Source organism: Acinetobacter sp. LMB-5 (assembly GCF_001541635.1).
Lineage (GTDB): Bacteria > Pseudomonadota > Gammaproteobacteria > Pseudomonadales > Moraxellaceae > Acinetobacter > Acinetobacter pittii.
Genome location: NZ_LRDR01000005.1, coordinates 346,029 through 386,399 on the forward strand (window position 1 = coordinate 346,029; position 40,371 = coordinate 386,399).

The following is a 40,371-nucleotide window of genomic DNA, read 5'->3' on the forward strand; positions in this document are numbered from 1 at the left end:
TGAGTTGTGAAAAATTTGAAGTCATGCTTAATATGTTCCGAATAGGGTAAACAATTCACACAAGCTCGAGATGAGCTATTACACAGAAGAGATGAAATTCCTTATCAACTCATTTTATGTTAGTGTACAAAACAAGGGCCTGTTGACATTTCACAGATGGTTGCAACATAAGACAATTCTTTTAGACGTACCAAATAAGAACTATGAAATTTAGCCATTCTAAATAAATAGATCTTAACAATGGAACGTACAAAATAACTTGGTCTTGCGCTATGCCTGCGCTGCTTTAATTGCAACTCAGATTATGGCTGAAATTTCACAAACTTTATTACAAAACTGGACAAAGGATTGCCATTGTCTGGGTTTTGCGTCTTATTTGGATTAATTTTTAGCTATAACGCAATCCATAGATGAAATGTCAACAGACCCTGCTTAAATTTATAATTTTTTTTGGGTAGTTGCAATGCAAACAAGTGTACATTGGCTAGAGAATGTTGCTTTTGAAGCGAAATCGGATAGTGGGCATAGTGTCATCATGGACGGCTCACCTGAGTATGGTGGTGAAAACCGTGGTCCACGTCCTATGGAACTGATATTAATGGGACTTGGTGGGTGTGCTTCGTTTGATATTGTGACTATTTTAAAGAAATCTCGCCAAGATGTGACGAATGTTGTATGTAATTTAAAAGCTGAGCGCGCTGACGCAATTCCGGCTGTGTTTACTAAAATCCACTTACATTTTGTGGTAACTGGTAAAGCTGTGAAAGAAAAGCAGGTTGCAAAAGCAGTTGAATTGTCTGCCGAGAAATATTGTTCAGCGAGTAAAATGCTTTCCGATGGTGGTGTAGAAATTACACATGACTTCGAAATTATTGAAGCGGAATAAGGCATTTTTTGATAGCTAGAAATTAAAAAAAAAGCTGACATGAGAGTTGGCTTTTTTTATTGTCAAAAATAACTAAAAAATAATAGAGAGAAGAAAGGTGAATATTCGTTCTGCTAAATCAAAAGATACTCAAGCTATATGTGATCTACTTAAACAGATGGGATACCCACAGCCTTTTGCTCTTATTCAAGAAAAATTTGAGATACTCCATAATGACTCTAATTCACAAATTTTGATTGCTGAAGAGAGGGGTAAAATTTATGGTTTTTTATCTCTCTACTTTATTCCGCAAATTGCCTTACAAGGTGACTTTGCCAAAATATGCTATCTGTGTGTTGATGAGAATATGCGTAGCAAAGGTGTAGGGCATTTACTCGTAAAGGAGGCTGAGCAACAAGCCAGACGCCGAGGGTGTGATCGAATGGAACTGCATTCAGGAATGCAAAGACCTTTGGCACATCAATTTTACCTAAGAGAAGGCTATGTCGAAGCGCCAAAGTATTTTCGTAAAGCTTTAAATTAACGAGCTATATTTAAAAAAAGCTGAGGATCTACCCGAGCATTATTAAGGCTCATGCCCCAATGCAGATGAGGGCCTGTCACGCGTCCTGTTTTGCCTACTAAACCTAACGTTTCTCCTTGGCGGATATGTTGGCCTTTCTCTACTTTAATTGCGCTTAAATGGCAGAACATGCTGACTAAGCCTTGGCCATGATCAATCAACACGGTTTGTCCATTAAAAAAATAAGATCCAGTTTGGATAACAACACCATCTGCCGGAGCAACAACTTTTTGTCCTACTGGCGCAGGAATATCTAGACCTGAGTGAGGCGCGCGTTCCTCGCCATTGAAAAAGCGCTTTCTTCCAAAAGAGTTGCTAAATTTCCCTGAAGTCGGGCGTATAAATGTGGGTAGGGTTTGCCATGAGCTCTGTGTAAATGAGGTATACACATCATTTTGTTCTTTTGCTTCTTGAGCGTAGCGGTCTAATTGACTTTGATTAGGGTTCACATAATCTTGGTTCGTGACTTTAATCCGTTGTTCTGCGTAAGGATAAGACTTAACTTCTATTTGAATCGGGGCTTTATTTGTGTCGAGTTGAATACTGCCGATTGGAGTAGATAAAGGAATACCAAGCACGGCATAACGCTGCTGACCTTCTTGGCTAATTAAAACAGGCTTTCGTTGAAAAGTGACCTGAGTAATATCAGTACTTAGAGGAACAACTGCAATTCCACCAGGTCGTCTGGAGTCTTGGGGGAGCTGAGCGATTGCCAGTGCCGAAGTAAAAAGACAAGTTGTTGTTAATATAATATGTTTAAAGTGCATTTTTCATTTCAAAACGAGTAGGAAACTAGCAAGATAAACTAAAGCTTAATTACTAAATTCTCAATGAAGACTTTGTGAAAAGCGTAGTAAGAATAAGCATGAATCTAAATATTCAAGCATTTTAATAAAATGTAGCTGAACTGTACTTGAAATATATACAAAACAATCCCATATTATAATGGAGTTTTACTCACTGTTATTTTTATAACATTATGAAAAATATATAAAAATTTATTTGAAATTCGAAGAAGTGTTCCCATCTATTAGACAAGTACAAATTTGTTGTGAGGAATAACAAGAATGCGTTTTGAAAAATTTACAAACCGCTTGCAGCAAGCCCTCTCAGATGCTCAATCTTTAGCGATGGGTAAAGACCATACTGCTATCGCAGGTATTCATATTTTGTCTACCTTGTTAGAAGAGCCATCAAATATTAGTTTGTTGCAACAAGCAGGTGCACGGTTACCTGAACTTAAACAAAAACTTGAACAGGCTATAAAAGATGCGCCGACAATTGCCAACCCAACGGGTGATGTTAACTTAAACCCAGAAGCCGTTAAAGCGCTTAATTTGGCAGACAGATATGCGCAAAAGGCAGGTGATGAATTTTTATCAACTGACTGGGTTTTATTAGGTTTGGCAGAGACAGGCGAAACTAAAAATATTTTAAGTGCGGTAGGTGTAACTCCCGACAGCTTACGCAAAGTAATTGAACATATTCGAGGTAATGACAAAGTCATGAGTAATAATCACGAAGACCAACGTGACTCACTTAATAAATATACGATTGATTTAACAGAACGTGCTTTATCTGGAAAACTTGATCCTGTCATTGGGCGTGACGATGAAATTCGCCGTACTATTCAGGTTTTATCGCGTCGTACCAAAAACAACCCTGTTCTTATTGGTGAGCCGGGTGTAGGTAAAACCGCTATTGTTGAAGGTTTGGCACAGCGTATTGTGAATGGTGAAGTGCCAGAGGGATTAAAAAATAAACGTGTTTTATCCCTCGACTTAGGTTCATTACTGGCTGGTGCTAAATATCGTGGTGAGTTTGAAGAACGTTTAAAAGCTGTTTTAAAAGACTTGGCAAAACACGAAGGCGAAATCATCCTGTTTATTGATGAGTTACATACACTCGTAGGTGCAGGTAAAGGTGATGGCGCAATGGATGCAGGTAATATGTTAAAACCTGCGTTGGCTCGTGGTGAATTGCGCTGTGTGGGTGCGACGACCTTAGATGAATATCGTCAATATATTGAAAAAGATGCAGCTTTAGAGCGTCGTTTCCAAAAAGTACTGGTTGATGAGCCAAGTGTTGAAGATACGATTGCAATTTTACGTGGACTTAAAGAAAAATATGCCACTCACCATGGTGTGCAAATTTTAGACTCTGCGATTATTGCTGCGGCGAAAATGTCACATCGTTACATCACTGATCGTCAATTACCAGACAAGGCAATTGATTTGATTGATGAGGCAGCTTCTCGTATTAAAATGGAGATTGACTCTAAACCTGAAGCACTTGATAAGCTCGATCGCCGTTTAATCCAGTTGAAAATGCAATTGGAAGCTGTGAAAAAAGATGAAGATGTAGGCAGTAAAGCTGAAGTCACTCATCTTGAAAAACAGATTGCTGAAGTCGAGAAAGAATACAACGATCTTGAAGAAATCTGGAAGTCTGAAAAAACTTTGGTAGAAGGTACTAAACAGGCTCAGGTGGAACTTGATAAAGCACGTATTGCTTTTGAGAAAGCTCAGCGTGAAGGCGATTTGGCTGAAGCAGCACGTTTACAGTATGGCGTAATTCCAGAGTTACAAAAACAACTGGAGCAAGATGAAGTTGCAGAAGAGAACGAAGAGCCAAAACTCATTCGTACTAAAGTAACTGAAAATGAAATTGCCGAAGTTGTTAGTGCTGCGACAGGAATTCCGGTTGCTAAAATGATGCAAGGCGAGCGTGAAAAACTCCTTAATATGGAAGAGTTTTTACATGACCGTGTTGTAGGGCAAGATGAAGCAGTTGTTGCAGTGTCTAATGCAGTACGCCGTTCACGTGCCGGTTTGTCTGACCCGAATCGTCCTAGTGGATCATTCTTGTTCTTGGGTCCAACAGGTGTTGGTAAAACTGAGTTGACTAAAGCTTTAGCTAACTTCTTGTTTGACAGTGATGATGCCATGATTCGTATCGACATGAGTGAATTCATGGAGAAACATTCGGTTAGCCGTTTGGTTGGAGCACCTCCAGGATATGTTGGTTATGAAGAAGGCGGTGTTTTAACTGAAGCTGTTCGCCGTAAGCCATATAGCGTGGTGTTGTTTGATGAAGTCGAAAAAGCGCATCCTGATGTATTCAATATCTTGCTCCAAGTATTGGACGATGGTCGCTTAACAGACTCACAAGGTCGAGTAGTAGACTTTAAAAACACTGTGATTGTGATGACCTCGAACTTAGGTTCACAAGATGTACGTGAGCTAGGTGAGGGTGCAACAGACGATGAAGTGCGTACCATTGTAATGAATGCGGTAAGTCAGCATTTCCGTCCGGAATTTATTAACCGGATTGATGAGCTTGTGATTTTCCATTCACTCAAAAAAGCACAAATTCGTGGTATTGCCGATATTCAGTTGGATCGATTACGTTCACGTCTTGTTGATCGTGATATGAGTTTAACTGTAGATGACACTGCTTTTGATTTATTGATTGATGCTGGTTTCGATCCTGTCTATGGCGCGCGTCCATTAAAACGTGCGATTCAACAACAGATTGAAAACACATTAGCACAAAAAATCTTGTCGGGTGATTTTGTCGCAGGTGATACTATTCTAGTTAAAGGCGAAAATGGGCATTTAGTCTTTGATAAAATGAAACTCAGCTAAGCTTTGTCTGCTAAAACTGAAAAGAGAATATGGAAACATATTCTCTTTTTTTATGGTGAATCAGTTTTTATGGTTGATGTGAGTAAAGCAATTATGGCATCTGAAACTTTCTGAGTTAATGTCTTTAACTTTTGTTCTGAGTGACCAGATAAAAAATAACGATAATGATAAATATGCTGTTGGTAAGAAATGCAAATAAAAAAGGTGCCCACAGGTTTTTCTGGGGTTTCACTTCCGCCAGATTTTAATAGCCCAGTACAACTGACAATAATATCAGCTTGTTGAAATAAGCTTTGACCCAGCCTACACATTTCCTCTGTGACTTGCGGTGACTCTGCTGTGTAAGTCTCTATTAACTTTGGATCGATATTTAAAATACTAATTTTAATACTTGGGTCGTAGCTAACTAAGCCACCTAGTAAAATATCTGCACCACTATTTTTGTGAATAGAAAACTGACTTGTTAAATAACCCGAACTCGCACTCTCAATAAAAGCAATTTTGAGCTGGCGATCTTCTAATAGTTGGCAGCACTGCTGAAGCATTATTTCACCTCGAATGGTGTTTATTTATAAATAAAATCAATTTACAGATAAATTATAAAATTACAGTAAGTGATTTAGCAGTGTTGTACAAGTCTGAGATAAAAATCTATAAAACAACTTGAATATTCACTAAATGCTTGTGAAATATTTCAGGTTTTAAAATGATCAATGTTAATTGTCGGGAAGTCTATTTATAACATTGCGACATGTTTAAAAAATTGTTAATTTTGTTCGATATAACGAACAATAACAATTTAGGATAAATGCAATGAACAATAAACAAGGACCTGCGCTATGTATTTTAGGTTTTATTTCGCTAATACCCATCAATGTATGGGCTGCACAGCCTCTAAGTGAAGGGGCCTTAGCAACACAAACAGGGGCAGTAAATGCAGCTTTACCTGTGATTATTGCGAAAGCTCAAGACGATGCTAAGAAACCAATGATAGAACAACAACAAGCACGTCAGGTGTTAGGGGATAATTATTTACAACAGGTTCGATGGGATGCACTTAGAACAAGTGTACTTTCACCTTATCAAGAACAAAAACAAAATCATGTGATTGATAGTAAGGAAAAGAAGAAACTGGAAATGATGGCATTACCGGAAAGAGCAGACCGCTTTACCAAATATGATTTTGAATCAAAAAATGTTCATGGCGAGGTTATTATTACCGTGAAGTAATAATAACCCCTAGTCTTATTAATATTGATCTAGGCCAGGATGCTGGATTTTCCATGCACGGTGAATTTTTTGATTACGTTTAAAATCAGGGCCAATGGTTTCAGAAGTGATTTCTTCAACCTGAAAAATAGCTTCGATTTCTTCATCCATTTCAAAACCACGGTAGTTGTTTGAGAAATAAAGCGTACCTTCACTGTTTAAACGGTTCATTGCACGTTTAATCAGTGAAACATGGTCGCGTTGGACATCGAAAGTACCATAGAACTTTTTCGAGTTTGAGAATGTCGGTGGATCGATAAAAATAAGGTCGTATTGTTCGTGGCCTTCTTTTAACCACTCAAAACAGTCACTCGCAAAGAACATGTGCTGTTCATCTGCGTGATCTACAGTCAGGCCATTTAAAACGAAGTTTTCTTTTGACCAGCTTAAGTAAGTATTGGATAAGTCTACACTTGTCGTACTTGCAGCACCGCCTAAAGCAGCATGTAGGCTGGCTGTAGAAGTATAACTATATAAATTCAAGAAGTGCTTACCACGAGCTTCTTGAGCAATACGTAAACGCATTTGACGGTGGTCAAGGAATAAACCTGTATCTAGGTAATCTGTCAGGTTAACTAAAATTTTAGCTTTACCTTCCTGAACGATAAAACGTTTTGAAGCTGTGCTTTGTTTCGTATATTGATTTGTACCTGTTTGGCGCGCACGTGTCTTAATGAAGATAGCATCGCGGTTTAAACCGGTAACAGCACGAATTGCAGCGAGCGCTAAATTAAAACGTTTTTTTGCTTTTTCAGGATCGATTGTTTTTGGTGGTGCATATTCCTGAACGTGTAAGCGATCGCCGTATAAGTCAACAGCGACATTAAAGTCTGGTAAGTCTGCATCATACAAACGTAAGCAATAAACATTTTCTTTCGTTGCCCATTTTTTCAAGGCAGTCATATTTTTTTGCAAACGGTTAGCAAAATCTTGAGCTTCTTCCATTTCAATAGGTTGAGCTTGCCAAGTTGCTAAGAATGGCTGAGTTACTTTTTCTGGCTTAATTGAACCAAAGCGAATGTAAATCGGTAACTTACCATTCATTAAACGTAAGGTTTCAGGCGCTTCAAATGCTAAAACATCGGCTTGTTCAATTTGAGCTGCAATAATAGCTGCATATTGATTTGGGAAATGTTTTTGTAGAAGTGCAGATAAACCTAAGTAAAGAGAGCGGTTAGATGCTTTATCACCTAAACGTTCACCATATGGAGGGTTAGTCACAATAAATGCAGTTTTGCCTTCAGCTGAAAAATCAGGCCAGTCCGCTAAAGTACGTTCTTCAATCTGAATTTGACCTAATACTTTTTCAAAGCCTGCCGCAATAATATTTTCACGGGTGGCTTTTACAGCTTCCCAGTCTGCATCGTAGGCATAAAACTTAGGTAAAGGTAATTCAAGCGCCTTTTCATGACGTTCTGCTGCTTCAGCTTTGAGTGAAAGCCAAAGCTCGCGGTCATGACCATGCCAGCCATTAAAGCCAAAACGGCGAACAAGGCCTGGTGCACGGTCAGTTAAAATCATTAATGCTTCAATAATAAATGTACCTGAACCACACATCGGGTCGAGCACAATCTCTGGGTTGCGCTGTTGAAGCTGAGCTTTTTGTAAGATTGCCGCAGCAAGGTTTTCTTTAATTGGTGCATCCGTCATATAACGACGGTAACCACGTTTATGTAATGAATCACCTGATAAATCTAGGCAATATGTATGCTCAGTTTTACCTGCTAAAACATACAACGTAATTTCTGGTTGTTTAGTATCAATGCTCGGACGACGACCTACAGCTTCCATAAAGGAATCTACAACACCATCTTTTGCTCTAAGCGTTGCAAATTGAGTGTTAACCTTAATTTCACGTTCTGCATGTAAGCGAATAGCGAAGGTACTTTGTGGTGCAAAAATAAGTGACCAGTCAAAACTAATCGCACCTTCATAAAGCTCTTCTGCTACATCACGTGCATCGTGTGTATGTTCAAGTTCATAAGTATGAATCGGAAGTAAAACACGAGAAGCAAGACGCGACCACATACAGATGCGGTAAGCATGTTCAAGCGTTCCTTCAATGATTAAACGTCCTGCTTTACGTTCTGTCACTTTGGTGCCAAGCTGTTCTATTTCTTCTTGTAAGAGGGCTTCTAAACCATCAGCACAAGTAATCCAATAGTGGTTTAAACGTAAAGAGGTATTCATAAACTCGATTGACCAAAACATATAAATATTAACGATGCAAAGTTTAACTTATTTTGATGTGTAAAGGTTTTTAAATTATTGCAACCTATCATAATCCAACCAATAAACTGATTTTTAAAGATTAAAACAATTAAAGTGGTATGTATTTTGCTAACTCAATCCTATCAATGGTTATTTAATTAACAAACATAGCCAGTTTTTAACCACTTTATTATTTTAAATTGATGGGGTAATTATAAATGAAAGACATGATGGGGAATGGTTTTATTGCTAATGCAGATGCTTTCTCAGTATCTACACAAATATATGTACGCATGCGTAGGGTGACGGGGCGGGTAATAGATGCAATGTACGTTGTCCAAAATAAAGATTATGCAAAATATGTCATTGCGCTTGCACTAGAAACAGAGGATGACGAATTAAAACGAAGTGTTGAGCGATTGAAATCGTTGGTTGATACAATACCAGAGCCTTCTCAAAAAGAAAAAATCGCTGTTGTTAAAGTCGATGAAAAGTCGGAAATTACCGCTGAGGATATTTATCGGGCTCAAGTTCCGCACCATTACATTGGTGCATTAAGGTAATTGCCAATAAGGTTCTAAATTTTCTGGTCAATTTAGGGCCTTATTCTGTAAAGTTCTTCTGCGAAAAGAGCGGAATTCAGCTACACTATGCACGTTTTCGCGATTCGACCCATAGGAATCCATTATGCATATTGCAGCGTTGCATCAACCGAGCCAGGTTCAGCTCAATCAAGACGGAAATTTAAAACATTTTTTAACGATTGAGGGACTTTCAAAAGAAAACCTCACCAAGATTTTAGATACCGCACAAAGCTTTTTAGATGATAATAATAATTTAATTAACCGTCCGCTCTTAGAGGGATTGACGGTTATGAATCTCTTCTTTGAAAACTCCACACGTACCCGTACTACTTTTGAAGCAGCAGCAAAACGTTTGTCTGCCAATGTACTGAACATTGATATTGCACGTTCAAGCACTTCAAAAGGTGAAACTCTACGTGATACGCTCTGGAACCTTGAAGCAATGGCTGCAGACATTTTTGTTGTTCGCCATTCATCTTCGGGTGCTGCACATTTTATTGCTAAAGATGTATGTCCTAAGGTCGCGATTATTAATGCAGGGGATGGACGTCATGCACATCCAACGCAAGCGATGCTTGATATGCTGACTATTCGCCGTGAAACTAAAAAACCATTTGAAGATTTAAGCGTTGCCATTATCGGGGACATTAAACACTCTCGCGTTGCACGTTCTGATGTAGCTGCATTACAAACCCTAGGTTGTAAAGATATTCGTGTGATTGCACCGAATACATTATTGCCAGTGGGCTTTTCGGAATATGGCGAGCACGTTCGCTTGTTTAACAAGATGGATGAAGGCATTACCGATTGTGATGTCATTATTGCTTTACGTATTCAAAACGAACGTATTGACTCTCCAGCGTTATCTTCACAGTCTGAATTTTACAGAATGTATGGTTTAAACAAAGAACGTCTTGGTTTAGCTAAACCAGATTGCATTGTGATGCATCCGGGACCAATGAACCGTGGTGTAGAAATTGATTCAAGTGTTGCTGATGGAGATCAGTCGGTTATTTTGAAACAAGTAACCAATGGTATTGCAGTTCGTATGGCCGTATTGGCGTTATCAATGCAAGGCCAACTCCAAGAGCAAGGTTTAATTGAAGCGATTACGTTGTAAGGAATGGATCACATGAGTATTGTAAAAATTGAAAATGTACGTGTGTTAGACCCAATCCAAAAAACAGACAGCGTACAAACTGTATATATTGAAAATGGCAAGTTGGTTGCTCCAGTAGAGCAAGTGGAGCAAACCATTGACGGACAGGGTAAATGGTTAATGCCAACCATGGTTGATTTATGCGCGCGTTTGCGTGAACCGGGTCAACAGCAACATGGGACATTGAAATCGGAAGGTAAAGCAGCACGTGCCAATGGTATTTTGCATGTTATTACACCACCTGATTCAAAGCCGATTGTACAAGACAACGGTGCTCTCATTCATGGCTTGATTGAAAAGGCATGGCATGATGGGGGCATTCACATGCATATCATTGGTGCTCAAACCCAAGGTTTAAATGGTAAGCAACCAGCAAATATGGCAGGCCTGAAAAAAGGCGGTTGTACTGCTGTTTCTAATGCGAATGCCGCTTTTGAAAATGATGATGTAGTTATTCGTACCTTGGAATATGCAGCGGGTCTTGGTTTAACAGTCGTATTTTATGCTGAAGAGCCGCAGATTGCTAAAGACGGATGTGCACACGAAGGCTTTATTGCTTCTCGCCAAGGTTTGCCGATGATTCCTGCAATTGCTGAAACTGTAGCAATTGCAAAATATTTGCTTATGATTGAAGCAACTGGCGTAAAAGCTCACTTTGGTTTGTTATCTTGCGGTGCATCGGTTGAATTAATTCGCGCAGCAAAAGCAAAAGGTTTACCTGTGACTGCCGATGTCGCAATGCATCAGTTGCATTTAACTGAACACTTAACTGATGGTTTCAATTCTCTAGCACATGTTCGTCCACCATTGCGTTCTGAGCAAGATAAAAAACTTTTACGTCAAGGCTTAAAAGAAGGCGTGATTGATGCAATTTGTACGCATCATGAGCCTTTAAGCAGCTCAGCAAAAATGGCACCATTTGCTGAAACTCAACCGGGCATTACAGCTTTTGATACTTATGTATCTTTAGGCATTCAACTCATTAATGAAGGTTTATTTGAACCTTTAGAGTGGGTTGAAAAAGTGACTAGCGTACCTGCGCAGGTTGCCAATATGACCTCGCGTTGGGAGGATGAAGCAGGATGGGTATTAGTCGATCCTGAATTAAGCTGGACAGTAAGCAAAGACACGATTTTATCACAAGGGAAAAATACTCCATTGCTGGGTCAAAACCTTACCGGTAAAGTACTTCAAACTTTTGCTAACTGATAAAACGGTTATTTAAAGTAAATTTAAAATATAAACAGGTAGATCAATAAGATCTGCCTGTTTTGTAAATACTAGATGGAAATTTGTATATAAATTATTTAAAAAACAACAAAAGATTGAGCGCACATTAGAATAAAAAACTATCAGCAAAGAGAAGTATTTGAATAATCAAAAGTTGCTGGTTACGACGTATAAAATTCGGGAGAATAACCAATGTCGATAAACCCTATAGAACTGCTTAAAGAAAAAGTATCATCAACAATATTAGATAATCAGGATGGATACCTAGGCGAAAAATCGAATGCTTTATCTAAGTTTTATCCAATTTTACTTTCATTATTAGCTGCTAAACCTGATCTTATTGGACAATTAAAAAACAGTTTGGCTCCCTCATTATCAGAGCTTTTCTCTCATAATGACCAAATCAAGAATACTGTACTGACTCATTTAAGTGGTACAGCACCAAATAATGAAATCGAAAGCACACTCAACAGTGCAATTAAACCTAGTCTTAATGCAATTTCGGACGTTGCCGGAAATGATCAACAGAGTATTGTAAACTATTTACGTCAGCATGCAGATACTATTCGTTCGCATTTACCGGGATGGGCAGTAGGTCTATTAGCTCCTTTAGGACTTGGTGCGGGTTTATCTTCAGTTCCACATGCAACTTCAGCAGCCCCACCATTAGCTGCAGCCAGTGAAAAAACAGGCAAATCTCGTGGGTTCCTCCCTATTATTGCCTTAATTATTTTGGGTCTTATCATTGCTTGGTTATGGCGTTCTTGCCAGCATAAAGAAGCTGTACCAGCACCTGAACCAACGGCTGCCAGTGGTGTTGAGGCTACTACCGCAGCTGCACCTGCGAGTTTAACCTTAAGCACAGATGATAAAGGTGCTGTTAGCCAGTGTCAGGCAGGTATTGGCGATCAAGGATTCTTAGCAACCCTACAAACTCAAGTTAAGCAGGTTTTCTCATCAACTCAAGATTGTAACGTTGATACTAGTCAAACATATGCAGCTGGATTTACAGATAAAGATGCACTTGCTGGCGTGCTTGGTGCCTTAAAAGGTGTGCCAAATGCATCTTTAGAATGGATAGGTGACAAAATTACTTTGAAAGCAGGTGATGCAGCAGCGTTAGCAGCATTAACCGCAAAAGTAAAAGCTCTTGTTCCTCACACTGAAGTTGTTTCTACTGCACCAGAAACAGCTGAGCAATCTGTAAGCAATAGCTTAACTGCTTCGCAAACTGCTCTAGGCTCAATTGATCCGAATAATGTCGATGTAAATGCATTAGTAAAAGCACTTAACTTGCAAATCATTAACTTTGCGAGTGGCTCAAGCGATATTCCAGCAGACAACAAAGCTATTCTTGATCAAGCTGCAACACTTTTAAATAAAGTCAGTGGTGTGAAATTAAATGTGGGTGGTCACACTGACTCGACGGGTAATGCAGCAGCAAATAAAGCTTTATCACAACGCCGTGCTCAAGCAGTAGTCGACTATTTAACATCTAAAGGTGTAGACGGGTCTAAATTAGTTGCACAAGGTCATGGCTCTGATCAGCCTGTTGCAGAGAATACAACAGAAGAAGGACGTTTTAAAAACCGTCGTATTGAGTTTTCAGTAGCTCAATAATATTCTGATTTATGAAAAATTAGATATTTTAATTTGAAAAAAGCTTCTCATTTTGAGAAGCTTTTTTGTTGAAACAAATAGTGTTGGATTAATATGAGAATCAGTTTGGTTGGAAGTGGGCGAGTTGCCTTTCATTTAGCAAAGGTACTGTTGGCTCAAGGTCATCACATCGTACAAGTCTATGCGCGTGATTTTGAGAAAACCCAAAAGTTTGCAGAGCAGTTTCAGGCAAAAGCATGTCAGTCACTTCAACAATTCCAATCAACTGATCTTATCATTTTAGCGGTTTCAGACAGTGCAATTGCAGATATTGTAAAACAAGTTCATGAATTCTTTCCTGATACACTTATTGTCCATACTTCGGGTAGTACTGATATTGAAGTCATCAGTCAGGTACATGAAAAAGCAGGGGTATTTTATCCATTACAGACATTTAGCTTTGAAAGAGACGTCAATTGGCAAGCCACACCATTATTTGTTGAAGCGGTAACAGATGCCGATCAAAAACTACTTTTAAATTTAGCAAATAGCCTAAGCGGTCGAGTATATAAATATACCTCAAAACAACGTTTAACTTTGCATTTAGCGGCTGTATTCGCTTGTAACTTTAGTAACTATTGTTTTGATATGGCAAAGCAGGTAGTAGATAAAGAGCAGGTCGACTTTAGCTTGCTCTATCCTTTAATTATAGAAACAGCAAAAAAAGCGACTAAAAATGATCCAAAGCAAATGCAAACTGGGCCGGCAATGCGAGGTGATCACAATATTTTGAAAATGCATCAAGACTTATTGGCTCAAGCAGAACGGGATGATTTAAAACAGGTCTATCAACTTTTAAGTGATGGCATCGTGAAGCGCCATCACTCGAGTTAAAGCTGATTTAAAGATCAAGGTTCGCCGTTATTGCCCCATTTTAAGAAACCAGCACGTTGATTTAAACGTTCAAAATATTGGTCAACATGCTTAAGTGTTGGATGGTCAAAAGGAGTTGCTTTCCAGCGTTGTACAGACAGACCAATTGGAATATCGGCCAAGCTAAATTGTGAACCAGCAACATAGGCTTGGGTTTTTGCAAGCTGTTGATCGAGAATCTGCATATGATGATTCCAGTCAGCAATACCTTGTTGTAATAAGTTGGGATCTTGATGATCTGGTGAATGTCTCAATAGAGACATAATCGTATAAGTCCAGCTGTTATTCAGCTCGATGGCTTGCCAATCAATCCATTGGTCAACAAAAAATCTTTCTTTTGCTTGAGTAGGGTAAAGCTGGTGTTCTTTATCATACGCATTTGCCAAATAACGGATAATACTGTTGGACTGCCAAAGCACTAAATCGCCATCTATAACAACAGGAATTTGACCATTTGGGTTTAATTTTAAATATTCAGGTGATTGAGCAGAGCGAAAGCCGCGTCCCCAATCTTCTCTTTCATATTCAAGATTTAGTTCTTCACACAGCCATAAGACTTTGCGAACATTAATGGAATTATCACGCCCTAAAATTTTTAACATGTGTTGTTGTCCTTAGCTATTTTTAGTATGGCAAGTACCAGTTTCTATAAATAGCTAGATTTGGCTCGATTGGCAATCAATAGTTAAAAAATACATCTATTAGAACGTATATCCTAAATAAAATTCTAAAATTTGATTAATAAGAATATATTTGAACTTTTAAGTAGAGTTGTTTGATAATATAGGAGTAATACTTTTTAACCAGAATTGAAAAGATAAACTATTCAAAATAAGTGTGGAAATGAGTTGGTCTATATTTTTTAATATAAAACTTAATTAATAAAAGGTTATTAATGGAAGAGAAAGTTATTGAACTAAATGAGAAGAATATTCTAATGAGATATTCCTCTCGATTAAGTGAGCAAGCAAAGTGGTTGGTAGAACTGATTGTAGATATGAGCCGGAAGGGCGTATCTATTGAAGATGGTGTAAAAATACAGTTTGGTTGGTCTTTTTTGATATTTCGAAATTTTGATGATAATCAGTTAATATTGTGTGAACCAGATTTTTCAAGTAATCCATTTAGTGAAGAGAAATATAGTATCGACTTTACTCTTGAAGTTCAGGCACTACAAAATAGTTTTTCAAAGCGTTATGGGGTAAATCCTATAGCTACTTTATTTCAGGATAAAATTATTTTAGTAAAAGGATGTTTGGATAAAGAAAAACTATTTATGGAGCGTATAGAACCAGATTTAGAAAAAAGTGATTCTGGTTGGTTTATTAATACACTTGAAGATGATGGCGAAAATATTGAATATGAAGCAATATATGCTTTTCAATTACTTAAAATAAGACCTGAACTTATGTCTGTATTAATTTTGCCACCAGGATTTATAGTTTTAGTGGATAAGAATACTATTGAAAAAGTAATAAATGAAAAAAATGAAGTTGTTTTATGAGTTATTAGAGAATATTTACAGGGAAAAATTGTATAAGTAAATTGACAGTTGGGTAGAAAAAGAAACATAGAGAGTGAAAAGTGAATGAGTTGAAATCTATTGCTAGAGAAATACATTATGCTATTAAAGATAATGATATTGATTTAGCTATAAAACTATTAAAAGTTAATGAAAAACTAGGCATTCTTAGCTACAAGACTCCATTTGGAACATGGTTGCATGATGCTTCTGCTCATAGTCGTCCGATTTTATTAGAGTATTTGGTTAATAAGGGAGCTGATATAAATGAAAGAGGAGGGGTTTTAGGAGGAAATGCTTTAAATGAAGCGGTAAAAATCAGCATATAGATATTATTAACTATTTATTGGACTTAAATGTTGAAATGATAATCGAAGAGTCCGAATATAATCCGCTCTTTACGGCAATTTATGTGGGAAATTTGACGATAGTTAAGATTTTAATATCTCGGGGTATTGATTATAAAATTTCTTATACGGGTGATTATATGAATAATATGGATGCTGAAGCGTTCGCCTTGGAACGTGGAGAAAAACAAATAGCTAGTTATTTGAATTCGTTGAAGCATAAAGATTAGGTGTAATAAATTAAAAAGTATCTCATATTCGATAGTAATATGTTTAAAGTATATATATCTTCAACTGATATTAAAGTGATACAATTAGATGTATTTATTTTTTAAAATAGATATCAATAAAACTCAGTTAATACTTTAGATTCAGTATTTGCAAGTGGAAGAGCTTAAGTAGGAAATTTTCTTTAATATAAACCTAGTGTTTAAGATAGTAAGTAGTAATTATGAAGCAGTTACCCAATGAAATTCATGAAGAAATTACCTTTTTATGTAAACGAGGTGATGAACTTGTTAAGCACGGAAATGTTGAGGACGCAAAGAAAAATTATATTGATTCTTTAAAATTACTTCCAAGCGACCATAGAGAGTGGGAAGCAGCAACGTGGATATATGTTGCAATGGGAGATATGTATTTTCACCTTAAAGATTATGAACAAGCATTTAAGTACTTTTATAATGCAGTTCAGTGTCCGCAAGGGCTGGGAAATCCTTATATTCATCTTCGTCTTGGACAGCTTTATTATGAAGAAGGTAACTTTGATGATTCAGCTGATGAATTAACACGAGCTTATATGGGAGGAGGGTTAGGTATATTTTTGGAAGATGATCCTAAGTATTTAGACTTTTTAGAAACAAAAATTGTTATATAATATAACTTTAAGGTCAAAAAATGTATAGCGTTTGGAAAGTAGATTTTGATAATGAAATTTACTACACGCGTGGAACCATTAGAGATATTAGTGTATTAAAGGAAATTAAAGTTACAAAGGGTGAGCCAATCTCTGATAGAAATATCAAGATAGACATTGATTTAATCGAAGAATATGAGCCAGCAGATTATTTTCATGTAGGTTCACTTTTTATAGTTTCTAGTAAGCTAAAAGATATTTTAGAAACAAAACAGGTAAGTGCAGAATACTTGCCAATAAAGCTATATAAACCAAATGGTATTCCTATACAAACTAAATACTTTTTTGTAAACTTATTGAAAAAAATTGATTGTATTAATAAAGAACATTCAAGATATACAGAAGAAGAAGGTTTGGTTGATGAAATTTATAAGCTTATTGTTAATGTAGATAAGACTAAAAATGAAGTCTTATTTAGAATTGATAAAACATTTAATAACATAATCTTAGTGCATGATTCATTAAGTGATTTAATAAAAAGTTTAGGTTGTACAGGGGTGAGATTTATTAAGATTGATGATTGGAAATGGTAGGATTGAAAAATCTATCAGTGTGAAATTGTGCAGTACTTATTATGCATATTTATAAAAAGTATTGAATAGTTAGCTTAAAAGTAAGAGATACTTTAAATATCTTCTTATTAAGTAGAATTGATGTGATATTCGAGAATAATAGGCTAAATATGAATTTTTTAAAAAAAGCTGAATTGGTCAATATTGTTGTGAATGAAATTATTTATTCAACTCCAGCTAATTGGTCAAAGATAGTATATTATACAGAGCGTTTACGTGATATAGAAATTGGATTAAGAAATAAAGATATTGCAAGGTGCTGGTTGGGTAGTGAAAAGATACCTCATAATAATTCTAAGGGGCCGCCTTTAAAGTCTTCAGTAGAGTTATTTGATGCTGTAGATGAACTATTTATAGATTCTGAAAAAAATAAAGAAATATGGAGTGGTTTTGGTGTAGTTATTAATCATAATGGTAAATATACTACTCATTTTTATTATCAAGATACACCACTTTTAGATAATAAAAACGATGAATATAGAGCAAGATTGGATGCTTTAGCTGAGATGATTTAAATATGACAATAGAATTTTACTATAGGTGTAAAGGTTTTATAATCTTTTAAGGTTGATTAAATTAATTGGTTGAATTTTTCTGATACTTTAGAAAATAGGATTAAGTTCGGACTCTATTTTGTTAATTATCTTTAACTAAACTCTTAAAGAAATTAATTATACAACTTTTTATAAATACGTCTTAAATAAAGATCGATGTCTTAAAAAATATTTTCAGATTAATGCATAAGATAGGTTATTATAAGTGAAAGTATTTCTATCTAAGAAATTATTTGAATCGTTCTATCATGACAACGAGTTCAGAACAGAACTTTTAGAAGTCTGGGTACTTAAAGAAAGTGCAATACATGAACTAGTATCTATAGTTTTTGACAATTTAATCAAAGACCATTTTCACTTAAAGAGACTTAATCCTTATGTTGATTGAAATTGCTATCGCGGATGCTTACGGTGCTGGTTTTGAATTTTGCAGCCAAGATAAGATTATTTCACAGAATAATTTAGAATTATACAGCAAACATGAGTTATACGATATTTTAGGCAAGTATACAGATGATACACAGATGTCGATTGCGATAGTGGAGTTTATATTATCAGGTCAAGAATGGACCAAAGAAAATATAGCTTCAAAATTTTTAGAATGCTTTAATAGAGATGTGAGATTAGGATATTCAGAAGGTTTCTTTAATTTATTAAGTAAAGTTGAGTCTAGCAAAGAGTTACTTAAACTAATAATTCCAACAAGTGAAAGAAATGGGGCGGCAATGCGTTCAGTTCCAATTGGTTTTCTAAAAAATAAAGAAGATGTAATTGCTTTAGCAAAGTTACAAGCACAAATTACACATGATTCACCCATAGGAATTCAATCCAGCTGTGCTGTCGCTTTAGCTGCCCATTTTGGAACTCACCAAAAAGGTTCTATTAAGAATTTAGAGAGGTTTCTAAAATCAGAGCAATATGGAAACTGGGATTATAATTGGAAAGATCGAGTATCTTTAAATGCATATGATACGGTCAGTGCCGCATTAACATGTTTATTGCAACATAGTTCTTTAAGTGAGCTCCTAAAGTCATGTATTAATTTAGGAGGAGATACGGATAGCGTTGCAGCGATAGCTGTTGGTTTAGCTACATGTTTTATAGAATACAAAAAAGATTTACCTGTTCAACTTTATAATAATTTAAATGAAGATAAATACGGAATATCTTTTTTACAAAATTTAGAGAAAAACTTTTTTGAAGAAAATTTAATATAATCAAAAAATTATGGTGTTATTTTTTGAAATTTAAAGTTCTCACTTTAATCGAAAAATGCATTTTTTATTTAATTTTTTGAAGATGAGATCGTTAATTTTATAATCTGATCCAAATACGGTGTTCAAACTTAGTCGCGGGCACCCGTATGGACTTTTATTGAAAAAATGAAAAAGGTTGATGAAGTGACAATTGATAAAACAGAATTATATTGGTCTTCACTATGTAGGTTAAGATCGGAATTTGATTGTTGGGTTCGTATAGTCCAAAAGCAAGATTCTTCAGTTGAGAAAGGTAAGTGGGGGCAAATGTTAACAATCTCTATCGAAAATTATTTAGAAGGGCCGGAGGGTTTTGTTTGTTTTAAAGATATAGAAGCAGTAGAGATCTCAATTTATTGTCTTATGGGAGGAATGGCAAATCGACCATTGCAGATGATTAATATAAAAAATGAAATCTTAGAAGCTTTACACGAGACTCAGCTGCGTTGGGAAATATATGAGAGTGTTTGGTCTGTTGATAGAATTTTCGAAGAGGAGTCTGTAACAGTGATCGCTATCCTAAATCCTTTCAATTATAGTTGAATTATTGTCTTATTTAATTTTCTTCTGTAAAACTTCATTTAAAAAGTATTAGTGAGTTAAAGTAATTGTTTTTTGTAGTATGAAAATGAGTCCTTAAAATTCTAATGTTTTTTTTGAAGATAGGGTCGATAATTTTATAATTTGATTCAAATTGAAATTTTTAAACTTACTTACTGGGGCACAAGCTTAAACTTTTTAAAAATATTAAGTATTTATTTAATTTGTACGGCTGATATAAATAATGACTTTAGCTAGATTGTAATAGATGATCTTTTTTAGGATAAATATACTTTAGAAAGATAATATTCACATTTTTATAATAGTCGAGATTTAACTTTAATATATTGGAGAGTATTATTGGATAAGCAATATGTTATAGAGAAAATTAAAGAAGCATCAATAGAGGCTTTTAACTCTGTACGACAAAAGGAGCCTGAGATAAATTTTTGTGCTTATGGCTTATATTCTGATGCTGATGCAATCACAATCTGTCCAGCACAAAATAGCTGTATTCATTTAAATAAAATGATAGAAAATGATCCTGATGATAAAGAATACTATAGATGGAGTCCAAGTGAGTGGAGTCATGAATCTAAAGGTGGGGAGAGTTTTAAGGAGATTTCTCTGTACTTAAGAGCAAATGCTGAATTAATTAAGTCTTCGGATGAATATGATCAGTTTAAGTTCGATGTATATCAATCCTGCATATTTGCACTCAAAAGTTTGAAAGAAGAGGGCTTTTTTTCTGATATGGATAGGAATGGGATCATAGTTTTTACTATTTCTGATGCGATAAATAGTAACGAGCGCGAATGGAAAGAATTGTTAAATAATAATGATGCTGCACAGCAATTTAGTGAGTGGATAAAGACGCTATAATAACTATATCCCTTTCTTCAGTTCTACTGCCCAATAATAGTGTATGTCTATCAAAACAATAGGTTAGTTTTACAATTGCTGAGAAGAATACTTTTTACTGCTTAGTGTAGGGGGGTATCCCGATTCACTAAAACGATCACAGGTTAAATTGAAAAATATTAGGAATTCAACGGTAGAGTCTATCACTCCTTTTTTGGAATTAACTGAGTTACTCTTATGAGGAACTCTGACTTTTTTAGATTCTATATTGTCAAGTTTGAAATGATAACAGATTTGATTTTAGGAAATTTTATTATAAATGCAATTATGATAGATATTTTTCAGCTTTTTTGAGTCTTTCTTTCATATTATTATTTAGGGGGAGTACTAGTGAGTTTAAATGATTATTCTGATGACAATGATTACTATAGTCAGGGATTTGAAAAAGAGGGAACTGTATCAATTTGGGCAGGAATACTTGGTGAAGATGTAGATGCAGATTTAGATATCTTACAAGATTTATGTGGGGTTGGATACTATAATCTTGATAATCAGGAAACTAATAATATTAACTTTGAGATAGAGAGTTTAAATAAATTACTTGAAGATTTATCTTATTCAAAATCTTTTATTAATGAGGTGATTAGTGCTGCTTTTGATAAAGGAATAGTAGATTGTAGATGGGTTATTGTACAATATGATTTTAATTATAATCCCTTAAAAGTTAAGAGAAGGATTGCAAAAGATCCTATTTTTATAGGCAGCTTTAAATATTCAGTAGAGAGTTGATATATTAATTTTACTATCAGAGATACACAATGAGTGGTGATTTATTTGGCCAGCTCTTTAATAATGCTCCTCAGCAAATTTATATTAGAAGAATGAAATGATGATGAATGATGTTGCAAGTTCACTAGTTGTTGAGATTACAAAAAAATTTATAACTCTCATGATGGATGTTGAACCACAGTGGGAAAAAGCATACTTAAGGTTTTCCTGTAATAGTTCAGTCGCAGAAATTAAAGCATCATTTGTGTCTGAAACTGGCGTAGAAATAATAGATGTCTTGAAGTATAAAGATTTCTTTCATCCTATGAATAGGAAAGGTCAAGAATTACTAGCAGGCTTAGGTAAAATTAAAGGAGTATTTCTATTGGTGATAGATGCAAACTTTGACTATGAAATTAATTTTGAATACCAAGATATGAATCGTTGGAAAATTAGTAAATTAGCAGGTGGGACTGGAGTACCTGAAGGCATCATATAGTTATGAAAAAATATTACCTTTATCATCAACTAATAGAAATTGACTATGAGGTGCTTTGGAAGATGTTGGTTTCGATTTTATTGTGTGAAGTTTGAGGGAAACTTATCAGGAAGCTCTTTTATAAATTGATTTAGCACATTGGCTAATATTAATTTTTTCTAAAGGTGAATAATCTTTGTTATTTTTAAAATCCATTTTACTTGGTACTAGATACATACTTAACATGCAATAAGTCTGACGAAAGTGAATGTAAGCTTTAGAGTCGGATTCACTTCTATGAAGGCGAGACTAGAACTGTAATAAAAATTTTAAACTAACTCATGAAGTTATGACTTTGTGGTAAGTTTGGTCGGAGTATACACCGTGAAAAAAATAGTAGCAGAATTAATTTTATTAAGTAATAAATCTATATATCCAAGAGTCTATTGTATTGATGAAACGGGATGTGAAAATGAAGCCATAACCGTGACACTTTGTGATGCTATATGGGAGCTATGTGGTAGACCTCTTTTGGAGTTAAAAGAGTTAATAAATAATTTTATTTTGGAAAAATATTACCCAATTGATCAAGAGTTACCAGATATGTCAATTAATGATAAATTTATTTGGGTAAGATCAACATTGGCAAATAAAAGTGAGATTTGTATATCAAATGAGAATATCCCAGAGTATTCCATTGATGATGGATTACCCCAATATTTTAATTTCGAGCAGTTTAATACAGTATGTAATGTTGTAGAAGAGTTTGAAAATATAATAATTAAATATGGAAAAGAAAATTTAATTGGTATTAAAATTGAGATTGATTTTCCATAATTTTGAATCAGGTCTTACATTGACTAATTAGGTGGATAGCGTGGATAAACTTGATCAGTTTAAAATTATTCAAGAGATAGTAAATCAGGCGATTTCTGTAGTAGACCCTGGATAGATTGAATTAATACTTACTTATCATATAGAAGATAATCATAGCGAATTTGGTAATAGCTACTTAATAAATCAAGCTGGAAAGGTTTATGAGAAAGGATTGCCAGTTACAAAGGATCTCGATTTTTGGTTTAGAAAGTTGCAATTTGCATTGCTCAAAGTAAATAAACAGCTTTTCACTTCTTGTAAACTTCATTTGTGGGCTAATGGAAAATTTAAGTTTTTTTATGGATATGATGCGGTAGATTGGGATAAGCTAATGATGGCTGGATGGAATTTTCCTTTAGTTACTTCTGCACTAATTAAGTTTTTAAATATACCAACCAGCTTAAACTATAGATAATGTAAAATATGATAGTTTAATTCAGAATTTTTTAGGGTTTATCTCAGCTCAATATTCTTCCATTACAATATGATAGCCCAGCATGAACACAACTTAAATTCTATTTAAAGCTAACACATATAATTAGCTGGTATCTTGACAAAGATATTTAAATGAATATATGTCAAATGGCAAATTTTTTTGATGTAAGAAATAGAAATTTAAGATGATTTTGTAAGATAAAAAACTAAAATAGTGGAATGTTAAATATATGAATTTCCGGAGTATAGAGCCATTCGGTTTATTGGATTCTAATCTGAATTTAATAGAGCATAAAACGTATAACATTTTTGGAGAGTCAAAAGAAATTACTTTTACTCTTGCTGGTTATGGAGTTGATGATATTACAAATGCTCAAGAGCGAGCTTACAATGAATTTCTTGGTAATTCTTTAGACTATATTACGTTAATAGAGGGAGCTCTATTTAATTATTATATATTAAATAGAGAGAAAATATATCAAGATTTACCTTATGATGAAATGGTGCCCCATGTCCAAATTGTTTTTGATTTGAAGAAAGTTTTTGATTGGGATCAATTATATTTTTTACCTAATGGCGACATAGTTTTTATGTTTGAAGCAACTTTCGAACCAGAGTTGGGGATAGGCGTCTTGATAGTTGATAAATATGTTAAAACTATTAATGTACAAGAATATTTTATTTGAATGATGAAATGCTGGCATCTTATCTGTAATACAATCGCACCGGCTAAGATGAATCAGTTTTCTCTATTACACAACACTTTTTCAATGATTCGTAAGTGAAGTTATATGCATAAGTCCAATATCATTCGACAAAATCAAGAGAATAATATTTTAATTAGAAATGCTATTAAAAATCATAATTTGATTAATTTAAAAAAGATATTTAACGAATTTCCTAGTTTAATATTTATAGATACACCATTTGGTAGCTGGCTTCATGTAGCTGTTAGTAGTGGAGCATTAGAAATAGTTAAATATCTAATTTCTGAAGGGGTGGATCCTAATAAAAAAGGGGGAACTTTTGGGGGCAATAGTTTAAATACAGCAGCATCAAGTGGACATATTGATATAGTAGAATACTTATTGTCATTAAATGTTGAAATGGATACCACAGAACCAGAAAAAAATCCTTTATTTGGTGCCATAATGAAAGGAAGTTTACCGATCGCTGAAAAATTAATTTGTCACGGTATTGACTATAAAATGTCTTATACTGGCAATTATATGAATAAAATGGATGCTGAGGCATTTGCTTTAGAGCGTGGAGAAATAGAAATAGCAAACTATTTAAATTCCTTGAAATGAAAGTCTGATAACTTTAATAAGTATGGTATTCGATAGCTTATGTGTAACTTTGGGAGTTAAATAACTTATATGAATTTGAAGCATCTAGATTCAGATATAGATTTCGTAGTAACACCTGCAGCATTTTTAGGTGTTTTTGATATATATGATCGTGAGGAAACATGGGGGGCCTATTTAGACCAATTTGATCCGAATAATCCAAAAGAACTAGATGATTTGCTAGAGAAATACTTTTTTAATAACGGTAGAGTTTTGAGGTTTACAGTTGATCATAAAATTGAAATGATAAAAGTTCTTATTAATGCTTTAAATGATAAAAACTTTAACTTTGATGCATTATTAGTAAATGATGAAGATCCATATGATACATTTTCTCTTCCATATACTTGGGAATTCAAGCGACCTAGATTCTATTTTGAAGAAGTTTATCAGTTGTCGTATAAATATTGGGGAAATGACCTTAAAGAAGCTGGTTTTAATATGCCTTGTTTAAATGATTTTTAACTTTTTCTATATGCTATTCAAAATAGACAGGATTTGTTAAATGCACCAAGATAATTCTATATCTATTTGGGTGGGGAATTTAGATTCTTCTTGTGACTTAGATAACTATGTCTTAAATCGATATTCATTAGATGGTGATTTTGAAGGATCTTTATTTACAGTTGAATTCCAGATTGATTTTATTGATGAGGATTTTGTTGAGAAAAGTTTCTTTGATTTTACCAGTAATTTAGAATTAGCTTTCAATGGGTTTTCCTACGATGAACAAATTTTGGAAGAACTAAAATTAAAAGATATAAAATTATTGTTTCCCATTAATTTTATAATTCTAATTTATAATTTTGCATATAAATTAAATCACAAAAGTGTAGGGAAGGTTCAATTTTTAGGTACATTGCCTTATAAAAAACCATAATTTTTTATTTAATATAGATGCTATATTTTGAAGTTTTATTAATTCAAAATAAAAATAGATATAGCGTGGTAATTAAAAGTTACTTTTGTATTTGCGCTGAGATATTAGCTAATGGATATAAATGGAGTTTTAAAGTGGGAACTTTAAATGATAAAGTTTTTGGAGAGTTGTATAATAAGGAGCTACTTTGGTTACGTCCATATGAAATAGAAATATTTCATACATTATATCCAGTTGAATTAAATGTTTATACATATGAAGATGATGGTAGTGATATCACTCAAAATCAAAGAGATACTTTTATTCATTTTGAGTTAAACAAAAAAAATATTTTGGATAATGTTGAAAAAGAGATCAAAAAGTATTGTTATGAAAACTTTCAGATTGCTGAATTGGAAAGTATAAAAAAAATGGTTATTTTAAAATGTTTGAAAATTATACATACTGAAATAGGGGAGGATAGGAAATTAGGATTCATTTTTGATTCTATATTTGATCCAGAGCTTGGTATAGGTGTCTTAGTTATAAATGAGAAAATTGTTGAGGTAGGAGTGCAAGATATAGTGCTTTAATATAATTTGGGAAGCAATAGAGTTAAAATGTAAAATAGTAGATGTGACAGCTAATAAAAGAGTTAAGAAATGGATGAATTAAAGATAATTGCTAAGAATATCCATAGTGCAATTAGAGATGGTAATAATGAGTTAGCTATAAAGTTATTAAAAGATCATAGGCATTTAGGAATTTTAAATTTTAAAACTCCTTTCGGTACTTGGCTGCATGACGCTGCTTTACATAATCGTAAAGATATTATTGTATACTTGGTGTCAGCAGGAGTTGATATTAATGAACAAGGTGGACCCCTCCGTGGTAATGCTCTAAGTCAAGCAGTTAATAAGGAAAATATTGAAATTATTCAATATTTTTTGAATTTAAATATGGAGATAATAACATCAGATTCTAGAAAAAATCCTTTGTTTACTGCAATTTATCGTGGAAATCTTGATATTGTTAAAATTTTGATTAAGCATGGTGTAAATTATAGAGTGGCATATACTGGAGATTATGCAGAGAACCTTGATGCTGAAGCATTTGCTTTAGAGCTAGGTGAAAGAGAAATAGCTAACTATTTGCACTCTTTGAAGAAACAAGATCATCTATTATAATGTAGTGTAAATTTTCTATATTTTTTTAAATTTACTTGTTTTGAATAAAAATAAAATATCTAATTGTATCTTAGTTTATAATAATATTTAATATACATGGTTTTTATATTTTTAGATAAAATTTTATTATGAAAAAATTTGATTACTATGGTGTGAGTTATGATAATGAAAAAGATATGATTTCAAAATTAAGTAAAATTTTGGGAATTGTATTTATACCTCATGATAGTTCCTTTTGGGGAGATTATTTTTTAGCAAAAATTGGTGGTAATGGTAAGTGTAGGCTTTTTCAAAATTTTAATCCATGTGAAGATGATTGGAACTACCCGGATCATAAGCATGTTGAGTGGATTATGGAAATAAATGGAACACCTGAAATGGATAATATATTTAATAAATTGTTAAATGAAGCTGAATCTAATATTTTTTTATTATATCGATCAGAGGTAGAAGCTTTAAATTATATAAAAGAGTATGAATTTAAAGATGGTGATTTTAAGTTGGTTAATGAGGTTTTTTATAAGAAAAAATAATTTTATTGTTTTGATTGGAAAAAACAGCTCTAAATAAATTTTTATGATTTCTTCTGTTATTCATATTTTATAATTTGTTGATAGCTTATCTTTAACATTTTAAATGAAATTATTTTATATTTTAATTGATAGGGAAATGTAATGGATTGGACTCAGAAAATAGCGAGATTGGCTCTTGTGAAAAATTCTTTGTATGAGGCAGATACTAAGAAAATCTGGCCTTATTATTTACCTGAATTAGCTGCAACTATAGATGATATTATAAAAACTGAAATTATATTGGGTGAGGAAATTGATAAATTTTATAAGTGCTTTCTTTTATATGCAAATGGATGGAAAGGCTTTTATCAATATGTAGATTTATTTGGTCTGACAGATTTGATAGAAGGAGAAAAAAAGAAATATGCATTGGATTTATTAAATATAATCGATATTACATATCTTTCTAAAAAAGGCATTCGTAGAACTGATTTGATGCCAATAGCAGCTACTTTAATTGATAATGATATTTTTTTAATAGGTAAACCTAATTCATCAATAGCTGGGGAAATAATTTGGTATGCTGAGGAAGAAATTGAAATTTTTAAAAATTTTAATGAATTTTTTTTAGCAATGATTGATTATAATATTGAAGAGGTTAATGATCTTAAAAGTGGATTGGTTGATATTTAACCTAAATAATAAGTCGATATATTGATGGAGAATAAACTATGACTTTATCTAAAAGTTGGTCTGATTTTGGTTTAAGCGGACCTAAAAATTTAAATTTAGATGAAATTTTAAAGATTGAATCTATTTTGAATATTGAATTTCCCTTCTTGTATAAAAGTTTAGTTGAATATGCAAACCCTGCATATATAGAGGTTGGTTCTTTTTATTACGGTGATGATGAAACATGTATAAGTGATTTTTTTCCTCTAACTCAATCACATGAGTATGGTTCATTCTTATGGTATGCAATTGATAATTCTATAATTCCTAAAGGTATTTTACCATTTGCAAGAGATGCTGGAGATTTCTTGATTTGTTTTGATTATCGAGAAACAAAAACATCGCCTAAAATAATTTTACTTGATAGCTTCTTGTCGGAAATATATCCAATTTCAAATAATTTTAAAGATTTTTTGGAGCTTTTACATGAGTGATTGATATATTCATAAATGTTTTAATTACCTTTGTGATTGATATTAAGATAAATATAAAATTTGAAATTGTTGTAGATGTAATTAAAACTTTAATTTCGAGAAAATAGAGAAATATTTAGTATGTCATTAAAGTATCCGAATAGCACTGTTAATTTTTCAGCAAGTCCAGCACATGCTTTGACTCCCTTTCAGGTGTATGATCGGGATGAATGGGAAAATTACTTATCCGAATATGATCCAAATGACTTTACTCAAATGAAACCCTTATTTAATGAGTATTTTTTTAAAGTAAAAAATAAAAAGTATAATGTTCATCATAAAGCAGTAGTTATGCTCTCATTAGAGAAAGCTTTACTGACTGAGAATTATAACTTCGCTGAATTATTAGAGTCTGATGATGAAACATGCTTTTATTTTCCTTATAATTGGAAAATTGAAAAACCTAGAGATTTTTTTAAGAGTATTTATGGTTTGATGTTTGAGATCTGGGGTAGTGAAGTAATTAATTCGGGATATAAAATTTTACCACCAAACGAAATATTATAAGCTTGGGATAATTATAATATATTTCATTTGTACTGGGCTCTTTTGATTTTTTAGCTATTTTTCAACGTATTGTTAGGTATGGGAAAGTATTACCATGAGTGAATATTTTAAGATGTACACAGAATCGCATGATGGAATAGAAGGAACGTTCTATTGTGAGGTGGAAAAAGGGTTGATAATCCGTCATGTTAGTGTTTTTGAAGGAATTTTTTATTGGGCAACTCCTAAAGAATATTTTCATGAACAATATGATTTTACAGATCAGCCAGAGTTTGGAGAGGCTGATGAGAGTGCAATTTCTATATCAAAAGCTGAGTTTGATGTGACATGGAATCATGCAGTAAGGCAGAATTTAATTTGAATATCATCAATGGTGATCTTATTGATCTAGCAAAAAATGGAAATTTTGATGTAATTATTCATGGATGTAATTGCTTTTGTAGAATGGGTGTGGGAATAGCATAAAGTAATTAAACAAGATTTCTATTCTTGTAAAATAGCTTACCCTATGCTCGGAACTAGTCTTGTTGGTGGAGACTGTAATAAAGTATTGTAAGTTTTAGGTAATTATAATATATTTTATTTGTAAGTTTTGTGAACTTTAAATATTTCTTAACTTTAATGGTTTTAAATTAATAAGGTTATATGATGATAAAAAGAATTGTTAATCCTTTTTATATCTGCTTTTTTTTATCAAATATATTATTTTATCGAGATTTTGATGAAGTTCAGACTCAAGGTGTTATATTTAATAGTATAGATTTTACTAGTTTAAAACATATTGATATTTTATTAGAAGAATTGGTAAAGCCTGAATTTATGAGATTAGATGATTCGACGAAAGAAAGGGTGATGCATTCGTTGTATTATATGAATATATCAAATAATCAAAAATTTATTTCATTTGTTTTGGGTTATTTTGATCTTTTAGATTTTTCTGAAATTGCAGTTGATTATTTTTTGAGAAAAATGTGGGAAATATTTTTTGATGGTATTCAGTTGAATTTATTAAAAGAAGATTTTAATGTTTCTTATAAAGTTTTAAATGATAATAATATAAATTACATTCTTCAAAGTGAAAGTAAAGATATGAGTGGAGTATTGGATGAAGTATATGGAAAAATATTAAATATTTAAAATTTATATAATGTTTTTATAGTGTATTCAAAAGTATTATATTTTTTATGGAAATCAAAAAATTAAGACTAATTTTCTACAAGTTTTTTAAAAGGAACTAAAATGAGGAAGTTGTTAATCTATTTAGGAGAAAATAAAACTTTTGATATTAATCAGATAGTAGAAAAAATTTCAAGTATTTTAGGAGTTTCAAATTTAAAAGTTGGAGATTTCATTGGTGCTATTTTGGAATGTGAGTATTCATTAAATGGAAGTTCAACTATAGTTAGAATGAGTAAAGATGCTGAAACTTTAACAATAGAAGGCGTTGGAGATGAAGCTATTGATTTTGCTTTAAAAATTCAAAAATTATTGCCTTATCCTTTATTCATGATGGATATGGAATATAACTTTAATATTAGATTGTTGGATTATAATTCTCTTGATGAAATTAGAAAAACGACCTTAATTTATTTTTAAAATTATAATTATAGTCTTGTTTTTTTATTAAATGTCCTGATTTAATGAATAATCTTTAAGATATAAAAATTTGAATGCTTAATATAGTAAATTTAATCAAAAATTATAAGTTCGTCACTTAAAATTCTTAAAGTTAAAGTCATTAATGTTATAATCTGATTTAATGCTAAGGTGTTCAAACTTAGTCATCGGATGCTAGTTTTTAAGTATTTTTTTTGGCGTTTAAGCCCACATAAATTATAGTTCAAGTGTTAAATACTTAACTCATCTAAATGAATATTATTGAAAAATGAAAAATAGGTTAATGACATGACAATTGATAAAACAGAATTATATTGGTCTTCGCTATGTAGTTTAACAGCAGAGTTGCGTTGTTGGGTCCATATAGTTCGGAAGCACGATTCTTCGGTTGAGAAAGGTAGGTGGGGGCAAATGTTAACAATCTCTATCGAAAATTATTTAGAAGGGCCTGATGGTTTTGTTTCTTTTAAAGATATAGAAGTCGTAGAGATTTCAATAAATCGTCTTAGGGGAGGAATGGCAAATCGCCCATTGCAGATGATTGATATAAAAACTGAAATCTTAGAGGCTTTACACGAGACTCAGCTGCGTTGGGAAATACGTGAGAGTGTTTGGTCTGTTGATAGGATTTTAGAAGAAGAGTCTGTATCAGTGATTGCTATCTTAAATCCTTTCAATTATGGCTAACTTGCTATCTCATGTAGTAGGTGATTTTTTTTAATTATAACATGCACTTATAAAATAATATGATTATTACTCATATCGAATAATAATAACTTAAATTGATAATATTACTACGAGTGAATTATAGTAATTCACACTTCATTATTGATGATACTGACTCATCCTATTTATCAAAGAGATGCATTATTTTCATCGTTAGTATTTAAATAATCTTCTAGCGTGCCTATTAATATTTTACACTATACTAATCTCATGATTGAAAATTCAATTTATAAATTAAGTAAATATTCCTAGAGGATTACAAAAATGACATTAAAAGAAAAATTAAGTGAATTTGATGACGCGATAGTAGCAGTCGCACTACATGCTCCGGATGACTATGCTGAGTGGCAGCTTGAATACTTTCCTACCCAAGCTGCAATTCATGAAGATACTATGAGTGATTTAAAAGAGCTATGGAATGAGATTAGATCACAAATTAAAAAAGATTTAGCTAAAGCCGACTATGTTGGAGTTAAACTTCAAGAAATGTTTGATGCTTATGATAAAGGAGATAAAGTGGAAGGAAAAAAATAGCTTGGGAGCTTGCAGATTTATACGATATTAATAAATTGAGATAATATTATAGATGCTCGATGTATTTAATAAAGATAACATTTTAAAAGCACAAAAAATGATATGTACAATATTTATGAATTTAGGTAGTGAGAAAAATGTCTTTAAAAGAAAAATTAGGTGAATTAGAAGATTCATTAGTCACAGTAGAGTACTGTGCTCCAGATGACTATGATGAATGGCTTCTTAAATACTTTCCTACTCAAGAAGCTATTCACGAAGAACGAATTAAAGATTTAAGAGAATTGTGGTCTGAAATTAGACCAAAAATAAAAAAAGATCTGGTGAAAGCCGATTATGTTGAAATTAAATTTCAAGAAATGATGGACGCTTTTAATAGGGGGGATAAGGATGAAGGAAAAAAAATTGCTGGAGAGCTTGCTGATTTATATGATATTACCAAGCTAAGATAATATTTTAGATGCTCGATGTATTTAATGAAGATAATATTTTAAAAGCAAAAAAAAATGATATGTACAATATTTATGAGTTTAGGTAGTGACTAAAATGTCTTTAAGAGAAAAATTAGGTGAATTAGAAGACTCACTTGTTACAGTAATGCATTGTGCTCCAGACGACTATAATGAGTGGCTTCTTAAATACTTTCCTACTCAAGAAGCTATTCATGAAGAACGAATTAAAGATTTAAGAGAATTGTGGTCTGAAATTAGACCAAAAATTAAAAAAGATCTGGTGAAAGCCGATTATGTTGAAATTAAATTTCAAGAAATGATGGACGCTTTTAATAGGGGGGATAAGGATGAAGGAAAAAAAATTGCTGGAGAGCTTGCTGATTTATATGATATTACCAAGCTAAGATAATATTTTAGATGCTCGATGTATTTAATGAAGATAATATTTTAAAAGCAAAAAAAAATGATATGTACAATATTTATGAGTTTAGGTAGTGACTAAAATGTCTTTAAGAGAAAAATTAGGTGAATTAGAAGACTCACTTGTTACAGTAATGCATTGTGCTCCAGACGACTATAATGAGTGGCTTCTTAAATACTTTCCTACTCAAGAAGCTATTCATGAAGAACGAATTAAAGATTTAAGAGAATTGTGGTCTGAAATTAGACCAAAAATTAAAAAAGACCTAGTGAAAGCTGACTATGTTGGAGTTAAACTTCAAGAAATGATGGATGCCTTTGATAAGGGCGATAAGAGCGAAGGGCAAAAAATTGCTAGAGAGTTGGCCGATTTATACGATATTACTAAATTGAAATAAGTTTTAGAGTTACTAAGTAAATTCACTTAATGAGAGATATATGTAAATGTTATTACAAGATAAATTAAAATGGATAGAAAATAAATTATCCTTAATCTCAAACAATACTCAAGATAATCAGTTATCTGAAAGTGAAAAGAATGAGTGGGAAGGTATTTTTGTTGAAATAAAAAGATTGTGGGAAGAAATAGTTTTTGAAGTTCAAAAAGACACTGTAAAGGCATTACAAATTGAAAGAAAAACTATTGAAATGATTGATGTATTTCATCAAGATGACATCTTAAAAGCAAAAAAAATAGCTTGGGAAATAGCTCATATGTATACCATTACTGAATTGAAGTGATTAATTTTTATAAGAAGGTATTTAATATTCATGGTTGTACAGAAAATTTATATTTTTGGAGATAAGATTCCATTATGAATAAATATGATTATTATGGCGTGAGTTATGATAACGAAGAAAATATGATTTTAAAGTTGAGTGAAATTTTAGGAGTTGTATTTATACCTCATGATAGTTCTTTCTGGGGGGATAAATTCTGAATTTATTATATCAATCAGAGCTTTTAAATATAATTGTCCAAGAAATTTCTTACGTTGCGCCCAGAAACTGGGAGCAAGTACTTTATTACACGGAGAGATTAGACGATCAAGATATTGGGATAAGGAATAAATCTACTGCCGAATGTTGGATTGGCAAAGAGAAGACACCTTATGATAATTCGAAAGGTCCCCCATTAAGAGCTTCTATGGAGCTCTTTGAAGCAATAAATAATTTATATAAAGAAGCTCACAACTGTGGAAATCTATGGTGTGGTTTACTTTTGACTATTAATAAAAATGGTAAATATTTTTCTAAGTTTTATTATGAAGACACACCTCTTCTTGATGGTAATGATGAGGAATTAGATGAAAGAATAAATGATTTAAAATCTTAATTAATTAAATTTAACCTAAATATCTTTTTAAAATTTTTAAATATTTTGGCTACTTTATAGCCCACAATTTAATTATTTTATGAGAATAAATAATATTTTGCTACTCTAAACTACACGAAATCATATTCTGTACAGGTTTGGTTCAAGAATGGCCAAATAAACATGGCTTTTCCTATTTGGGGTGAATAATGAAAGCAAAACAGGAAATATTCAATTTACTTAGTGTGCTTAAAGTGTTTGATGTCAACTATGTAAGCCATGAGGATTGTTTGAAACTGCATGGTTTGAATGTGAATCAGCCTGAGGATGTAGTTAAAGCTGTTAGAACTTTGCTTTTGCCAGAGTTTAATATATATCCTCAGGGCTCACGACAACGACTAATAGCTTTACTCAGTGCGACAATTTTGGATTCCAGTGAGGATTTTAGTATGCTTTTTGATCGAATTGAACTGGCATTTGATAATGAGGTGATTGATAAGCGTGCTTTTATATCTGCTTTGTTGGTTGGGATTGAATCAGCCTCTTAACCTGCCATTCGGAATATCATTTCTACCGAGGTAGTGGATTTGATCTCAAAAATATCAAAATATTGAGATTAATCGAGTGGTCGATGTAATTCTAAATCCAAGAAAGAAGTAGAATGACTTCTTCCTTTAATGATTCGTCATAATTAATGAGGTGCATTATCTTCATCAATAGTATCTAAGTAAGCACCCAAAAATCCTGTTAAGATTAAGGCAATTTATGATAGTAACTCAATTCGTCCAGAAGGTTTTGTAACTAAATATCAGAAAGCAGATGATAGGTGGATTAGAGTTCAATTTGAAAATAGAGCAGGGGGATAAAATGGATTTTTTAAGGAAATCAGAATTAATTAATTTTATACTTCAAAAAATTGCATCTTTGGCCGTAAATGATTGGCGAAATATTGTCTATTATACTGAAAGACTCAGAGATAATAGTATTGGATTGAGAAATAAGGATACAGCTTTATGTTGGGTTGGTGATAATCTAAAATTATATACGGCTGATTATCCTTTACGTTCTTCTATGGAACCTTATAAGACAATAAATATTCTTTTTGAAGAGTGTGAAAAATCTGGTGATAATTGGTGTGCTTTATCTTTATTTTTAGACCATAATGGCAAATATTCTTCTAAGTTTTATTATGAAGGTACACCTCTTCTTGATGGTAATGAAAAGGAATTAGATAAAAGAATAAATGATTTAAAATCTTAATTAATTAAATTTAGCCTAAATATCTTTTTAAAATTTTTAGATATCTAGGCTTCTTTATATTCAAAAAAATCAAGTGTTTTATTTATATTGCTTCTTAAAAATATTTATCAACTTAATTGAAATTAGATAGTGAGATTTTTCTTTTAATAATAAAAAGCTTTACTATTTATTGTGTGTTTATTACTAATTTAATTAACTATTTCTAGTTTTAAAAATATAGCACTAAGTCATTAAAACTTAATGCCATATTTTTAAGTAAAAATAATATGCTCTTTACTTAATCTTTTTAAATATAAAGTCATTAATCTTATGACCTGACTCAATACCACGGCGTTCAAACTTAGTCACTGGGCGCCAATCTGGACGAGGGTAGCTGTTGCCTTTACCTGCCAAGTTTTCAAGGTCTGGGCGGTTATCTAATACATCTAGCATCCATTCTGCGTACGGTTCCCAATCTGTTGCTGCGTGGAACGTACCGCCAAGCTCAAGTTTTTGTTCAACCAATGGCATACGCTCATGAGCAACAAAACGGCGTTTGAAATGACGTTTCTTTTGCCAAGGGTCTGGGAAGTAAAGTTGTATGCAGTTAATGCTGTTGTCTGGCATTTCACGTAGAACCTGAATCGCATCTGCATCAAGTACACGTAAGTTTTTAACTTCTGCTATACCTGCTTCATATAGGCATTGAGCAATACCAGGTACATGGACTTCAATACCCACATAGTTACGTTCAGGATTTGCTTTTGCCATAAGTACTAACGAACGACCCATACCAAAACCGATTTCAACAGTTAATGGACGCTGTGGGTGTTCGAAGTGTTGACGTAAGTCGCCAACAGGATATTCCAAAATTAAATCGCGATGTTGTTCTAATGCCGTGCGTTGAGACGTATTAAGTGGTGCTGAACGACGCATAAACGTCACAATTTCACGGTGTTCAGGCAAATTGTCTAAGTCTGCAATTTGCGTTTCTAACTGATCGATCGACATAACCTTGGCAATATTGAAATTCAAATGCGGTATTTTAAGTCTTCATGGGATCAAGTCAAATGTTTCGGTGTTTTTCTTCATGTAGATGTCATGATCAATATTTACTCTAAGAGACTAATTAAAACTCATATGAACACTTTTACTCATGAAAACTTTTCAATTAAGAACACTTTCGGTCTTTTTAAGTGCATTAGGTGCATTTTCATATAGCTCAGTTGCTCAAGCGCAGCTCATGTTTAGCCAATATGTTGACGGCAGCAGCAATAAAAAAGGCTTGGAAATTTATAATCCAGATGGCGCTACGGTTAATTTAGCCGATTATGAAATTCAACAATTTAATAATGGTGGTACAGCAAAGACTGTGGCTTTTCGTTTACAAGGCACGCTCGCGAGTAAGCAGAAGTTTTTAGTGGGGCGCTCAGAGTTACAAACTGAGCTTGGAAGTAAAGTTAATCAGGTGGCTGCTTTATCTTTTAATGGTGATGATGCGGTTGTACTCGTTTATAAAGGTACGCCTGTAGATCGTTTTGGCCGCATTGGTGAGCGTCCAGCAGCGGGATGGGGGACGGCAGTTTCAAGCTTGGGAAATAGTTTTAAGCGTATTGAAACAGAAAATCCAGCTTTAAGTGTTGATGCAACCGCAGCATTTGATTTGGACCATTCATGGTCGGCTTGGACAAACCGAAATGACTTTTCAAATTTATCGGGTTCTACAACTCAACCTCCTGTTGAAACGGTAAGTTGTTCAAGCTCAGATACACCAATTGCAGACTTGACGGCAGCAACTCAAGACCAGACTTATACTGTGCGTGGTGTGATTACAGCTGATTATCGTTATGCCAATGGCTTCTCTGGTTTTTATGTTCAGACGCCAGACACAAAAGCACGTGCAAATGTCAGTAATGCTATTTTTGTTTATATTCCAAATAGCAGTGCAGTAAAAGGTGGGCAAGTTGGCGATGAAGTTATTTTACGTGGTCGTTTAACGTCTTATCAAAGTCAGCTACAAATAGATCAATTACAACAAGATATTCAAACCTGTAATAGCAATATGGCAAATCAGGTTCAGCCGATTAGCCTTGAACTTCCGTTTGCTAGTTTAACGGATGGCTCAATTAATTCACCGCAGCGTTATCAAGGTATGTTGGTCAAATTACCTCAGACTTTAACGGTGAGTGAGAACTATAATTATGGTCGTTATGGTGAGTTATCGCTGAGTTTAGGCCGTTTATATATTCCAACCAATTTATATCCAGCGTTATCTCCTGAAGCTAAAGCTCTAGCTCAGAAAAATTTATTATCGAAAATTATTTTTGATGATGGTTATAACAATCAAAACCGTACACCATGGTTACCAAGCAATTTTAGCGCTGCCAATACGTTACGCTCGGGTTATCAACTTAAAAATGCTGAAGGTATTTTAGAATATCGTTTTAATGGTTGGCGTGTACAACCAGTGCTTGGACGTAATCAACCTGAAGTTATTACTCAAACAAACCCGCGTCAAAGCGTCCTTACTAAAAATGCGAATCACATTCGTGTAGCTTCATTTAACGTTTTGAACTATGACAATGGTGCAACGGGTTTTCCAACAGAGCGTGGTGCGACAACACAAGCTGAGTTTGATAAACAGCATCGTAAAATTGTGAGTGCATTAAAAGCGATTGATGCCGATGTTTACGGTTTAATGGAAATTGCGAACAATGGTTATGGGCCTAACAGTGCAATTGCCAATTTGACCAAAGCTTTAGGTAGCGATTGGAAATATGTGGTTCCTGAAAATCTAGATCGTTTAGGTGGTGATGCGATTGCGGTTGCTATTATTTATAACAGCAAACGTGTTAAACCTTTAAATAAGCCTGTTGTGCTTGATTTGGGCGACAAGAACCGAACAACATTGGCGCAAAGTTTCCAAGCAGTTCGTGGTAATAAAACGTTTACTGTTATTCCAAACCACTTGAAATCGAAAAGCTGTAGTGGGGTCGATGCTAGCTCTACTGACGCAGACCAAAAAGATGGTCAAGGCTGTTGGAACCCAACTCGTGTGAAAGCCGTCGATCAAATTGTGCAATGGCTCGCGAAAAATCCAACTCAAGTGCAAAAGCAAAATGCTTTACTTGTAGGGGATATGAATAGTTACGCAAAAGAAGAGCCTATTTTGTCATTTGAAAAAGCGAATTATAAAGTTTTACTTAATGACAAAAAGGTCGGTCAGGGTACTCAGGCATATAGCTATGTGTATGGTGTTGCGAGTGATGCCAACGGCAATGGTGGAGCAGGTAACTTAGATCATGCAATTGCTGATGCAGCTTTGTATACCAAAGTGGTTAGAACCTTTGCATGGCATATCAATGCAGATGAGCCAACGGTTCTAGATTACAACGAAGAATATAAAACGGATGAGCAAAAGGCATTGTTCTATGGTGAAGATGCTTATCGTTCTTCGGACCATGACCCTGTAATTGTCGATCTGGATTTAAATGGAAAAGACTCAAGCCATCCTGACGATGATAAGAAAAATGGGATCTTTGATTTCTTAAATGAATTAATGAATTGGCTTAGTCAGTTGTTTAAGCGTAATTAACGGAAAAATTGCGTGACGCAAATGTGTTTTATCATATTTTAAACAATCGTCACGCAAGACAACTTGCAAGGAATAACTTTTTCAAGAATATTAGATGGTGTAAGTATTTTATAAGTTTACGCTTTTTTACAATTAAAGAATTGTGCAAACCTTGCAGGTTTTCTAGAAGCAATTTAAAACGTTAATATGAGATAACAAGGATCAGATATGAAATTATATTATTCGCCAGGCGCATGTTCTTTAGCTGCACATATTATTTTAAATGAAATTAATGTTGATTTTGATTTAGAACGAGTAAATTTAAAAACACATAAAACAGAAAAAGGCGCAGATTATTACGAGATTAATCCAAAGGGATATGTACCAGCTTTAGAAATTAATCCTGGCTTAATGTTAACCGAAAACGTTGCGATTTTACCGTTTCTTGCTCAGCATGATCCTAAGCAGGATTTAATTCCGCCATCAGGGATGGGCCGTGCGAAAGTATTGGAGTGGTTGGGGTATTTGAACTCTGAGTTACATGATGCCTATGCAGTATTCTTTGGGGCACCGTTAACGACTGATGAAAAAAATAAAGCTTATGCAGAAATTGATCGCCTTTTAAAATATATCGATAACTATTTGTCTGAATCTGATTACGATTATTTGGTAAATGATAATTTTGGTCCAGCAGATGCTTATCTATTTGTTTTAACAAATTGGTCAAACTCAATTGAGCATGACTTAACACCGTATAAGCACATTATTGCATTACGTAATAAAGTTGCAGAGCGTCAATCTGTACAAATTGCGATGCGTGATGAAGGTTTAATTTCATAAAAGATTTTAAAAGCCAAAAAAAGCCCCTAATTAATAGGGGCTTTTTTATACTAAAGACGATTAGTGTTGAGCATCTTTTTTCACATCAGCAGCTGCATTTTCAACAGCTTGAGCTGTATCGGCAGTTGCTTTACGTGCAGTTGCTTCAGTTTTTGCAGCAGCTTCAGCGGTTGCGTCAGCAGCATGATCAGTTGCAGCATCAATCTTCTCAGCAGCATTATCAGTCGCAGTTGCAATATCTTCTGCAGCTTTGTCACCAGCAGATTTGATATCCGCGCTTGCTTGTTGAGCAGCATTTTCTAAGTGTTCACCTGTAGTCGCGCCAGTTTCTGGAGCTTTATCTTTATTACAACCAACAAGGGCAACAGTCGCAGCAAGACCTAAAGCAACAAGTAATTTATTCATTGTGTTTTTCCTTCTAATTCATGGCATCCAAATATGGATGTCTAAAATATAAACATAAAGTAAATGATTAATAAAGATCGAAAATTGTTAAGAAGTTGTAACTCTAGTATTAAAAAAGCCTAGCATTTTGTAATGCTAGGCTTGAAATAAATAATAATGATTTTGATCGATTTTACTGCCCAGAACGGATGATGTAATCAAACGCAGAGAGTGATGCTTTAGCACCTTCACCTGTAGCAATAATGATTTGCTTGTAAGGTACAGTGGTACAGTCACCCGCCGCAAAGACACCTTGAACATTGGTTTCGTTGCGGTCATTCACAATAATCTCGCCACGGTTGGTTAACTCAACTTCACTGTCTTTCAAGAAGTCAGTGTTTGGTAATAAACCAATCTGGACAAAGATCCCTGCAAGCTCGACCACA

55 protein-coding genes (1 of these 55 cut by a window edge) are annotated in these 40,371 nt (G+C 33.6%); 47 read left to right on the top strand and 8 right to left on the bottom strand.

Translation table 11 applies throughout. The annotated features are described in order from the left end of the window. Positions 1-25: the beginning of a cAMP-activated global transcriptional regulator CRP gene (crp, locus tag AW165_RS08630; protein WP_005070320.1), read on the bottom strand. Its footprint begins 683 nt before the window's first position; only the first 25 of its 708 coding nucleotides appear in the window; it begins with the start codon at positions 23-25; its stop codon lies off the left edge, out of view. Positions 26-265: 240 nt separating this feature from the next. Between crp and AW165_RS19150 the strand changes: the two genes are divergently transcribed. The 3 genes from AW165_RS19150 (at position 266) to AW165_RS08640 (ending at position 1,409) form a co-directional block, all read left to right on the top strand. Continuing rightward, entirely contained in the window at positions 266-385 is a 120-nt protein-coding gene (locus tag AW165_RS19150; protein ID WP_002121587.1) for a hypothetical protein, read from the top strand. Positions 386-463: 78 nt separating this feature from the next. Further along, complete coding sequence (locus AW165_RS08635) at positions 464-886, top strand: OsmC family protein (protein WP_002121528.1); 423 nt, start codon at positions 464-466, stop codon at positions 884-886. Positions 887-983: 97 nt separating this feature from the next. Beyond that, positions 984-1,409: a GNAT family N-acetyltransferase gene (locus tag AW165_RS08640; RefSeq protein ID WP_005076986.1), complete on the top strand. Its 426-nt coding sequence runs from the start codon at positions 984-986 to the stop codon at positions 1,407-1,409. On the opposite strand, the gene AW165_RS08645 is transcribed toward AW165_RS08640, so the two are convergent. Next, a complete protein-coding gene (locus AW165_RS08645; RefSeq protein ID WP_060465519.1) occupies positions 1,406-2,215 on the bottom strand; it encodes a M23 family metallopeptidase in 810 nt (269 codons plus the stop codon). The two genes, AW165_RS08640 and AW165_RS08645, sit on opposite strands and share 4 nt — an antisense overlap. A gap of 300 nt (positions 2,216-2,515) precedes the next feature. Between AW165_RS08645 and clpB the strand changes: the two genes are divergently transcribed. Beyond that, positions 2,516-5,095 carry an ATP-dependent chaperone ClpB gene (gene clpB, locus AW165_RS08650; protein WP_005070314.1) on the top strand — a complete coding sequence of 860 codons (2,580 nt, stop codon included), beginning with the start codon at positions 2,516-2,518 and terminating at the stop codon, positions 5,093-5,095. A 50-nt stretch (positions 5,096-5,145) separates the two neighbouring features. Here clpB and AW165_RS08655 read toward each other — a convergent pair whose 3' ends face one another. After that, entirely contained in the window at positions 5,146-5,640 is a 495-nt protein-coding gene (locus AW165_RS08655) for a CinA family protein (RefSeq protein ID WP_002121541.1), read from the bottom strand. A gap of 268 nt (positions 5,641-5,908) precedes the next feature. Between AW165_RS08655 and AW165_RS08660 the strand changes: the two genes are divergently transcribed. Further along, positions 5,909-6,325: a hypothetical protein gene (locus AW165_RS08660; protein ID WP_017386366.1), complete on the top strand. Its 417-nt coding sequence runs from the start codon at positions 5,909-5,911 to the stop codon at positions 6,323-6,325. 18 nt (positions 6,326-6,343) lie between these two features. Here AW165_RS08660 and rlmKL read toward each other — a convergent pair whose 3' ends face one another. Beyond that, positions 6,344-8,554, bottom strand: coding sequence for a bifunctional 23S rRNA (guanine(2069)-N(7))-methyltransferase RlmK/23S rRNA (guanine(2445)-N(2))-methyltransferase RlmL (gene rlmKL, locus AW165_RS08665; protein WP_057085503.1), 2,211 nt, complete (start codon positions 8,552-8,554; stop codon positions 6,344-6,346). Positions 8,555-8,793: 239 nt separating this feature from the next. Between rlmKL and AW165_RS08670 the strand changes: the two genes are divergently transcribed. The 5 genes from AW165_RS08670 (at position 8,794) to AW165_RS08690 (ending at position 14,041) form a co-directional block, all read left to right on the top strand. Further along, the gene (locus tag AW165_RS08670) at positions 8,794-9,138 is read left to right on the top strand and encodes a hypothetical protein (protein WP_060465520.1); all 345 of its coding nucleotides are present in this window, start codon (positions 8,794-8,796) and stop codon (positions 9,136-9,138) included. A 124-nt stretch (positions 9,139-9,262) separates the two neighbouring features. After that, complete coding sequence (locus tag AW165_RS08675; protein WP_002121555.1) at positions 9,263-10,279, top strand: aspartate carbamoyltransferase catalytic subunit; 1,017 nt, start codon at positions 9,263-9,265, stop codon at positions 10,277-10,279. Between the two features lie 12 nt (positions 10,280-10,291). Next, positions 10,292-11,527 (top strand): dihydroorotase, encoded by a 1,236-nt coding sequence (locus AW165_RS08680; RefSeq protein WP_060465521.1) that lies wholly within the window; start codon positions 10,292-10,294, stop codon positions 11,525-11,527. 213 nt (positions 11,528-11,740) lie between these two features. Next, complete coding sequence (locus AW165_RS08685; protein ID WP_060465522.1) at positions 11,741-13,168, top strand: OmpA family protein; 1,428 nt, start codon at positions 11,741-11,743, stop codon at positions 13,166-13,168. 93 nt (positions 13,169-13,261) lie between these two features. Then, positions 13,262-14,041, top strand: a complete 780-nt coding sequence (locus AW165_RS08690) for a Rossmann-like and DUF2520 domain-containing protein (RefSeq protein WP_060465523.1) — start codon at positions 13,262-13,264, stop codon at positions 14,039-14,041. Positions 14,042-14,055: 14 nt separating this feature from the next. Here AW165_RS08690 and AW165_RS08695 read toward each other — a convergent pair whose 3' ends face one another. Next, positions 14,056-14,682: a glutathione S-transferase family protein gene (locus tag AW165_RS08695; protein WP_060465524.1), complete on the bottom strand. Its 627-nt coding sequence runs from the start codon at positions 14,680-14,682 to the stop codon at positions 14,056-14,058. A 293-nt stretch (positions 14,683-14,975) separates the two neighbouring features. Here AW165_RS08695 and AW165_RS08700 point away from each other — a divergent pair, with 293 nt between their 5' ends. The 35 genes from AW165_RS08700 to AW165_RS08875 all read left to right on the top strand — a co-directional run bounded on the left by AW165_RS08700 (position 14,976) and on the right by AW165_RS08875 (position 35,148). Next, on the top strand, positions 14,976-15,584 hold the full coding sequence (locus AW165_RS08700; protein ID WP_060465525.1) for a hypothetical protein: 609 nt from the start codon (positions 14,976-14,978) through the stop codon (positions 15,582-15,584). A gap of 80 nt (positions 15,585-15,664) precedes the next feature. Next, a complete protein-coding gene (locus AW165_RS08705) occupies positions 15,665-15,931 on the top strand; it encodes a hypothetical protein (RefSeq protein ID WP_060465526.1) in 267 nt (88 codons plus the stop codon). 35 nt (positions 15,932-15,966) lie between these two features. Beyond that, positions 15,967-16,179, top strand: coding sequence for a hypothetical protein (locus AW165_RS20285; protein ID WP_060465527.1), 213 nt, complete (start codon positions 15,967-15,969; stop codon positions 16,177-16,179). 221 nt (positions 16,180-16,400) lie between these two features. Continuing rightward, the gene (locus tag AW165_RS08715) at positions 16,401-16,826 is read left to right on the top strand and encodes a tetratricopeptide repeat protein (protein ID WP_060465528.1); all 426 of its coding nucleotides are present in this window, start codon (positions 16,401-16,403) and stop codon (positions 16,824-16,826) included. Between the two features lie 20 nt (positions 16,827-16,846). Next, a complete protein-coding gene (locus tag AW165_RS08720) occupies positions 16,847-17,398 on the top strand; it encodes an imm11 family protein (protein WP_060465529.1) in 552 nt (183 codons plus the stop codon). A 149-nt stretch (positions 17,399-17,547) separates the two neighbouring features. Then, positions 17,548-17,952 carry a hypothetical protein gene (locus AW165_RS08725; RefSeq protein WP_228138740.1) on the top strand — a complete coding sequence of 135 codons (405 nt, stop codon included), beginning with the start codon at positions 17,548-17,550 and terminating at the stop codon, positions 17,950-17,952. 416 nt (positions 17,953-18,368) lie between these two features. After that, on the top strand, positions 18,369-19,208 hold the full coding sequence (locus AW165_RS08735; protein ID WP_060465531.1) for an ADP-ribosylglycohydrolase family protein: 840 nt from the start codon (positions 18,369-18,371) through the stop codon (positions 19,206-19,208). A 165-nt stretch (positions 19,209-19,373) separates the two neighbouring features. Next, entirely contained in the window at positions 19,374-19,790 is a 417-nt protein-coding gene (locus tag AW165_RS08740; RefSeq protein WP_228138741.1) for a hypothetical protein, read from the top strand. Between the two features lie 357 nt (positions 19,791-20,147). Beyond that, a complete protein-coding gene (locus AW165_RS08745) occupies positions 20,148-20,669 on the top strand; it encodes a DUF4303 domain-containing protein (protein ID WP_060465532.1) in 522 nt (173 codons plus the stop codon). 369 nt (positions 20,670-21,038) lie between these two features. After that, positions 21,039-21,437: an immunity 22 family protein gene (locus tag AW165_RS08750; protein ID WP_060465533.1), complete on the top strand. Its 399-nt coding sequence runs from the start codon at positions 21,039-21,041 to the stop codon at positions 21,435-21,437. A gap of 97 nt (positions 21,438-21,534) precedes the next feature. After that, complete coding sequence (locus AW165_RS08755) at positions 21,535-21,915, top strand: hypothetical protein (RefSeq protein ID WP_228138742.1); 381 nt, start codon at positions 21,535-21,537, stop codon at positions 21,913-21,915. Positions 21,916-22,278: 363 nt separating this feature from the next. Continuing rightward, positions 22,279-22,731 (top strand): hypothetical protein, encoded by a 453-nt coding sequence (locus AW165_RS08760; RefSeq protein ID WP_060465534.1) that lies wholly within the window; start codon positions 22,279-22,281, stop codon positions 22,729-22,731. Between the two features lie 211 nt (positions 22,732-22,942). Then, the gene (locus AW165_RS08765) at positions 22,943-23,185 is read left to right on the top strand and encodes a hypothetical protein (protein WP_060465535.1); all 243 of its coding nucleotides are present in this window, start codon (positions 22,943-22,945) and stop codon (positions 23,183-23,185) included. 250 nt (positions 23,186-23,435) lie between these two features. Continuing rightward, positions 23,436-23,891, top strand: coding sequence for a DUF6985 domain-containing protein (locus AW165_RS08770; protein WP_060465536.1), 456 nt, complete (start codon positions 23,436-23,438; stop codon positions 23,889-23,891). A 105-nt stretch (positions 23,892-23,996) separates the two neighbouring features. Further along, positions 23,997-24,515, top strand: a complete 519-nt coding sequence (locus tag AW165_RS08775) for an ankyrin repeat domain-containing protein (protein WP_060465537.1) — start codon at positions 23,997-23,999, stop codon at positions 24,513-24,515. A gap of 69 nt (positions 24,516-24,584) precedes the next feature. Continuing rightward, positions 24,585-25,019 (top strand): hypothetical protein, encoded by a 435-nt coding sequence (locus AW165_RS08780; protein ID WP_060465538.1) that lies wholly within the window; start codon positions 24,585-24,587, stop codon positions 25,017-25,019. Positions 25,020-25,059: 40 nt separating this feature from the next. Beyond that, complete coding sequence (locus AW165_RS08785) at positions 25,060-25,434, top strand: immunity 22 family protein (RefSeq protein ID WP_060465539.1); 375 nt, start codon at positions 25,060-25,062, stop codon at positions 25,432-25,434. 134 nt (positions 25,435-25,568) lie between these two features. Then, positions 25,569-26,006: a DUF6985 domain-containing protein gene (locus AW165_RS08790; RefSeq protein WP_060465570.1), complete on the top strand. Its 438-nt coding sequence runs from the start codon at positions 25,569-25,571 to the stop codon at positions 26,004-26,006. Between the two features lie 69 nt (positions 26,007-26,075). Further along, the gene (locus AW165_RS08795) at positions 26,076-26,600 is read left to right on the top strand and encodes an ankyrin repeat domain-containing protein (protein ID WP_060465540.1); all 525 of its coding nucleotides are present in this window, start codon (positions 26,076-26,078) and stop codon (positions 26,598-26,600) included. Between the two features lie 128 nt (positions 26,601-26,728). Beyond that, positions 26,729-27,133, top strand: a complete 405-nt coding sequence (locus AW165_RS08800; RefSeq protein WP_060465541.1) for a hypothetical protein — start codon at positions 26,729-26,731, stop codon at positions 27,131-27,133. Between the two features lie 141 nt (positions 27,134-27,274). Further along, on the top strand, positions 27,275-27,805 hold the full coding sequence (locus tag AW165_RS08805; RefSeq protein WP_060465542.1) for an SMI1/KNR4 family protein: 531 nt from the start codon (positions 27,275-27,277) through the stop codon (positions 27,803-27,805). Between the two features lie 38 nt (positions 27,806-27,843). Further along, positions 27,844-28,278, top strand: coding sequence for an SMI1/KNR4 family protein (locus AW165_RS08810; RefSeq protein ID WP_060465543.1), 435 nt, complete (start codon positions 27,844-27,846; stop codon positions 28,276-28,278). Positions 28,279-28,398: 120 nt separating this feature from the next. Then, the gene (locus AW165_RS20085; RefSeq protein ID WP_228138743.1) at positions 28,399-28,824 is read left to right on the top strand and encodes a hypothetical protein; all 426 of its coding nucleotides are present in this window, start codon (positions 28,399-28,401) and stop codon (positions 28,822-28,824) included. Between the two features lie 94 nt (positions 28,825-28,918). Beyond that, positions 28,919-29,185 carry a hypothetical protein gene (locus AW165_RS08820; protein WP_060465544.1) on the top strand — a complete coding sequence of 89 codons (267 nt, stop codon included), beginning with the start codon at positions 28,919-28,921 and terminating at the stop codon, positions 29,183-29,185. Between the two features lie 287 nt (positions 29,186-29,472). Beyond that, positions 29,473-29,961, top strand: coding sequence for a hypothetical protein (locus tag AW165_RS08825; protein WP_060465545.1), 489 nt, complete (start codon positions 29,473-29,475; stop codon positions 29,959-29,961). Between the two features lie 102 nt (positions 29,962-30,063). After that, positions 30,064-30,420 carry a hypothetical protein gene (locus AW165_RS08830; protein WP_060465546.1) on the top strand — a complete coding sequence of 119 codons (357 nt, stop codon included), beginning with the start codon at positions 30,064-30,066 and terminating at the stop codon, positions 30,418-30,420. Positions 30,421-30,852: 432 nt separating this feature from the next. Then, positions 30,853-31,128, top strand: coding sequence for a hypothetical protein (locus tag AW165_RS08835; RefSeq protein WP_228138744.1), 276 nt, complete (start codon positions 30,853-30,855; stop codon positions 31,126-31,128). A 303-nt stretch (positions 31,129-31,431) separates the two neighbouring features. Further along, entirely contained in the window at positions 31,432-31,701 is a 270-nt protein-coding gene (locus AW165_RS08840; RefSeq protein WP_060465548.1) for a hypothetical protein, read from the top strand. A 137-nt stretch (positions 31,702-31,838) separates the two neighbouring features. Further along, positions 31,839-32,153, top strand: a complete 315-nt coding sequence (locus AW165_RS08845) for a hypothetical protein (RefSeq protein WP_060465549.1) — start codon at positions 31,839-31,841, stop codon at positions 32,151-32,153. Between the two features lie 94 nt (positions 32,154-32,247). Continuing rightward, complete coding sequence (locus AW165_RS08850; RefSeq protein WP_060465550.1) at positions 32,248-32,562, top strand: hypothetical protein; 315 nt, start codon at positions 32,248-32,250, stop codon at positions 32,560-32,562. Positions 32,563-32,656: 94 nt separating this feature from the next. Further along, positions 32,657-32,971: a hypothetical protein gene (locus tag AW165_RS08855; RefSeq protein ID WP_060465551.1), complete on the top strand. Its 315-nt coding sequence runs from the start codon at positions 32,657-32,659 to the stop codon at positions 32,969-32,971. A gap of 46 nt (positions 32,972-33,017) precedes the next feature. Then, positions 33,018-33,314: a hypothetical protein gene (locus AW165_RS08860; protein ID WP_060465552.1), complete on the top strand. Its 297-nt coding sequence runs from the start codon at positions 33,018-33,020 to the stop codon at positions 33,312-33,314. Positions 33,315-33,720: 406 nt separating this feature from the next. After that, positions 33,721-33,909, top strand: coding sequence for a hypothetical protein (locus AW165_RS20090; protein ID WP_228138745.1), 189 nt, complete (start codon positions 33,721-33,723; stop codon positions 33,907-33,909). Positions 33,910-34,097: 188 nt separating this feature from the next. Then, entirely contained in the window at positions 34,098-34,436 is a 339-nt protein-coding gene (locus AW165_RS08870; protein ID WP_060465554.1) for a hypothetical protein, read from the top strand. Positions 34,437-34,731: 295 nt separating this feature from the next. Next, positions 34,732-35,148: a hypothetical protein gene (locus AW165_RS08875; protein ID WP_228138746.1), complete on the top strand. Its 417-nt coding sequence runs from the start codon at positions 34,732-34,734 to the stop codon at positions 35,146-35,148. A 273-nt stretch (positions 35,149-35,421) separates the two neighbouring features. Here AW165_RS08875 and trmB read toward each other — a convergent pair whose 3' ends face one another. Beyond that, on the bottom strand, positions 35,422-36,138 hold the full coding sequence (trmB, locus tag AW165_RS08880) for a tRNA (guanosine(46)-N7)-methyltransferase TrmB (protein ID WP_060465555.1): 717 nt from the start codon (positions 36,136-36,138) through the stop codon (positions 35,422-35,424). Between the two features lie 145 nt (positions 36,139-36,283). On the opposite strand from trmB, the gene AW165_RS08885 reads away from it, so the two are divergent. Next, positions 36,284-38,722 carry an ExeM/NucH family extracellular endonuclease gene (locus AW165_RS08885; RefSeq protein ID WP_060465556.1) on the top strand — a complete coding sequence of 813 codons (2,439 nt, stop codon included), beginning with the start codon at positions 36,284-36,286 and terminating at the stop codon, positions 38,720-38,722. 207 nt (positions 38,723-38,929) lie between these two features. Continuing rightward, positions 38,930-39,541, top strand: a complete 612-nt coding sequence (locus AW165_RS08890) for a glutathione binding-like protein (RefSeq protein WP_060465557.1) — start codon at positions 38,930-38,932, stop codon at positions 39,539-39,541. Positions 39,542-39,601: 60 nt separating this feature from the next. Here AW165_RS08890 and AW165_RS08895 read toward each other — a convergent pair whose 3' ends face one another. Beyond that, complete coding sequence (locus AW165_RS08895; protein ID WP_060465558.1) at positions 39,602-39,946, bottom strand: hypothetical protein; 345 nt, start codon at positions 39,944-39,946, stop codon at positions 39,602-39,604. Between the two features lie 172 nt (positions 39,947-40,118). Then, the coding region (locus AW165_RS08900; protein WP_171254244.1) for an FAD-dependent oxidoreductase at positions 40,119-40,371 on the bottom strand (253 nt) is incomplete at its 5' end.

Excerpts from the sequence above, each read along its gene's own strand:
- AW165_RS08715 (WP_060465528.1), top strand. The coding sequence starts at position 16,401 with ATGAAGCAGTTACCCAATGAAATTCATGAAGAAATTACCTTTTTATGT.
- AW165_RS20090 (WP_228138745.1), top strand. The coding sequence starts at position 33,721 with ATGGAGCTCTTTGAAGCAATAAATAATTTATATAAAGAAGCTCACAAC.
- AW165_RS08835 (WP_228138744.1), top strand. The coding sequence starts at position 30,853 with ATGTTAACAATCTCTATCGAAAATTATTTAGAAGGGCCTGATGGTTTT.
- AW165_RS08740 (WP_228138741.1), top strand. The coding sequence starts at position 19,374 with ATGAAAAAGGTTGATGAAGTGACAATTGATAAAACAGAATTATATTGG.
- AW165_RS08655 (WP_002121541.1), bottom strand. The coding sequence starts at position 5,640 with ATGCTTCAGCAGTGCTGCCAACTATTAGAAGATCGCCAGCTCAAAATT.
- AW165_RS08680 (WP_060465521.1), top strand. The coding sequence starts at position 10,292 with ATGAGTATTGTAAAAATTGAAAATGTACGTGTGTTAGACCCAATCCAA.
- AW165_RS08725 (WP_228138740.1), top strand. The coding sequence starts at position 17,548 with ATGAATTTTTTAAAAAAAGCTGAATTGGTCAATATTGTTGTGAATGAA.
- AW165_RS08785 (WP_060465539.1), top strand. The coding sequence starts at position 25,060 with ATGCACCAAGATAATTCTATATCTATTTGGGTGGGGAATTTAGATTCT.
- AW165_RS08775 (WP_060465537.1), top strand. The coding sequence starts at position 23,997 with ATGCATAAGTCCAATATCATTCGACAAAATCAAGAGAATAATATTTTA.
- AW165_RS08800 (WP_060465541.1), top strand. The coding sequence starts at position 26,729 with ATGAAAAAATTTGATTACTATGGTGTGAGTTATGATAATGAAAAAGAT.
- AW165_RS08890 (WP_060465557.1), top strand. The coding sequence starts at position 38,930 with ATGAAATTATATTATTCGCCAGGCGCATGTTCTTTAGCTGCACATATT.
- AW165_RS08645 (WP_060465519.1), bottom strand. The coding sequence starts at position 2,215 with ATGCACTTTAAACATATTATATTAACAACAACTTGTCTTTTTACTTCG.
- AW165_RS08830 (WP_060465546.1), top strand. The coding sequence starts at position 30,064 with ATGAGGAAGTTGTTAATCTATTTAGGAGAAAATAAAACTTTTGATATT.
- AW165_RS08820 (WP_060465544.1), top strand. The coding sequence starts at position 28,919 with ATGAGTGAATATTTTAAGATGTACACAGAATCGCATGATGGAATAGAA.
- AW165_RS08685 (WP_060465522.1), top strand. The coding sequence starts at position 11,741 with ATGTCGATAAACCCTATAGAACTGCTTAAAGAAAAAGTATCATCAACA.
- AW165_RS08735 (WP_060465531.1), top strand. The coding sequence starts at position 18,369 with ATGTTGATTGAAATTGCTATCGCGGATGCTTACGGTGCTGGTTTTGAA.
- AW165_RS08660 (WP_017386366.1), top strand. The coding sequence starts at position 5,909 with ATGAACAATAAACAAGGACCTGCGCTATGTATTTTAGGTTTTATTTCG.
- AW165_RS08720 (WP_060465529.1), top strand. The coding sequence starts at position 16,847 with ATGTATAGCGTTTGGAAAGTAGATTTTGATAATGAAATTTACTACACG.
- AW165_RS08870 (WP_060465554.1), top strand. The coding sequence starts at position 34,098 with ATGAAAGCAAAACAGGAAATATTCAATTTACTTAGTGTGCTTAAAGTG.
- AW165_RS08810 (WP_060465543.1), top strand. The coding sequence starts at position 27,844 with ATGACTTTATCTAAAAGTTGGTCTGATTTTGGTTTAAGCGGACCTAAA.
- AW165_RS08825 (WP_060465545.1), top strand. The coding sequence starts at position 29,473 with ATGATAAAAAGAATTGTTAATCCTTTTTATATCTGCTTTTTTTTATCA.
- AW165_RS08850 (WP_060465550.1), top strand. The coding sequence starts at position 32,248 with ATGTCTTTAAGAGAAAAATTAGGTGAATTAGAAGACTCACTTGTTACA.
- AW165_RS08690 (WP_060465523.1), top strand. The coding sequence starts at position 13,262 with ATGAGAATCAGTTTGGTTGGAAGTGGGCGAGTTGCCTTTCATTTAGCA.
- AW165_RS08695 (WP_060465524.1), bottom strand. The coding sequence starts at position 14,682 with ATGTTAAAAATTTTAGGGCGTGATAATTCCATTAATGTTCGCAAAGTC.
- AW165_RS08885 (WP_060465556.1), top strand. The coding sequence starts at position 36,284 with ATGAAAACTTTTCAATTAAGAACACTTTCGGTCTTTTTAAGTGCATTA.
- AW165_RS20085 (WP_228138743.1), top strand. The coding sequence starts at position 28,399 with ATGTCATTAAAGTATCCGAATAGCACTGTTAATTTTTCAGCAAGTCCA.
- AW165_RS08855 (WP_060465551.1), top strand. The coding sequence starts at position 32,657 with ATGTCTTTAAGAGAAAAATTAGGTGAATTAGAAGACTCACTTGTTACA.
- AW165_RS08845 (WP_060465549.1), top strand. The coding sequence starts at position 31,839 with ATGTCTTTAAAAGAAAAATTAGGTGAATTAGAAGATTCATTAGTCACA.
- AW165_RS08700 (WP_060465525.1), top strand. The coding sequence starts at position 14,976 with ATGGAAGAGAAAGTTATTGAACTAAATGAGAAGAATATTCTAATGAGA.
- AW165_RS08635 (WP_002121528.1), top strand. The coding sequence starts at position 464 with ATGCAAACAAGTGTACATTGGCTAGAGAATGTTGCTTTTGAAGCGAAA.
- trmB (WP_060465555.1), bottom strand. The coding sequence starts at position 36,138 with ATGTCGATCGATCAGTTAGAAACGCAAATTGCAGACTTAGACAATTTG.
- AW165_RS20285 (WP_060465527.1), top strand. The coding sequence starts at position 15,967 with ATGATAATCGAAGAGTCCGAATATAATCCGCTCTTTACGGCAATTTAT.
- AW165_RS08860 (WP_060465552.1), top strand. The coding sequence starts at position 33,018 with ATGTTATTACAAGATAAATTAAAATGGATAGAAAATAAATTATCCTTA.
- AW165_RS08670 (WP_060465520.1), top strand. The coding sequence starts at position 8,794 with ATGAAAGACATGATGGGGAATGGTTTTATTGCTAATGCAGATGCTTTC.
- rlmKL (WP_057085503.1), bottom strand. The coding sequence starts at position 8,554 with ATGAATACCTCTTTACGTTTAAACCACTATTGGATTACTTGTGCTGAT.
- AW165_RS08675 (WP_002121555.1), top strand. The coding sequence starts at position 9,263 with ATGCATATTGCAGCGTTGCATCAACCGAGCCAGGTTCAGCTCAATCAA.
- AW165_RS08795 (WP_060465540.1), top strand. The coding sequence starts at position 26,076 with ATGGATGAATTAAAGATAATTGCTAAGAATATCCATAGTGCAATTAGA.
- AW165_RS08840 (WP_060465548.1), top strand. The coding sequence starts at position 31,432 with ATGACATTAAAAGAAAAATTAAGTGAATTTGATGACGCGATAGTAGCA.
- AW165_RS08755 (WP_228138742.1), top strand. The coding sequence starts at position 21,535 with ATGATGATGAATGATGTTGCAAGTTCACTAGTTGTTGAGATTACAAAA.
- clpB (WP_005070314.1), top strand. The coding sequence starts at position 2,516 with ATGCGTTTTGAAAAATTTACAAACCGCTTGCAGCAAGCCCTCTCAGAT.
- AW165_RS08770 (WP_060465536.1), top strand. The coding sequence starts at position 23,436 with ATGAATTTCCGGAGTATAGAGCCATTCGGTTTATTGGATTCTAATCTG.
- AW165_RS08780 (WP_060465538.1), top strand. The coding sequence starts at position 24,585 with ATGAATTTGAAGCATCTAGATTCAGATATAGATTTCGTAGTAACACCT.
- AW165_RS08895 (WP_060465558.1), bottom strand. The coding sequence starts at position 39,946 with ATGAATAAATTACTTGTTGCTTTAGGTCTTGCTGCGACTGTTGCCCTT.
- AW165_RS08805 (WP_060465542.1), top strand. The coding sequence starts at position 27,275 with ATGGATTGGACTCAGAAAATAGCGAGATTGGCTCTTGTGAAAAATTCT.